The sequence below is a fragment of the uncultured Veillonella sp. genome (genome assembly GCF_937981445.1).
Taxonomy (GTDB): domain Bacteria; phylum Bacillota; class Negativicutes; order Veillonellales; family Veillonellaceae; genus Veillonella_A.
Genome location: NZ_CALJON010000031.1, coordinates 1 through 57,671, shown reverse-complemented (window position 1 = coordinate 57,671; position 57,671 = coordinate 1). Strand labels below are relative to the sequence as shown.

The 57,671-nt window shown below is 40.3% G+C and carries 44 protein-coding genes, 1 pseudogene and 1 riboswitch (1 of these 46 running past the window's edge); of the genes and pseudogenes, 9 read left to right on the top strand and 36 right to left on the bottom strand.

All coding sequences use genetic code 11. The features are described 5' to 3' along the window. The 5 genes from Q0376_RS05050 to Q0376_RS05030 form a co-directional block, all read right to left on the bottom strand. Window positions 1-274: the 5' end (the start) of a PFL family protein gene (locus tag Q0376_RS05050; protein ID WP_298704834.1), read on the bottom strand. Its footprint begins 1,085 nt before the window's first position; only the first 274 of its 1,359 coding nucleotides appear in the window; it begins with the start codon at window positions 272-274; its stop codon lies beyond the left edge, outside the window. An 8-nt stretch (window positions 275-282) separates the two neighbouring features. Next, entirely contained in the window at window positions 283-552 is a 270-nt protein-coding gene (locus Q0376_RS05045; RefSeq protein WP_298704832.1) for an ACT domain-containing protein, read from the bottom strand. Window positions 553-776: 224 nt separating this feature from the next. Further along, a complete protein-coding gene (locus Q0376_RS05040; protein WP_298704830.1) occupies window positions 777-2,534 on the bottom strand; it encodes a phosphoglucomutase in 1,758 nt (585 codons plus the stop codon). Between the two features lie 220 nt (window positions 2,535-2,754). Further along, complete coding sequence (locus Q0376_RS05035; RefSeq protein ID WP_298704828.1) at window positions 2,755-3,876, bottom strand: YitT family protein; 1,122 nt, start codon at window positions 3,874-3,876, stop codon at window positions 2,755-2,757. Between the two features lie 100 nt (window positions 3,877-3,976). After that, window positions 3,977-4,987 carry a YitT family protein gene (locus Q0376_RS05030; RefSeq protein WP_298704826.1) on the bottom strand — a complete coding sequence of 337 codons (1,011 nt, stop codon included), beginning with the start codon at window positions 4,985-4,987 and terminating at the stop codon, window positions 3,977-3,979. 222 nt (window positions 4,988-5,209) lie between these two features. Here Q0376_RS05030 and ispE point away from each other — a divergent pair, with 222 nt between their 5' ends. Both ispE and Q0376_RS05020 read left to right on the top strand, forming a co-directional pair. Beyond that, entirely contained in the window at window positions 5,210-6,094 is an 885-nt protein-coding gene (ispE, locus tag Q0376_RS05025; protein WP_298704823.1) for a 4-(cytidine 5'-diphospho)-2-C-methyl-D-erythritol kinase, read from the top strand. After that, window positions 6,094-6,786: a GntR family transcriptional regulator gene (locus tag Q0376_RS05020; RefSeq protein ID WP_298704821.1), complete on the top strand. Its 693-nt coding sequence runs from the start codon at window positions 6,094-6,096 to the stop codon at window positions 6,784-6,786. The genes ispE and Q0376_RS05020 overlap by 1 nt, the downstream gene beginning before the upstream one ends. 331 nt (window positions 6,787-7,117) lie before the next feature. Here Q0376_RS05020 and Q0376_RS05015 read toward each other — a convergent pair whose 3' ends face one another. From Q0376_RS05015 to dapF, 4 genes are all read right to left on the bottom strand, one after another. Further along, the gene (locus Q0376_RS05015; RefSeq protein WP_298704819.1) at window positions 7,118-7,594 is read right to left on the bottom strand and encodes a pyridoxamine 5'-phosphate oxidase family protein; all 477 of its coding nucleotides are present in this window, start codon (window positions 7,592-7,594) and stop codon (window positions 7,118-7,120) included. 429 nt (window positions 7,595-8,023) lie between these two features. Then, complete coding sequence (locus Q0376_RS05010) at window positions 8,024-8,284, bottom strand: HPr family phosphocarrier protein (protein ID WP_298704817.1); 261 nt, start codon at window positions 8,282-8,284, stop codon at window positions 8,024-8,026. A gap of 247 nt (window positions 8,285-8,531) precedes the next feature. Next, entirely contained in the window at window positions 8,532-10,271 is a 1,740-nt protein-coding gene (ptsP, locus tag Q0376_RS05005) for a phosphoenolpyruvate--protein phosphotransferase (RefSeq protein ID WP_298704815.1), read from the bottom strand. 73 nt (window positions 10,272-10,344) lie between these two features. After that, window positions 10,345-11,175 carry a diaminopimelate epimerase gene (gene dapF, locus Q0376_RS05000; RefSeq protein WP_298704813.1) on the bottom strand — a complete coding sequence of 277 codons (831 nt, stop codon included), beginning with the start codon at window positions 11,173-11,175 and terminating at the stop codon, window positions 10,345-10,347. A gap of 907 nt (window positions 11,176-12,082) precedes the next feature. Between dapF and Q0376_RS04995 the strand changes: the two genes are divergently transcribed. The 3 genes from Q0376_RS04995 to Q0376_RS04985 all read left to right on the top strand — a co-directional run bounded on the left by Q0376_RS04995 (window position 12,083) and on the right by Q0376_RS04985 (window position 16,766). Beyond that, window positions 12,083-13,699 (top strand): L-lactate permease, encoded by a 1,617-nt coding sequence (locus Q0376_RS04995; RefSeq protein WP_298704811.1) that lies wholly within the window; start codon window positions 12,083-12,085, stop codon window positions 13,697-13,699. Window positions 13,700-14,035: 336 nt separating this feature from the next. Next, window positions 14,036-15,139, top strand: coding sequence for a lactate oxidase (locus Q0376_RS04990; protein ID WP_298704808.1), 1,104 nt, complete (start codon window positions 14,036-14,038; stop codon window positions 15,137-15,139). 13 nt (window positions 15,140-15,152) lie between these two features. Then, window positions 15,153-16,766 carry an L-lactate permease gene (locus Q0376_RS04985; protein ID WP_298704806.1) on the top strand — a complete coding sequence of 538 codons (1,614 nt, stop codon included), beginning with the start codon at window positions 15,153-15,155 and terminating at the stop codon, window positions 16,764-16,766. 209 nt (window positions 16,767-16,975) lie between these two features. Here the strand turns inward: Q0376_RS04985 and Q0376_RS04980 are convergent, their stop codons facing one another. Then, window positions 16,976-17,440, bottom strand: a complete 465-nt coding sequence (locus Q0376_RS04980; protein WP_298704804.1) for a DUF523 domain-containing protein — start codon at window positions 17,438-17,440, stop codon at window positions 16,976-16,978. Between the two features lie 29 nt (window positions 17,441-17,469). Beyond that, the gene (locus tag Q0376_RS04975; protein ID WP_298704802.1) at window positions 17,470-18,390 is read right to left on the bottom strand and encodes an EamA family transporter; all 921 of its coding nucleotides are present in this window, start codon (window positions 18,388-18,390) and stop codon (window positions 17,470-17,472) included. 221 nt (window positions 18,391-18,611) lie between these two features. On the opposite strand from Q0376_RS04975, the gene Q0376_RS04970 reads away from it, so the two are divergent. Continuing rightward, on the top strand, window positions 18,612-18,896 hold the full coding sequence (locus Q0376_RS04970; RefSeq protein WP_298704800.1) for a GNAT family N-acetyltransferase: 285 nt from the start codon (window positions 18,612-18,614) through the stop codon (window positions 18,894-18,896). An 80-nt stretch (window positions 18,897-18,976) separates the two neighbouring features. On the opposite strand, the pseudogene fic reads toward Q0376_RS04970, so the two are convergent. The 21 genes and pseudogenes from fic to ileS form a co-directional block, all read right to left on the bottom strand. Continuing rightward, window positions 18,977-19,579 (bottom strand): annotated as a pseudogene (fic, locus tag Q0376_RS04965) (protein adenylyltransferase Fic). Window positions 19,580-19,848: 269 nt separating this feature from the next. Continuing rightward, a complete protein-coding gene (gene guaA, locus Q0376_RS04960; RefSeq protein ID WP_298704797.1) occupies window positions 19,849-21,384 on the bottom strand; it encodes a glutamine-hydrolyzing GMP synthase in 1,536 nt (511 codons plus the stop codon). 134 nt (window positions 21,385-21,518) lie between these two features. Beyond that, window positions 21,519-22,835, bottom strand: a complete 1,317-nt coding sequence (gene thiC, locus Q0376_RS04955) for a phosphomethylpyrimidine synthase ThiC (RefSeq protein ID WP_298704948.1) — start codon at window positions 22,833-22,835, stop codon at window positions 21,519-21,521. Between the two features lie 324 nt (window positions 22,836-23,159). Continuing rightward, window positions 23,160-23,258: riboswitch (TPP riboswitch) on the bottom strand. A 157-nt stretch (window positions 23,259-23,415) separates the two neighbouring features. After that, entirely contained in the window at window positions 23,416-24,660 is a 1,245-nt protein-coding gene (locus tag Q0376_RS04950) for an ABC transporter substrate-binding protein (RefSeq protein ID WP_298704795.1), read from the bottom strand. After that, on the bottom strand, window positions 24,657-25,526 hold the full coding sequence (locus tag Q0376_RS04945; protein ID WP_298704793.1) for an ABC transporter ATP-binding protein: 870 nt from the start codon (window positions 25,524-25,526) through the stop codon (window positions 24,657-24,659). The genes Q0376_RS04950 and Q0376_RS04945 overlap by 4 nt, the downstream gene beginning before the upstream one ends. Before the next feature lie 13 nt (window positions 25,527-25,539). After that, on the bottom strand, window positions 25,540-26,547 hold the full coding sequence (locus tag Q0376_RS04940) for an iron ABC transporter permease (protein WP_298704791.1): 1,008 nt from the start codon (window positions 26,545-26,547) through the stop codon (window positions 25,540-25,542). 1 nt (window position 26,548) lies between these two features. Then, complete coding sequence (locus Q0376_RS04935) at window positions 26,549-27,541, bottom strand: iron ABC transporter permease (RefSeq protein ID WP_298704789.1); 993 nt, start codon at window positions 27,539-27,541, stop codon at window positions 26,549-26,551. A 12-nt stretch (window positions 27,542-27,553) separates the two neighbouring features. Next, a complete protein-coding gene (locus Q0376_RS04930; RefSeq protein ID WP_298704787.1) occupies window positions 27,554-29,776 on the bottom strand; it encodes a TonB-dependent siderophore receptor in 2,223 nt (740 codons plus the stop codon). A gap of 249 nt (window positions 29,777-30,025) precedes the next feature. Further along, entirely contained in the window at window positions 30,026-31,951 is a 1,926-nt protein-coding gene (locus Q0376_RS04925; RefSeq protein ID WP_298704785.1) for a TonB-dependent siderophore receptor, read from the bottom strand. Between the two features lie 80 nt (window positions 31,952-32,031). Next, window positions 32,032-32,790 carry a TonB family protein gene (locus Q0376_RS04920; RefSeq protein WP_298704783.1) on the bottom strand — a complete coding sequence of 253 codons (759 nt, stop codon included), beginning with the start codon at window positions 32,788-32,790 and terminating at the stop codon, window positions 32,032-32,034. Between the two features lie 9 nt (window positions 32,791-32,799). Continuing rightward, window positions 32,800-33,204: a biopolymer transporter ExbD gene (locus tag Q0376_RS04915; RefSeq protein ID WP_298704781.1), complete on the bottom strand. Its 405-nt coding sequence runs from the start codon at window positions 33,202-33,204 to the stop codon at window positions 32,800-32,802. A gap of 13 nt (window positions 33,205-33,217) precedes the next feature. After that, a complete protein-coding gene (locus Q0376_RS04910; protein ID WP_298704779.1) occupies window positions 33,218-33,820 on the bottom strand; it encodes a MotA/TolQ/ExbB proton channel family protein in 603 nt (200 codons plus the stop codon). A gap of 300 nt (window positions 33,821-34,120) precedes the next feature. Next, entirely contained in the window at window positions 34,121-36,037 is a 1,917-nt protein-coding gene (locus Q0376_RS04905; RefSeq protein WP_298704778.1) for a TonB-dependent siderophore receptor, read from the bottom strand. A gap of 1 nt (window position 36,038) precedes the next feature. Next, a complete protein-coding gene (locus Q0376_RS04900) occupies window positions 36,039-37,064 on the bottom strand; it encodes an ABC transporter substrate-binding protein (RefSeq protein WP_298704776.1) in 1,026 nt (341 codons plus the stop codon). After that, window positions 37,061-37,876 (bottom strand): ABC transporter ATP-binding protein, encoded by an 816-nt coding sequence (locus Q0376_RS04895; RefSeq protein ID WP_298704774.1) that lies wholly within the window; start codon window positions 37,874-37,876, stop codon window positions 37,061-37,063. The genes Q0376_RS04900 and Q0376_RS04895 overlap by 4 nt, the downstream gene beginning before the upstream one ends. 13 nt (window positions 37,877-37,889) lie before the next feature. Next, the gene (locus tag Q0376_RS04890; RefSeq protein ID WP_298704772.1) at window positions 37,890-38,990 is read right to left on the bottom strand and encodes an iron ABC transporter permease; all 1,101 of its coding nucleotides are present in this window, start codon (window positions 38,988-38,990) and stop codon (window positions 37,890-37,892) included. 329 nt (window positions 38,991-39,319) lie between these two features. Then, window positions 39,320-39,505, bottom strand: a complete 186-nt coding sequence (locus Q0376_RS04885) for a 4Fe-4S binding protein (RefSeq protein ID WP_363302988.1) — start codon at window positions 39,503-39,505, stop codon at window positions 39,320-39,322. 169 nt (window positions 39,506-39,674) lie between these two features. Then, window positions 39,675-40,571: an HAD family hydrolase gene (locus Q0376_RS04880; RefSeq protein WP_298704770.1), complete on the bottom strand. Its 897-nt coding sequence runs from the start codon at window positions 40,569-40,571 to the stop codon at window positions 39,675-39,677. 559 nt (window positions 40,572-41,130) lie between these two features. Further along, window positions 41,131-41,607 (bottom strand): YadA-like family protein, encoded by a 477-nt coding sequence (locus Q0376_RS04875; protein ID WP_298704768.1) that lies wholly within the window; start codon window positions 41,605-41,607, stop codon window positions 41,131-41,133. A gap of 3 nt (window positions 41,608-41,610) precedes the next feature. Beyond that, window positions 41,611-44,292: a hypothetical protein gene (locus tag Q0376_RS04870; RefSeq protein ID WP_298704765.1), complete on the bottom strand. Its 2,682-nt coding sequence runs from the start codon at window positions 44,290-44,292 to the stop codon at window positions 41,611-41,613. A 946-nt stretch (window positions 44,293-45,238) separates the two neighbouring features. Continuing rightward, window positions 45,239-48,070, bottom strand: a complete 2,832-nt coding sequence (gene ileS / locus Q0376_RS04865) for an isoleucine--tRNA ligase (protein ID WP_298704763.1) — start codon at window positions 48,068-48,070, stop codon at window positions 45,239-45,241. Between the two features lie 440 nt (window positions 48,071-48,510). Here ileS and Q0376_RS04860 point away from each other — a divergent pair, with 440 nt between their 5' ends. Continuing rightward, on the top strand, window positions 48,511-49,689 hold the full coding sequence (locus tag Q0376_RS04860; protein WP_298704761.1) for an MFS transporter: 1,179 nt from the start codon (window positions 48,511-48,513) through the stop codon (window positions 49,687-49,689). Between the two features lie 192 nt (window positions 49,690-49,881). Here the strand turns inward: Q0376_RS04860 and Q0376_RS09320 are convergent, their stop codons facing one another. Then, window positions 49,882-50,055 (bottom strand): helix-turn-helix domain-containing protein, encoded by a 174-nt coding sequence (locus tag Q0376_RS09320; protein ID WP_363302987.1) that lies wholly within the window; start codon window positions 50,053-50,055, stop codon window positions 49,882-49,884. A gap of 366 nt (window positions 50,056-50,421) precedes the next feature. On the opposite strand from Q0376_RS09320, the gene Q0376_RS04850 reads away from it, so the two are divergent. After that, window positions 50,422-51,591 (top strand): hypothetical protein, encoded by a 1,170-nt coding sequence (locus Q0376_RS04850; RefSeq protein ID WP_298704757.1) that lies wholly within the window; start codon window positions 50,422-50,424, stop codon window positions 51,589-51,591. Window positions 51,592-51,793: 202 nt separating this feature from the next. Here the strand turns inward: Q0376_RS04850 and Q0376_RS04845 are convergent, their stop codons facing one another. The 3 genes from Q0376_RS04845 to fusA form a co-directional block, all read right to left on the bottom strand. Next, window positions 51,794-52,687 (bottom strand): DMT family transporter, encoded by an 894-nt coding sequence (locus tag Q0376_RS04845; protein ID WP_298704755.1) that lies wholly within the window; start codon window positions 52,685-52,687, stop codon window positions 51,794-51,796. Window positions 52,688-52,786: 99 nt separating this feature from the next. Beyond that, window positions 52,787-53,260, bottom strand: coding sequence for a YhcH/YjgK/YiaL family protein (locus Q0376_RS04840; protein ID WP_298704753.1), 474 nt, complete (start codon window positions 53,258-53,260; stop codon window positions 52,787-52,789). Window positions 53,261-53,352: 92 nt separating this feature from the next. Further along, complete coding sequence (gene fusA / locus Q0376_RS04835; protein ID WP_298704751.1) at window positions 53,353-55,422, bottom strand: elongation factor G; 2,070 nt, start codon at window positions 55,420-55,422, stop codon at window positions 53,353-53,355. A 399-nt stretch (window positions 55,423-55,821) separates the two neighbouring features. Here fusA and Q0376_RS04830 point away from each other — a divergent pair, with 399 nt between their 5' ends. Beyond that, window positions 55,822-57,201, top strand: coding sequence for an amino acid permease (locus Q0376_RS04830; RefSeq protein WP_298704749.1), 1,380 nt, complete (start codon window positions 55,822-55,824; stop codon window positions 57,199-57,201). The last annotated feature ends 470 nt before the right edge of the window (window positions 57,202-57,671 follow it).

Below are 57,671 nucleotides of genomic sequence, written 5' to 3'. Positions count from 1 at the left end.
TTTTCAAATCGCTACCAGCTGCCACCAAAGAAATCGGTGTAACAGCTACGCGCTTATGAATAATGGGCACGCCAAGTTCCCGTTCAATAGCTTCCCCTGTAGCTACTAAATGTTCTGCTTCTTTGGTGATGTGATCATAAATACGATTGCACAAAGTTTTGCCATCCGCTGCTGTACAGCCGAGTAAGCTAATGCCCATCGTAATAGTTCGCACATCTAGCTTATTATCGTGAATCATGCGATTCGTTTCTAAAATATTATCAATGCTTAACATATGACCACCTACCCTACGCGATGCATGCTAACAAAAATGTCCGCATGTTGCGCTTGAATTTGCACGCCTAAGGCTTTGCCTTCGTTAGCTAACTCCTGTTGTACTGTAGCTAACGAATTTTTATCATCTGTTTCACACATCATAATCATATTAAACATGCCATCTAAAATCGTCTGATTAATAGATACAATATTTACCTCATTTTTAGCTAGTACCGCGGCAACGCCTGCAATAATCCCTACGCGGTCTACCCCTACTACAGTTACTACAATTTTCATATACTTCACCTTTTCTCTCTATACCTAGCAATAACTCCACAGGTTTGCACCAGCTAAGTCATCTGGCATGGCTACCTCTCAAAACAGTGGTCCTTCATTTATAACCACAGAATTTAAAGGTTCTTAAATAATAAAATATTATAGCATTTTTAAGGCCTTACTGTATAGCGTTTTTACGCGTCGCCTAAGATAGTTATCCTCTTTTAACTACCCATCCTACTACACTATCCAATCGCTTCATCCACTATCTTTTGCCCCTCTACGAGCAGTTCATCTACAGCGGTTTCCCCTTTGAAGCTTTCTGCATAAATTTTATATAAATCCTCTGTACCTGATGGTCTAGCCACTAAAAATCCTGATTCCGTACCAATGCGAACTCCACCGATAGCATAGTCTTTGTACAGCGAAGTAGTACGAATCGACTCAATAGGTTCACCAGAAAGCATGGTCGCTTTTACATCAGAAGCTTGTAAAGCACTTAATTTTTCCTTACTTTCCTTTGAACAAGCCGCATCAAAGCGTTTGAACACAGGGGCGCCATATGTTTTAACTAGCTCCTCATAATGAGCCACAGGACTCTTCCCAGTGGTGGCAAAAATTTCTAACGCCAACAAAGCCATCACCATGCCATCCTTATCCGTAGTCCACACATGGCCGTCCTTCATCAAGAAAGAGGCGCCTGCACTTTCTTCGCCACCAATACCAATGGTTTCATCAAATAATAAGGATGAGAAATATTTAAACCCTACAGGCACTTCATAAACGGGAATCCCTTGATCCTTACAATATCGATCAACTAAATTAGTCACTACTGCTGTTTTGCCAAATCCCTTGCCAGCCCAAGGTCTTGTTTTAAACAAGTACGCCCCTGCTACAGTTAGGAAATGATTTGGTGGAATCAAGCCTTCCGCTGTCACTATACCATAGCGGTCATAATCTGGATCATTACCTACCGCTACATCATAGGAGCCAATTTGCGCAATAACATCGGCCATAGCATAAGCCGATGAGCAGTCCATGCGAATAGCCCCATCATGGTCATAAGTCATAAAACTAAAAGTAGGGTCGTATTCACTATTAATAATAGTTAAGCCTAAATCATAGCGTTCACTAATAGCTTTCCAATAATTAGCACCGCTACCGCCTAACGCATTAACAAGCACTTTAAGATTAGCCTTTTTTATAGCTTCAAAATTAATAACCCCTTCTAACTCCTTCACATACTGGCCTTTAAAGTCATAAGCCCAGCGTAAATGAGGGTCAATCTGAGATTTTGCGATTCGCTTAATCCCTTCACCTTGCTTAGCAATATATTCATTAGCTCGAGCTTCAATCCACTTCGTTACATTCGTATCAGCAGGGCCACCATTGATAGGATTATACTTTATACCACCTTGGTCTGGCGGATTATGAGAAGGCGTAATCACGATACCATCAGCGTATCCCTTAGTAGCAACATGTTGATTATGCCCTTTTCCGCGCTGCTCCACACCCTTAATTTCCTGTTCAATTTCTTCAGCTCCGCCACAAGAGCCACTTGTAAATACTTTCTTCTGAGCAACCGCTTGCTTTAAGGTTTCATTAATAATTTGATTATAACGGATAATCGCTCGCGACACACTTGGTGTAGGCACAAAATCGCCGCCTTCATCAACGGCTGCCACTACACCATTACCAGCTAGCACTTCTAATACTGTTTCCAACGCCGGCGTAGAAAGGGCATGCGTATCATGTCCCACAAAGCAAACACCTGTAGCGCCGAACGCATTCCGTCCATCACAAATAGCTTGCGTAATCGCGGCCACATGAAGTTCATTAAAACTCCGCTCCAAAGATTTGCCTCTATGTCCCGAAGTACCAAAGGAAATGCGTTCACCTTTCTCCTCATGACGTGGCACTAAATTATAATAGGCTTCCGTTATTGTGGCCACTCGAATGCAGTCCTCTGGTCTTACTTTCTTACCCGCTAACTCACTAATCATCAACAATCCTCCTCATTCTCAGCGCTATGCTTGCGATCTAGCTTCTTCCTCATATTCATAATCCATCGTATTACTCTATACCATACTATTTATTCTTGAGCTTTTTCCTTCCCCTCTATCCTTACGCCCATACTAGTTTCAATGCTTACACTCCATCTTACACAATACGCTTATACGCTATCTTAAACAATACGTTTATACTCTATCTTAAACAATATGCTTACACTCTATTCTGATTGGCCTCATGTAATCGTCTTCGTCTGATTCGCGCTGTGCGGCTTGGACTCATTGCATACACAGTAGCTTCCAAATTAGATGCTGGTTTTATCAATCCTTTACCTACCGCTTCAACGCTTATTTTACTAGCAGCTGCAACGCTTCCTTTACAAGCAGCCTCGCCCCTTCCTTCAGAGAGACTTCTACTTGCTAAATCAGCTTGCCTACAAGCTTCTTGAGCTTGCTCAGACAATTTCTTTTCACTCTTAAATGTAAACCCTTGACCTATCACTTCAGCAACATCAGTGATCATCAAAAAGGCTGTGGGATCTTCTCTTTGAATGGCTTCTTTTAATTTGCTCACTTGCATAAGCCCAACAACAACCAAAATCACCTGCTTATGCTGATGCGTATAGGCACCTTCACCATTTAAAATAGTAGCACCACGACCAATTTTATGCAAAATAACATTACAAATTGTATCAGACTTGCGCGATACAATAAAGATAGCTTTGCGCTGCGAAAAGCCTACAATTACTTTATTAGTTAAAAATGCGGAAATGTAGCTACTAATCAATGTAATAGCAGCCGAATCCATACTAATAACAAAGGCAGCAACGACTAAAATCATCATATTAATGGCTAATAGTACGCTGCCAATTTGCATGCCATAATACTTGCGGATAATCAGAGCAATAGGATCTAACCCACCAGTATTACCACCGGCACGATACACTACACCAAGTCCAATACCACTAAAAATACCACCTAAAATGGAGCCTACTACAGGGTCACTCGTCAAATGATATAGAGATAAAAAGTGTAATTGGTCTATAAAATAGGACGACACAACGGTTCCAAATAAGGTCATAAACACATGCCAGCGACCTAACCAGCGGTACGCAGCATATACAATTGGAATGTTCAAGATTAAGTTCATAACCCCGATAGGAATTCCCGTTATATAGTATTGAATTAATGCTACACCACTAATACCGCCACTAACTAGTTTATGAGGCACTAAAAAAGCATCAATGCCTATGGAGAACAAAATTGTTCCCAATGTTACTTTAATCAACGAAATTATCGTACGTTTCCATTCTTCTGCAGTCCACCGTAAAGTCATAGGGCCTCCTTTAATTGGCTCTCATACAGCAACTCAAGTTGTTCGGCTCTCTCCTCAGCTCCAGCAACTAACTACGTACTACGCTAACACTTGATGCTTCCTAATCCCTCCCCTTATGTCTATCTTTTTTAGTATCAATCACTTTAACATTAACCACTGTATCATGAGCAGCTGTATCGCTCACCACTGTGCCCTTGCTTCGATCTACCTCAGCAGCATCTGCTTTAGCCATAATGCTCTGCACCACTTCAGGCCTTACATTAGGTGTTACAGGCATGGTAAAGCCCTGTCCAATCACCTCTGCGGCATCAGTAATAATCATAAAGGCATTGGGATCTTCTTTTTCTACATAATCTTTTAATTTGGCAATCTGCATAAGCCCCACCACGACCATGACAATCTGCCGTGATTGGTGTGTATACGCCCCTTCACCATGCAAAATAGTAGCGCCTCGGCCCATATTATGAATAATGAGTTCGCATATTTCATTGGGCTTACAAGAGATTATAAACGCTGCTTTGCGCTGACTAAAACCTACTACTACTTTATTAGTTACCATGCCCATGGCATATATACTAATAAGGGTTACCGCCGCTGATTCCACACTCACTACGATAGCCGCAGCGAATAAAATGAGTACATTAATGCCAAAAATTATGCTCCCCATTTGAAGTCCATAGTATTTTCTAATAATTAAGGCAATCGGATCAAGCCCGCCAGTATTACCACCAGCACGATATACAATGCCTAAACCAAGGCCACAAAAAATACCACCTAACAAAGATCCAATAATAGGGTCTGTCGTTAAATTATAGGTCTCCATGAAGGCCAAAGCATTAATACAAAAAGAAATGACTAGGGTTCCAAAAATTGTAATCCCCACATGCCAACGCCCCAACCAGCGGTAAGCGGCATATAAAATTGGAATATTCAAAATCAAATTTAAAGTACCTACTTGAATCCCTGTTAAATAATAGAGCATTAAGGCAACACCACTAAGGCTACCACTTACGAGTTTATGAGGCACAATAAACGCATCAATGCCTATGGCAAAAATAATCGACCCCAAGGTCGTCATTATTAAGGCATTAATTGTTTTCTTCCACTTCATGGATAGGCCCTCCTAAAATTGAAATTTCTCTTCCAATAGCTTATAATTTTAAATAGCTAAATCTAATACGTATACAATATACACTGCTTAGGTCGATTACATATTTTGTACACAATTTGTGTACATATCATATACGTTCATCTTAACCTAAGCTCTATATAATTTCAACTGTAAAAGCTAGTAAATAAAACCTTTTTCCTCATTTATAAAGGAGATTTCATAATGGAGCAATTAAGTTTCAGTAAAATCAACATTGGTCTCGCCATACTAGACAAGCGAGAGGATGGATACCACAATATTGACACTGTATTTCAATCTATCTACCTCGGTGATTCCATCTATTTTGCCAAGCATCATTCTGTTGTATTCTCAGGCATGGCACCAGATCTACCACCTTATATGCAGAATATGATTCCCTATGACGAATCCAATTTAGCCATGAAGGCCTTGCGCTTAGTACAAAAATACACCGGCTCTACGCAAGGTGGCGCCATTCATCTTATGAAGCGAGTGCCTCCTGCCGCTGGACTTGGTGGTGGTAGCTCCGATGCAGCAGCCATGCTATTAGGGCTCAATAAATTTTGGGACTTGCAGCTCACCGAAGAAGAGCTCATGAATCTAGCCAATGAACTAGGTTCCGATGTACCATTCCTTATGAAAGGCGGCACTGCTCGCGGTACAGGGCGCGGTGAAATTTTAGAAACGTTGCCAACTGGCGACCCCCATTGGCTCCTCATAGTAAAACCAGAGCTCTCCGTTTCAACAGCCGCTGCGTATGGGCGTTTTGAAGGCAAGTCTAACATCACTAGCCATACTATAGTTCAAGTGGTGGAAGCCGTAAAAGAGCATCGCATTCGCGAAGCTATGGAACTAAGTGGCAATACCTTTGAAGAACTTCTATTCCCACTGCATCCAGAACTCCAAGAATGTAAGGACTTCTTCATTAAACGCGGTTATACCACTATCATGACCGGTAGCGGTCCTACTATGGTTGTGTATTTACCAACAGCTCGAGAAGCTCTTACATTACAAGACGAAATCAAAAAAGCAGGCCATACTTGGCTCTCATTAATCACCAAAACTCATGGCAAGGAGGCTTTAAAATAATGTCAAAAGATTTAGGCCGTTTACAACCCATCTCACTTACCTCGTATAAACCATTGCGCGAGGTTGTCTGTGAATCATTGCGCCAAGCCATTCGTGATGGCGTGTTTAAACCAGGCGAACGCCTCATGGAAATCCCCCTCGCCGAAGAGTTAGGCGTAAGTCGCACGCCAGTACGTGAAGCTATTAGAAAACTCGAGCTAGAAGGTTTTGTTGTTATGATTCCTCATAGAGGCACTTATGTAGCAGATATTTCCCTAAAAGATATTGCACAAGTATTTGAAATTCGCTCAGCCTTAGAAGAATTAGCTGCAGCTTTAGCGGCAGAACGCATTACAACAGACGAAATCGAATATTTAGAACGCATGCTTGTAGAAATTGGTACCTATATGGAAGAAAAAAATATGGATAAAATCGTTGAAGCGGACATCAATTTTCATGAAGTACTTTACAAAGCCTCCCGGAATGAACGCTTAGTGGAAATCATCCATAATCTACGGGAGCAAACCTTGCGCTTCCGCACTATGTCCATGAACCAGCCAGGGCGACTCGTAAAAACCTGGGAAGAGCATCGTTTGCTAGTCGAGGCCATTGCAGAGCGCAATGCAGCCCAAGCAAGAGATATTGCTAGACTTCATATGGAACATTCTGAACAAGCCTTACTAAAAGGCCTTCACATTGATTATAAGGCATAAATATACTGCTTAAGTCTATGACATCAGGTCCCAGCCTTACGAAAAACTACCTCACAGTAGCTAACATATTATAAAAAATAAAAGCCTCACCTTTTAACCGGTTAGTAAGTTATCCTTTAAAGTTAAATGTACTCCATCTTTCTTTTAAGGTCTAACATAACGGTTTCAGGGTGAGACTTTTTTTATTTGCCCTATAGACGCCTTTACAATGTATAAAGCTATAAAAATCTTTATATATCTGTATATATTTTATATCTTTATATATCTGTATAGCTGTGTATAGCTATATTTATCTGTATAGCTTTTTATACTCTTTTTAATACTGTAAAAACTACTCCGAAAGCTTAGCTTTACAGCTCAACTCAGTACTTACCAACTTTATCACAGCCACACCTTTTAACATAGCTGGTTCATAATCCCATTCATATTTATTTGTATAATGACCCATGATTAAGTTCAAAGCATGCTCTTTTTCTGCCATATCTTCTACTATGCTCGCATCCGCTTCGCCAATAACACTAAAAAACGTAGATGAGTAATCACAAGCAATATCTGCTGGCAACAATCGCTGTCCTCCATCGAGCTCATATGCTGCATAGCCAGTGGCTTTAACTAAATCTAACTTACGCCCCACTGGTGCCCCATGACAATAGAACACATCCTTACCATCAACCTCTTCATAAGCAAAATGCAAAGGCACAATATAAATTCTATCGCCATCACGCAAACCCAAACGAATTGCTCTTGCACGGTTAATTAATTCAACAATCTCCTTCTTATCAGTAACCTGACGATCTTGACGACGCATAAACCATTCCTCCTTAATACAAAACCTATTCTTATTTTACACCATTTATAAAAAAGCATTTCACGTATATCTTCTAAGACCTAATGATATACATAAAATGCTTTTAGCAAACTACCCGGTGGCAGTATCTATATATAATTTAACATTCCCAACGAGCCTTTTCTCTCTTGTGCTAGCTGGGTACGGCTAGTAGAGTAAATCTGATATAAGGTGAATACTCATAAACTTCTCGCAGATGGCTATTTAACCATACGAGCCTTTTCTCTCTTGTGCTAGCTGGATACGGCTAATACCTCAAACTAGTTGTGTAATACACTTCTCATAGACGACCATTTAGCTTGTCTAACCTGGGAGTCGAGAGAAGTGTATTACACAACATCATGTCTAGAGATTTAGTACCAGCTGCACAAAGAGACCCTAAAGGCGAGCCTAGTCTTTGTGCGTCGTCAAAAATTCTGCCAAGGCTGCTACAGCGTCTGCTTCATCAGCACCTTCTGCAGAAATAAGTACTTCTGCACCTTTAGTAGCACCTAAAGTAAGAACAGTTAAAATAGATTTAGCATCAGCTTTCTTTTCGCCGATGGAAACAGTAATTTTAGAAGCAAATTTAGCTGCTAATTGTGTAAATAAAGTCGCTGGACGAGCATGTAAGCCGGATTCGTTAGTAATAATAACCTTTTGTTCTGTCATGAGTCATTCCATCCTTCCACATTATAAGAATATTTGTATATTCATAATATACTGTTTATTTTAGTATAGGTAACTACTTTTTGGCAATAATAGTTTTTTCAAAGCAAAGGTTAAACCTATATCATATAAATAATAAATACATTTCAAAATATATCTACACCAAGTGCCTAAGCGCCGTGTAGCCTATATTTTTCAAACCTCTTTGAAGTGAATATACCACTTAAGTATACTCTCATAGCTTTAATAATTATAAATTAATGCCTTTGGCCTCTAATACAGACCGCGCATAATCAGAAATCTCCTTAGCAGTACTCATAGTCAAGGCATTGTTAGCCACCTCTTCACATTCTGCAACTGTAACATGGCGAACAATTTCCTTAATCACTGGAATTGAGGAGGCACTCATACTAAACTCATCCAAACCAAGGCCAATTAAAATCATCGTAGCCAATGGGTCGCCCGCCATTTCACCACACATACCGGTAATATGTTTTACATTATGACTGGCTTCAATCGTATTTTTTATTAAGCGCAATACTGATGGATGAAGTGGCTGGTATAAATTACCAATTTTTTCATTCATTCGATCCACTGCTAATGTATATTGACATAAGTCATTCGTACCAATACTAAAGAAGTCTACATGAGGAGCAAATAAATCAGCTGATACAGCAACCGATGGAATTTCCACCATAATCCCTACTTCAATATCTTCATTAAAGGCAATGCCTTCAGCCCGAAGTTCCTCTTTTGCCTGCTCTAATACAGCATTCGCCGCCTTTACTTCTTCAATAGAAGCAATCATAGGATACATAATTTGTACCCCACCAAAGGCACTGGCGCGAAGGATGGCCCGTAATTGGGTTTTAAAAATATCGGTCCGATCTAAACTAATACGAATGGCTCGATACCCCAAGAATGGATTCAACTCCTTAGGTAATTGAAGGCATTTCAACTCTTTATCGCCACCAATATCCATGGTGCGAATAATAACAGGATTGCCATGTAATCGTTCAGCCACTTTTTTATACACTTCAAACTGTTCGTCCTCTGTAGGAAGAGCGTCATTTTTCATGTACAAGAATTCAGTTCTAAACAAACCAATCCCTTCAGCCCCTAAATGGCATGCATGACTAGCATCTTGAGCCTTGCCCACATTGCCAAAGAGAAGGACTTTTTTTCCATCCTTTGTTTCAGAGGGAAGTTCGGCCGATTGTTTCAACTCTTGTAAATGCTCACGATAGGCTTTTGCTTCCGCAGCATAGGCTTCAAACTCAGCCTCTGAAGGCGCTAGCAATACTTCCCCTTCTGTACCGCGTACAACCGCTTTAGTGCCATTTACCAAACCATCGATAGGCCCCACACCCATTACAGCAGGAATCTCTAATGTACGGGCCATAATAGCAGCATGACTTGTAGGGCCACCACTTGAAGTAACAAGACCTTGCACTACATTTTTATCAAGAGAGGCTGTATCTGACGGCGTTAAATCATCGGCCACTAAAATTACTTCCCCAGTTAAATGAGCCAAACCTCTTGGACTCATGCCTAGCAAATTACGAAGTAAGCGATCGCCAATATCTTTAATATCTGCACCGCGCTCTCTCATATATGGATCATCCATAGCCAAGAACATATCCGCAAATGTATTAATCTGCTGTTCCGTCGCCGCTGCCGCGGATACATGGGCGCTAGTAATTAATGTTTTTATCCCCTCGCTAAGCGATGGATCTTGTACTATTAATGTGTGAGCTTCGAAAATAGCGGCTTCTGCATCGCCCATAGTTTCACGGGCGCGTTCTTTGATAGCTTGCAATTGAGTTACCGTAGTCTCAACAGCACGCTCTAGAGCTGCTACTTCACTATCTACTTCGGACGCTTCAATCGTAGTTTTATTAACTACAATGGCCTCCTGTTTGTATACATATACAGTACCTGCACCAACGCCACGAGCGCCTGAAATTCCTACGAGTTTTTCCTGTGTCATATTTTACCTCCACACCATCGAGTCCCCATGTATCCATTGATTGCTGAATTACTAAGATTTCATAAACTTAGCTCTATAAACTTAACTCTGTTTCAAACACTTCAGTAGCTGGTCCCGTCATAAACACTGTGCCATCATCTTCATAGCGAATATGCAACGTGCCAAGATATACGTCTACATCTACTTCACGTCCAGTCAAGCCATTTTCATACGCCATAATAACGCTCGCACAGCAACCTGTACCACAAGCTAATGTAGCACCGGCGCCTCGCTCCCACGTACGCACCTTAATATGCTTATCATTTACTACTTCCACAAAGTTCACATTAGTACCACGAGGGAACAATTCGTGCTTCTCCAATTTAGGGCCTAATGTTGTTAATGGCACTGCTGTCACATCTGGAACGAAGACTTCTGTATGAGGTACCCCCATAAGAACAGAACTCACCTCATAAGTCTCATTCTCCACAGCAACAGGGAAGTTCTTTACAATAGCAGCCTCCGATTCCATAGGAATTTGGCGTGCTTCAAAAACTGGTTTTCCCATATCAACAGTGACAAGTGATACCTTACCTTGTTCAATAGTAAGCGTCGGCTTCATAATCCCAGCTAAGGTTTCAATTGCAAATGTATCCTTAGTGATAATGCCTCGCTCATACACATATTTAGCAAAACACCGAATGCCATTACCACACATTTCTGCTTCGCTGCCATCAGCATTAATAATGCGCATCCGCGTATCAGCTATAGTTGACGGTACAACTACCATGATGCCATCGGCCCCAATCCCCGTATGGCGGTCACATAAACGAATGGCAAGGTTGGTAAAATCTTTTTCGGCGCCCTGTTCGTCCACAAATACGACGAAATCATTGCCTAAACCATGCATTTTAGTGAATTTCATATATATTTACTCCTTTTTCTTTTGCATTAAAACTTACTTTTTATTATATCACACTACATATATATTTTATAAGAAAGTAAAACTACAAAAGTGGGACCTAATACGAGCAATTAAGTAGTTTTAACTTTATAAAAATATAGCCGTTGTATAACCTTCCCTCAACGCATAGATAAAACGTAACTTTATGCCTTAGTTTTTCAAATTTGTATATTAGGGACTGACTTCGCCCCATGCATACTCATGCATTAAGCGAATATCAATATATTTCCTCCGCACTCAAATGATTTTGATGCATACATAACTCTACATGGTAGAATTCAAATTTTATATACGAAAAGCTTAAGTGATTGAATTTTCCTTAGATTTTAATTGATTATCATTATAGACAAAGTATTATAAATCCCCTATTTACGGCAATTTATGGCATTTATAATTCTTCTAGTTATTCAATTAAGTTATAAATACCTGAGTAAAATTCAAAATAATCGATATTTAAGACTAGACATTTAACATATTTATGATACTATTGAATAAGAGATATCTAGAATGGTAATAATACCAGTTGGGTAAACTTTCACGAAGCTATATTTTGTAAAGTATACTGTAAACTTATGAGAAGGAAAAGGATATTTATTCTCCCCTATTCAAAAGTAGATGAATATTTGTCCCTAATCAATGTACCAACCGGGCCTGTGCTCATGCCCACTATAAGAATCTCGTCATAAATGCAGGAAAGGGGGCTACTGTCATTCAGTAATGTAGAATTGTGCGTAAACCAGTACGTAAAATAGTGCGTCAATCTCTTGTACGTAACTTAAATAAATTCTCCAATCTTACTATTTAACTAAGTAGTCCACGTGCATGCTGGTAAAGTTACTAAAGCGTTTTATTTTGAAAGGATGATCTCATGATTACAACATTATTCGCCTTGTTGCCACTCTTGTGGCTCATCGTAGCCTTGGCCATTCTTAAAGTTCCGGCCTGGAAGGCTTGTGGTATCGCAGCCATCGGTACCTACATTATCGCTATTTGGCACTTTGAAAAGTCACCAAGCGTAATGTTCTCTGGCGCTCTTGAAGGCGTGGCGCTCGCTATTTGGCCAATCTTATTAGTTATTACGGCTGCTATTTTTACTTACAATCTAGTAGTTCATACAAAAGCGATGGATACGATTAAAACTTTGCTATCTTCTGTTACTTCTGATATGCGTATCCTTGCTTTACTCCTTGCTTGGGGCTTTGGTGCCTTCATGGAAGGTATGGCAGGCTTTGGTACTGCCGTAGCCATCCCAGCAGCTATGATGGTGGCAGTAGGCTTTAACCCATTAAAATCTATTCTTGCTTGTTTAGTAGCTAACTCTGTACCAACTACCTTTGGTTCCATTGCGATTCCAACAACTACCTTAGCGTCCTTAACAGGCCTTGACCCAATCCATCTTGGTACTTTTATTTCTGCACAATTATTTATCTTAAATATTGTAGCTCCGTTCTTCGTTGTGGGGATTATTGGCGGCGGTTTTAAAGCGCTTAAAGGTGTATTTACCATCACTTTATTAGCTGGTTTAGCCTTAGCCATTCCAGAACTTATTATCAACATGACAGCTGGTCCTGAATTATCTGTAATGGTTCCTTCCATTATCATTATGGGTGTTATTATTCTAGGCGCTAAATTCTTACCTGTTGATGATCCTGACTACAAAGTAGAAACAACAAGTCAAAAAATTACTGGCAAAGAAGCTTTTGTTGCGGCTATGCCATTCCTTTTAATCGTTGTATTATTAATTTTAACTTCTAAACTTGTACCAGCTATTAACGCACCATTAGCAGCGATTAAAACTGCTGTACCAATCTATACTGGCGAAGGTGCTAAACCATATACCTTCGTATGGATTGCCACACCTGGTATTATGATTTTCATCGCCGCTTTCATCGGTGGTGCTGTGCAAAAAGCAGGCTTTGGCGAAATGTTTGGCGTGCTTGGCAAAACAATGAAGAACCTCAAGTTCACATATCTCACTATTATTTCTGTAGTAGTAACCGCTAAGTTAATGACTTATGCAGGCTTAACGTCTGAAATCGCTAGTACACTCGTGGCAGCTACTGGTTCCTTCTATCCAGCATTTGCTCCTCTCGTAGGTGCTTTAGGGGCCTTCATTACAGGGTCTGGTACAAATGCCAATGTATTATTTGGACCACTTCAATTAGCCGCTGCTCATGACTTAAATCCAAGTTTTGCAGAATTACCACTTTGGCTTGCAGGCATTAACTCTGGTGCCGCTGGTATTGGTAAAATGTTCTCACCTCAAAGTATTGCCATCGCTATCGGTGCCGTAGCACCAGCCCTCGATGCGTTCATCGAAAGCAATAAAGTGGAAGATGGCAAAGCCAATGAACTCCGTGATAGCATTAAAGCCAATGTAATCATGGTATCTGTTTTAAAATACTTCCTAATCTTTATCGTTGCTGATGGCATCATTTCCTACTTTGGTATGGCCTTCATCAACTTGATTACAGGATTACTTTAAAAATTTGTAATTTCACCTATTGAAATTACATAAATTTACATACTAACTTTTATATAGCAACCTAAGTAAAAAAGACCAAATGAACTTATTTACGCGCAGTAACTACAAGGAGTTCCTTGTAAACTACATGGCCGAAAAGTTACATATTGGTCTTTTTTATTTTGTAATCATAGTGTTGACAACTTTTATTTTTTGTATTAATATATATCTAGTTAGATGTATCTGATTAGATATATCTTGTTAATTGTATCTAGTTAGTTTATTTAAACAAATACATCTAATTAGATTTTGTGTGCACACCATTTTTCACAAGTAGTACAAAAGGAGTCTTTCAAAATGGCAATTACAAATGGTTATTTTCAATCAGAACGAGAAGAAGAATTAGATATTTTAAATTTACCAAGCTTAGAAAATTTAGCAAAACAAAGCATTCCTCAAGGTGGGTTTGGCTATATTTCTGGTGGTTCTGAAGATGAATGGACCTTAAAGGCTAATACCACATCTTTTGACGATGTACAAATCATTCCTAGAGTCCTAGCTCACATTAAAAATCCTAACACTGAAACTAGCGTTTATGGCATCCCTATGAAAATGCCTATTATGATGTCACCAGCTGCCGCTCAAGGTTTAGCACATGTGCGTGGTGAAATGGCTACTGCTGAAGGCATGGCTATGGCTGGCACCATTATGGCCCAAAGCACCTACGGTAACACTACCATTGCCGATACTGCCGCCGCAGGAAATGGAGCCCCACAATTCTTTCAATTATATATGAGCAATGACTGGGATTTTAACCATGCCCTTTTAGACGAAGCTATGAAAGCTGGCATCAAAGCCATTATTATTACTAGCGATGCTACTGTTGGCGGTTATCGCGAAGCAGACAGAGTCAACAAATTTGAATTCCCTCTATCCATGGCTAATTTAGAAAAATTCTCTAGCAGCAATGGTACAGGCAAAGGCATTAGTGAAATTTATGCGGCTGCTATGCAACAAATCGGTCCTGATGAAATTAAACGTGTTGTAGATTATGTAAATGTTCCAGTCATCGTAAAGGGTATTCAATCCCCCGAAGATGCAGAGCTCTCTATCCAAGCAGGGGCCAAAGGCGTATGGGTTTCTAATCATGGTGGTCGCCAATTAAATGGTGGTCCTGCTTCATTTAGCGTATTGCGTTCCATTGCTGATGTAGTAAATAAACGTGTTCCTGTCTTCTTTGATAGTGGCGTACGTCGTGGGTCTCATGTATTTAAAGCCCTTGCTAGTGGTGCTGATGTCGTTGCCCTAGCGCGCCCTGTTATTTATGGTATTGCCCTAGGCGGTGCTAAAGGTGCTGCCAGTGTAATGAATCACTTAAACGAAGAATTACGCATTACTATGCAACTTGCCGGTACCAAAGATATTGAATCAGTAAAAAAGGCCGCCCTACTTACTAAATAAGGACTGATTCACTATGACTATTATATATGCTCTACTTCCTTTAGTCTGGCTCGTTCTATCCTTAACAGTCCTAAAAATGTCTGCGTGGAAGGCTTGTTCAATGGCTGCCTTTATGACTTTTATTATAGCTATACTACCCTTAGGAAAATCAGTCCCTATTATGCTTTCTGGTGCATTAGAAGGGGTGGCCCTTGCCATTTGGCCTATTTTACTAGTTATTACAGCCGCTATTTTCACCTATAATTTAGTGGTCCATACAAAGGCCATGGAAACAATCAAGCTCCTATTATCTTCCGTGTCCTCAGACAAGCGAATTCTAGCCTTATTATTAGCATGGGGTTTTGGCGCCTTTATGGAAGGGATGGCCGGCTTTGGCACATCAGTAGCAATCCCTGCAGCCATGATGGTAGCATTGGGCTTCAACCCCTTAAAATCCATTTTAGTCTGCTTAATTGCCAACTCTGTGCAAACAACATTTGGCTCTGTAGCAATCCCTGTAACGACCTTAGCCTCTTTAACCTCCCTAGATGCAGGCACATTAGGGACCTTCATTTCAATACAATTACTGCTCCCTAATTTAGCGGCGCCTTTTTTTGTAGTCGCTATTATTGGCGATGGTATTAAAGCGATTAAAGGCGTATTTACTATTACCTTATTGGCCGGTCTTAGTCTTGCTATTCCAGAATTGCTCATCAATGCTTTAATAGGCCCTGAATTATCTGTCATGATTCCGTCCTTGCTCATTATGGCCGTCATTATCTGGGGCGCCAAACGATTCCCACCTCGTAATCCTGTCTATGAAGTTAGTATTCAGCACCAAACAATTTCCACTAAAGATGCAGTTCTAGCGGCGCTGCCATTTATTTTAATTATGGTATTACTCATTCTTACCTCGCAAGTAGTACCCCCAATTTATGGTCCTTTATCGTCTATCAAGACTACTGTACCTATTTATATGGGAGATGGTGCCAAACCCTATACCTTCACTTGGCTAGCAACACCGGGGACCATGATTTTTATTGCGGCAATCTTAGGTGGCTTTATCCAAAAAGCTAAAGCATCAGAAATGCTTGTTATTTTAAAACATACTATGAATGATTTAAAATTCACCTATATAACCATTATCGCCGTGGTCGTAACGGCCAAGCTCATGACCTATGCAGGGCTTACAGACGATATTGCCAATGCATTAATCGCTATCACAGGGTCCTATTACCCACTAGCAACACCATTAGTAGGAGCTCTAGGATCATTTGCTACAGGATCAAGTACAAACGCCAATGTCTTATTCGGACCATTACAGCTCTCTGTGGCCCAAACCTTAGCGCCAGACCTAAAGGAATTACCCTTGTGGTTAAGTGCTATTAACTCCGGCGCTTCGGGGATCGGTAAAATGTTCTCTCCTCAAAGTATTGCCATCGCTATCGGTGCCGTAGCACCTGCACTAGATGAGTATATAAAAAATAATAAGCTAAACAATGAATCAGCCTACGCCTTACGGCGCGGAATTCAGGCTGACGTAATTATGATTGCCATCATTAAGTATTTTTTAATCTTTATCGCAGCGTTTAGCATCATATCCTATTTCGGCATAGCATGGATTGATACGATACTAGCCTTAAAATGAGTGCATATTAAATGTAAAATACATTTAATATGAGTAATCTAAAAGCCCCAGTGCCTGGGAAGTTCATATAGTCTTGAAAGGTTTACTATATGAAGATCTAATGCACTGAGGCTTTATTTTTTATACACTTCTGTCTTTATACACTTTTGGTTTTATACATTTCTAGTTTTATATACGTCTAGTTTTAAATATATTTTTTATATTTAGTTTTATAAATTTATAGAAGCGAGATCTTCTATATCTATAGTGCGAATGCCTGCTTGGCGTAACTGTTGAGCAAATATCCCCGCCCCTGCTTTAAGTGTGCCAGAAAAAGTACCATCATACACTTCCTTAGGTCCACACGAAGGGCTTCTCGATTGTAATACAGCCAAATCTACCTTTTCAGCTAGCCCTATATGAAGTGCCTTGGCCGCACCTAAGCGAAACTCCTTATCCACAGAAGTCCCCGTTTCCGTCCTAACAATGCCATTTACAATCTCTGCAGGTACTCTAGGGGTAGGCAAGCCGCCTAACACTTCAGGACACACTGGTATAATTTCCACCGATGTTCCATCCCCCTCAGCAGTCGACTGCAAAAACTCAATATACTCCGCCAATGCAGCACTATAGTTGTTGCCACCATTATATTTACAGTTCTCACCAATTAAACAGGCACTGCATAATATTTTCATAAAATCCCCCATATATAACAAATTTGTGGCTATTTCATAAATAAATTAACCCTATTTGTAATCAATAGGCCCAAAATAATAATGCCACCGCCTAGCCACTGAATGATATCCAAGGTCTCACCAAGTACAAATCGTGCTGTGAGCAAACCAATTACTGGCACTAGTAAGGATAGAGGGGCAATCTTATGTGCCGAATATTTCGCCAATAACATACTCCATAAGCCATAGCCCATGATTGTTGCTAAAAAGGCCAAATATAATACAGAAAAAATTGCTGACCCTGAAATGCTTGCTAGCGATAGCTGTGCTATTTGATTGCCTTCTAGATACAGCGAAGCCAATAACATCGGAATAGGTGGAATTAAACTAGACCACACAACAAGACCTAACATATTTACCTTTTTCTGTTCTGCCGCCGCTATGATAGAAATTTTACGCACTACAATATTGGATAAACCCCAGAAGGCCGCCCCTAGTAGCGTTAATAAAAAGGCCCCTACAGGAATACCGGTACGACTATCCAAGTCCGTAGTGCCAGTATCTAAGCCTAATGCACCACTAATGAATACAAGGCCTATAGCAGCTACTACGAGACCCATAAGTTGATGTTTCTTGACTCTCTCCTTAAATAAAACTGCTGTAAATATAATAGTGAAAAAAGCTTGTGCCTGTAATACCACCGATGCAACACCAGCAGGCATTCCTATATGAATGGCATAAAATAAACAGGAAAATTGCCCCACTCCAACAGTTAATCCATAAGCCAAGAGCCAAGGCCATGTAACCTGAGGCCGCTTCACTAGAAAAATAGCCGGAAAAGCAGCAAAGAAATACCTTAGCGCTACTAATAAAAGTGGTGGCACTGCACTAACGCCCCATTTGATAACAGCAAAATTAAAGCCCCAAACTAAAATAACCGACGCCGCTAATATTATATCGCGTAACTTCATTCTGTAAACTCAAGTCCTTCCAAAAACATCTACAAAGTCTCTATACTACTTTCTATGCTCTTTCTATACTATTTCTAACTATATCTATACTACCTTTATAAAGACGCTCTTTCAATTCACCATATCCCTCAATGCATAGAGCGCAAGTAGCCATATAAACTAATTTCAATTATACTAATTATAACATGACTAATAGATTACACTAATACAAGGAAAACTTTATGATAATACGCCAAGAAACACCTAACGATTACGCAAAAATATACCAACTAATTACAACCGCTTTCAAAAATGCAGAGCACAGCGATGGCAAAGAACAAGATTTAGTTGTAGCCCTACGTCAAAGTCATTCCTTCGACCCCCAATTATCATTAGTCGCCGAAATTGATAGGGCCATTGTCGGTCATATATTATTTACCAAAGTACAAGTAGGAGGACAAACAGCCTTAGCGCTAGCACCACTCTCTGTATTGCCAGAGTACCAACATCAAGGCATTCATGCATGAAGACAGCAATACGGCTTAGTGATATAAAAAATACCACTAAGCCGTATTGCTATTTAGGTGTATATGAAGGCTTATTCTATTTACAGGTCTTCAGTTTTGTATGTCATATAGCCTTCATAGTAATAACTAGCATCCAATCCTTTAAAAAAGGTGGCTTTGCTTAAATCATCAGTAAGTGACTGCTGCAACAAATATTTCAATTCACCTGTAGACACATGGCTACGAATCATAGCCTGTAAATATTCGTCTTTATCCACTTGATTCCAATCTACAATCTTACCTAATTGGGAATGCAACATAGCATCAAGCCATAATCGAGTTGCTCGACCATTCCCCTCTCTAAAAGGATGTGCCACATTCATATCTGAATACTTATCTATAATTTGATCAAATGTTTCATATGGTAATTTATCAATATAATCTAGTGACTATTGTAAAAAAATGCGTGGTGCAAACTGAAAGCCATCTTTCGCAATATTTACATCCCGTATTTTACCAGCAAATTCGTAAATATCTTCAAAAAGAGTCTGATGAATATCAGATAAGCCTTTAAAGGTCCCTATTTCAAATGAAAATAAACGACCCGTTTCAAAAAGAATCTTTGCTTTTTGTTTACTAATCCGTTCTTCTTCACGGCGCAGTTCCATGCTGTTTGCTAAACCTAATTTATTATGTAATACCATTAGCAACTCCTTGAACTAACGTTACATCCGTATACTATTTGCTTTAATCCTAATCAATCAATTCATACATTAATTATATCATATAATGAGCTAAAATCGGTTTCTTCCCTCACCCTCTCGCATACAGAAAAAACTAGATAATTTTCGCAGCAACCCAAAGAGCACGCCCCGCCCTAAATACAAAAATGACCATACATCTTTCGTAGTGACCATTGTTGCGTAGCAACGCAGGAAACGAAGAAGATGTATGGTCTTTTTATTATTTTATCTTATTCCCATTCAATAGTAGCTGGTGGTTTTGATGTAATATCATACATAATGCGGTTAATATGTTTCACTTCATTGATGATGCGTACAGAAATTTTATCTAAAATTTCATAAGGAATACGCGCCCAATCAGCTGTCATGAAGTCTGTAGTAGTTACACCGCGAAGGGCTAAGGTGTAATCATAGGTACGGAAGTCCCCCATAACGCCTACGGTGCGAGTGCTTGTAAGTACTGCAAAGTACTGGTTAATGGAACGGTCCAATTTTGCATTGGCAATTTCTTCACGGAAAATTGCATCGGCATCGCGAAGAATATCGAGTTTTTCACGGGTGATTTCACCCATAACACGAATAGCAAGACCTGGACCTGGGAATGGTTGACGCCATACTAAATAGTCAGCAAGTCCTAATTCCATGCCAAGTTCACGAACTTCATCTTTGAATAGATTGCGAAGTGGCTCGATTAGGCCTTTGAAATCAACTACAGCAGGTAAGCCCCCTACATTGTGATGGCTCTTAATTACTGCTGCATCACCAGCACCAGATTCAATCACGTCTGGGTAAATAGTGCCCTGTGCTAAGAAATCAACAGCGCCAATTTTACGGCCTTCATCTTCAAATACACGAATGAATTCTTCGCCGATAATTTTACGTTTTTGTTCTGGTTCTTCCACACCTGCTAAACGACCTAAGAAACGGTCAGCCGCATCAACACGGATGAAATGCATGCCAGAATCTTTAAATGCTGCTTCTACTTCATCGCCTTCATTTTTACGCATTAAACCATGGTCAACGAAGATACAAGTTAATTGTTCACCTACAGCTTTAGAAATTAGAGCTGCTGCTACAGAGCTATCTACCCCGCCAGATAGAGCAAGCAATACTTTGCCATCGCCTACTTTCTGACGGATTTCTTCAACAGCCACTTTAGCATAATTAGCCATAGTCCACTCACCATGACAACCACATACTTCAAACAAGAAGTTGCGAATCATTTCTTTGCCGTGTTCACTGTGAAGCACTTCTGGATGATATTGCATAGCATATAACTTGCGCTCTACATTTTGCATAGCCGCTACTGGGCAATTATCAGTATGACCTACCACTTCAAAGCCTTCAGGTACAGCTGCTACATAGTCTACATGACTCATCCATACGATTTCGTCTTCACTTAAACCTTTGAAAAGTGGAGAACTTGTATTTACTTTTACCGGTGTTTTACCGAATTCACGAGCTTCAGCGGACTCAACTTTACCACCCAAGGTATGAGCCATAAGTTGCATGCCATAACAAAGACCTAATACAGGCGTACCAAGTTCAAATACTTCCTGTTCAATGCGTGGCGAATTATCTTCATACACGCTATTAGGACCGCCAGTAAAAATAACCCCCATAGGGCGTAATTCTTTAATTTTCTCTACTGCTTTATTGTAAGGATACACTTCGCAATATACGTGGTTTTCACGTACACGACGGGCAATTAGCTGATTATATTGCCCACCAAAATCCACTACAATGACAAGTTCCTTTTGATCCATTATTTCCTCCATGACTGCTGATGATTTATAAAATGGTTTAAACATATTTTTACATTTTATTATACCATAGAAAGGCAAATGAAAAAACAGCCATACACAGGTTGTGGCTGTTTTTCGGCTCATTTTTAATACAACTACATTATATCTACATCTTCACCTGCCAAAATACGCTTCATAGTTCTAGCTGGGCACATTTTACCACACATAGTACAAGTACCTTCACATTCTGGCTTACTGGACTCGTAATAGCGGCGTGCTTTATCTGGATCAATAGCCAGTGGAATCATCGTATCAAAATCCACTGCAGCACGGGCTTTACTCATAGCATCATCCCAAGCTTGCGCGCCAGGAATTCCTTTGGCCAAATCTGCTGCATGGGCAGCGATACGCGTAGCAATAATGCCTTCTTTTACATCATCAACAGTAGGAAGTCGCAAATGTTCCGCAGGCGTTACATAGCAGAGGAAATCGGCTCCACAAGACCCTGCAATAGCCCCACCGATAGCACTTGTTATATGGTCATAACCAGGGGCAATATCGGTCACTAGTGGTCCTAATACATAGAATGGCGCTTCATGGCAAAGTCGTTTTTCTAACTTCATATTGGCGGCAATTTCCGTAAGCACCATATGCCCAGGTCCTTCAATCATGACTTGCACATTATGGTCCCACGCACGTTGAGTCAATTCGCCTAAGGTAATTAACTCTTCAATTTGTGCCGCATCAGTGGCATCATGAGTACAACCAGGACGGCATGCATCGCCAAGACTCAAGGTTACATCATACGTTTCACAAATGTCTAATAAACGATCATAGTGTTCGTAGAATGGATTTTCCTGCTGATTCATTTCCATCCACGCAAATAGCAAGGAGCCTCCACGAGACACTATATTAGTTAGCCGTGGATTATCCTTAATGCGCTGTGCGGTCTTCTGATTCATACCGCAATGAATGGTCATAAAATCTACGCCGTCTTTAGCATGTTGTTCCACGACAGCAAAAAACTCATCTACCGTAATATCCTTTAAATCTTTATCGAGCATGCCCACTGCGTCATACATAGGCACTGTCCCTATCATGGCGGTCGACATTGCGATTAAGCGGTCACGAAAGGCTTTTGTTTTACCAAAATTAGACAAATCCATAATCGCTTCTGCCTTCATAGCTATGGCATTGCGTACCTTTTCTAACTCTTCCTCTAAATTATTATGCTCTGGGGACACGCCTAAGTTAACATTAATCTTTGTACGGCAATTTTTGCCCACCCCTTCAGGGGATAAACTCGTATGCTGTTTATTAGCTGGAATCGCTACTTTACCGCTAGCGACTAAGGCCATCAAATCGTCTAAACGCATCTGTTCTTTTTCCGCTACAATACGCATCTGTGGTGTAACAATACCTCGGCGAGCCGCATCCATTTGTGTTGTATACGCCCCTTGAGCTGCTGGCATCTGACTTGCTACTTTAAGTGGCGCCTGTAACATTTCATGAGCCCCTTTAATACGTCCATTGTCCGCTAACGCTTGCGTAGCCTTTCCTGTATTTACACCAGGTACCCCTTTCACGCCATGTACATCCACTTCATTCACCTGTGCCATACCTTGTTCCATGCCCTTTGCCATTTGTTTTGCCTTCATACATTGCCTCCTTGAATACTATGGAAATTTATAATCAAAACCAATTAAACACCCAAAAAAGCAAGCAAAAACAGCCCATCCACGTATGGATGGGCTGTTAGAGTACGAGTTTTATTTACATACAAAACAAATCAAACTTTTAATTCTCAGTCGCTTTCCTACGTCGGCATTATCCGAATCAGGTCAAGGGTCAAGTCTTGTACTTATCTCAGCCTACAGGCTCCCCTAGCTCTTTTGTGTATTTGCCACAATTATAATACAGACCTATGTAAAAAGCAAATATAAGACCTTCACTACTATAAAACTACTAAATGTAATTGAATGCTTATTAGCTAGGCAGTTTTAAATGTACATCCCCCGATCTTCTACAGACGTCTTATCCAACATGGACAAACTATTTTGAAAAATACTTCACCAGATCATCCATAGCACGCTCTTTAGCAATAATGCCATGAGCATTCCAAACAAGAGGGTTTACATTTAAAATATGCTGCTCTCTTACAGCGGGAATGACCTGCCACAAAGGATCTGTGCGAAGCTCTTCATAGCGCTTTTCAGCAGCCTCCGTATTCCCGGCACTGCTAGGGCCATAACCACTACTAACAATCAAATAGTCCGCCTGAAGTTCTGGCAACATTTCAAGAGAAATCGCTGTAGAATCAGCACCGTTTTGTGTAATCGCCAAAGGGTCTGGCTTTATATTTAATAATTCATACATAAAGCGGTTAATATCATTCGAATCATACGGATAGATTCGCACTTCCTTTTTTAAAATCCGTAAAAATGCTACTGGCGCGTCCCCAATAACAGCCTTAATGGCTATACGGGAATCTTTCACATGCTCATAATAGGTCTTTAAACGAGCCTCAGCCTGCTCTTCACGATGCAAAATACGTCCCAAGGCTAGCAAAGTCACTTCTGACTTTTGCAAATTCAAAGCGCCCACGGGAGCAATTTTACTTAATGCATTAAAAGTATTGCGATCAAACGAATCTCTTAATAAGATAAGATCCGGCTTTAAAGCTTGTACTTGCTCTAAATTAATTGCCTTTGTGGCTTCATTAATGCTAATCGTTTGTACGCCTTGTGAAATTAATTCCTCATGTAAATAAAAACTCTCTGTATTATAAGCCCCCACCATAGGGGCCCCTAAGGCTATCATGGGATCCTCTAAACGGATCACCACAACACGCTGTGGATTCTCTGGCAGAATCGTAGTGCCGTATTTATGTTTCAACACAAGCCGCCCTTGTTCTTCCTTAAACAGCGCGTCTGTCTCCTTTTTAATCCGCTCATAGCGAGCATCTAATTCCTTATCAATCGCCTCTGGCGAATCAGAACGAGGTATAGTCACATCAAATAGAGACTTTGTAACAGCCCTCTTTTGTAGCAGTGAGTTTATATTCCCATCGGCCACAGCACAACCACTCGTGAACACAGCTAAGACTAAAAGGGCACTACATGCACTATATGTAATCCCTGACGCCTTATGCACGTAAAAAGTCTGCCCCCACTTCGGACATTCATATCGAGAAATCATCTTCCACCACATCATAAGCTTATGTAGGCGCATCATAGTCTTACGTAGGTTTGACACATTATCCTTATGCAATATCTTAAGGCGGTACCACCACTTCATAGTGAACCTCCCACATATTGGGGAATACAGAAGGGCAAACCTGTAACAGGATCACGCATAATCATGGCCGTAATATTAAATACATCGTGAAGCATTTCATTGGTAAAAACCTCTTGTGCCGTCCCTTCAAATCGCACAGTCCCTGCTTTCATCGCAATAATATGGTCAGCAAAACGAGCCGCTTGATTTAACTCATGCAAAACCATAATTACAGTCTTATTAAATTCTGTATTTAAATAATCCACTAATTGTAAGACTTCTAATTGATGGGCAATATCTAAAAAGCTTGTGGGCTCATCTAGAAATAGGACATCTGTATCCTGAGCTACAGCCATGGCAATCCAGGCATGCTGCCTTTGACCACCTGACAAACGGTGAATAGGCCTATCCGCCAATTCCTCTAAATGAGTAATTTTCATAGCCCAATTAACATAATCACGGTCTTCCTTGCTAGTTTTTGAAAAAATCCCATTTCTATACGGCGCTCTGCCATAGGAAATAAGCTCCCTCACAGTAAGGCCCTCTGGCGCCGTAGGATGTTGTGGTAAAATAGCCACTTTCTTAGCTAGCTCATGAGTTGGAATGTCATGAATGGACTGACCATCTAAATATACAGACCCTGACATAGGTTTAATAATACGGCAAATCGTCTTTAGCAACGTAGATTTACCACAGCCATTAGAACCTATTAAGGTAGTAATTTTTCCTCGAGGGATGGTGAGATTTAAATTATCTATAATGACTTTTTTATCATAGCCAGTGCGCAAATTCTCTATCTGAATATCACGCTCATCTTGCCTAGTCTTTGAAGACTTCCTCGAATTGACTTGCTCAGCCATTGTTGCTACTTTCAATTGTTCATCCATCTTATTCCTCATACTATCGCTGCTTTCGTCCTAAAATAAATAAGAAATACGGCGCCCCCACTAAGGCCACTACAATCCCTACGAGCATTTCACCAGGAGCTATAACAACACGGCCAATCCAATCCGCCGTAACTAAGAGCCAACCACCAATCAATGCCGCCAAAGGCAATACATAAGTACAATCAGCTCCTACTAAACGCCGTGCTATATGAGGTGCCACAAGGCCGATAAAACCAATACTACCACCTACAGCCACACAGGTAGCCGCAAGAACAACACCAATGGTCAAGAAAAGCAAGCGGCTTTTATTAATTGCTACCCCTAGGCCAATGGCAGTTTCATCGCGCAAAGCCAATACATTCAAAGTGGTTCGCTTGGCATACACAAGGAAAAACAAAATGATGAGCACTACCAAAAGAACATTCACATGAGCCCAGCTAGTACCTGAAATACTGCCAATGAGCCACGCATTTACTTGATGGAATTGTTCTGATGATAAACTTACCACAAAAAGCAATTGCACCGCATGAATCCCTGCTGTCAAAGTAATACCACTCAGTACCAGTGCATAATTACCTTCTGATTTACCATGATGCAAAGATAAACCATAAATACTCCCTGACGCTAGTAAAGCCCCGGCAATGGCCACTAAAGGTAAAATCCAAATAGGAAGTCCTTGATTATTTGGCAGGGCATAAATAAGTACCATCACTGCTAGGCCAGCGCCGGCATTAACACCGAGCAGCCCCGGCCCAGCAAGCTCATTACGAGTAATCTGTTGAAACAAAACGCCCGATACAGCTAAGCCCATACCAATGAGTACGGCTAATATAGCGCGAACTAGGCGAAAATCAAAAACAATTAAATTCTCCTCCGCCGTACCATGCCCAAGAAGCACGGCCAATAATTGGCTATGAGAGAAGTAGGTAAAGCCTGTACTCACATGTAAGAAAAAAAATCCTAGTAAGAGCACTAAAAATAAAATACTATAACCAATAAAGCTCTTCGTACGCTTACGCACTTCATCGCCCCTTTCTGTTTGCTAAATATAAGAAGAAAGGTACGCCTAATAAAGCGGTAATAGCACCTAAAGGAATCTCATGTGGCGGGGCCACAGTCCTTGCAACTAGATCAGCAGCCACCACTAAAACAGCCCCCAATAAGCCGGTGATAGGTATTAATTTTCTATAATCAATCCCTACGAGCTTTCGCCCCATATGAGGCGTTATAAGCCCTACAAAACCTATGGGCCCTGCAACAGCCACGGCCGAACCACATAATAGGAGCACTGCCACACTGGCTAAGACGCGGATGCGCATCATATGACCACCTAAACCAATGGCCATTTCCTCACCAAAATTAAGTAAAGTAATAGATTTTGACAAATAGACCGCCAGCCCTACGCCCACTACAGTCCATGGTCCTAAGAGCAGAACTTGAGGCATTAGCACGCCACTGATGCCACCTGCCGTCCAATAGCTCAAATCTTGGGCCACATCAAAATACACGACTAAAGCTTGTGTGATGGCTAACAAAACAGCACTCACCGCTGTTCCCGCTAGGGCTAAAAAGACTGGTGACATATTGGCGCCTTGACGATTGGCTAAGGCCATAATGCTCATTGTAGCAAGAGCTGCGCCTAAAAAGGCAAAGATAATCATCACATTAAGGCTTGCTTCAGGAAAGATAATCATTGCCACTGCTAGCCCCAACGCAGCCCCTGAATTAATACCCATAATAGAAGGACTTGCCATGGGGTTATTTGTGATACCTTGCATTAAACAACCTGCTACGGCAAAGCTAATTCCACAAAAAATACCTAATAACAGGCGTAGCAAACGCAAGGTTTGAATCAATAATTCCTCCACCTGTGTTGGGTCATATGCAGTCAGCGCTTTCCAGATAGTTGTGCCACTTATAGGTCGGGCTCCTACAGTAAGAGAGAATCCCCCCAACACAAGCAATAGAACTAATAAAGCTAGCCCCAATAGCCCAGGCTGTCTATACCAATTCATGAATCACTCCCGTTAGAAATCAGCCGACACAGAAAGGGTGAAGGTACGCCCTTTACCAAGATAGATAGCATTTGTCGTACTGCCTTGCAAGGCACGCCATTTTACAGTATCAAGCACATTATACACATTGGCACGCACAGTCACAGGCGTTTGATTCCAGTTGAACTGATAGCGAGCCCCTAAATCCCAACGAACCCACGCGCTAGTGCTGAGGGTATTGGCCATATTTACATAAGCCTTGCCATTATAGGTCAGGCGAGTAGTAACCGCTAAGCCCTCTACAGATTTAATATCTTGATCCACGCCAACTACGGCACTCCAACGAGGAACCCCTGTGGCTTGATTCCCTTCATAATTAGCATACGTAGACGCTAAGGTGCGATATTTCGCATCCATAAAGGTAATACCGCCTAAGATACGAGTCCCTTCGCGAGGCTCACCAAACACACTTACTTCAATGCCGCGATTACGCTGTTTGCCAGCCAATTCATAGTAATTTGCATCAGTAGTAATGAAACTTGGATTATCCATAGTAAAGGCACTAATAGTAGTAGCTAATTTGCCAAAGTCAAATTTAGCACCCACCTCGTATTGCTTCGTTTTATATGGAGCAAATACTTCACCAGAATTTTCAGTGCCACTTGGTGCTATCTCACCTAAAGAAAGAGCTTGCGCATAGTTTGCATACAAAGAGGTACGGTTATTTAGTTTATGCACAATACCAAAGGTTGGTGTAAAGGCAGTTTCATCATATGTGGTGGCGCTTTTTACTTTAGTTCCATTATATGTATAGGACGTGTCCTTCACATTTTGAATGCGCCCGCCAACAATAAAATTCCACTTTTTATCTGCCGTAGTCATAATATCGCTAATGCCCACACTTTGTTGTACGCGGTTATCGCGAAGTAAATAGGGACCAAAGCTACCATCTGTAAAATTCTGCCAAGCTGGACTGTACACACTTGTCACATACGTATCGCTTACTTTCGGCTTATCTTCAAATACTTTATAGCGAACTTGGGAGGCAGCCACACTAATTTCATGGTCCAAGGAGCCGGTCTGAACATGGCCACGCACGCCGATTTCACTGGAAATCGCCTTATTAATCTGGCGATTATGTACATAGGTAACCTTGGCGTTGCCATTTACATTATTTAATAAGAAACGATTCGACAAACTGTCCTGCGATGTATTACGCATGCCGAAAGCAGCCCAAGCACTCCAAGTATCATCTAAATCGTATTCGCCCTTCCAAAGAAAATATTTTTCAGTCAAACGACGATAGGTCCCAGGGGCACCGAATTTGGCATCATCAGCTACACCTGGCAATGATGTCAACTTATTAGCTGTTGCCTGTGACATAGTAACTTGGTATTGTGGATCTTCAATGTCATTGTAAATATAGCCTAAATCTAATGAACTCCTCCAACGTTCCCCTTTCGCATCAAGCCCTAACGCCACTGTATTGGCACTATTTGATTCTCCTTCATAGGCATCTTCTTGTGCACCACGATTAAGCACATTGAGACGCACGCCATATTTACCATCATTAAAACGACGACTCATATCCAGTTGTTGCGTGAATTGATGCCCTTCACCGTAAGTCAAAGTAACCGTATTTTTATCTTCAGATCCAGCATGCTTTGTTACATAATTAATCACACCACCTACTGTATCATTCGGCGCCATACCGCTGAGCATAGCACTAGGGCCCTTCAAGATTTCTACATTTTCAAGATATTCAACGCCCGTATAATAACGTGGAGCTACGCCATATATACCATTTAACTGCACATCTTGTTGTGTAGTTTTAAAACCGCGAATACTCCAAGCATTAGAAGCCCCCGACAAGGTTAGATCTGTCACGGAAGGATCATTTGACGTCACATCAATAATATTCGTAGCCTGCTGATTTTGAATCGTTTCTTCTGTAATAGAGGTAATATTAAATGGCACATCTAAGAAATCCTTTTTACCTAACATACCAATAGTACTACTACGGGCAACTTGCCCGCCAGCATACGTTGCATCCCCTACGGCAGGCGCTTCACTCTGCGGAGCCGGTGGTTGTGCATTAGTCACAATCACTTCGCCCAAGTTATAGACTTCCTCATCAGCAGCCCCTACAGGAGTTCCCACTGCCGCCATAGACCACACACCTAATACTAAAGCGCACATAATCTGTGCTTTTAATCGTTTGCTGCGCCACGCAGCATTCATCTTACTGTTATTCACAATATTTCTCCTCTTTTTTCATATAACTTAAAACATCTTTTTTCATATAACTTAAAACATCATATGTATAAAAACTAAATGGCAAATCTAAAAAACTAAACATCATATCTAAAGGGACATGCTATATATGGCTCCAAAATCTTATGTACCTAAAAAAACACACGACTTAAATACGCCGTGTGTTTCTCTGTAATACTCGTAACATATAATGTTATACAATATTGTCTTGCCTTTGAAACAGTATACGACTTAGAAAGTATGCTCTACGCCCACTACATAATGGCGCTCTGGCATCGCATAGGAACCAATAGTTGTGGATAGCTCTACTTCATAAGATTCATTCGTTAAGTTAAACGCCTGTGCATAAATTTTTGTTGACTCATTGAGTTTGTAATTTATATTCACATCCCACACAAAATAGGAAGAGTCTGAATATTTTGACTCAGAGCGACCAGTTACATATTGGAATAAATTATTCACGGCCCAACGATTCTTTTCATAGGAAAGCTCTACACTGTAGCGATTCGGATGGCGATTATTGCTGTCATTCACATAGCCATTACCTACATCTTGTTTTATTTTTAAATAACTGTAGCCCATTTTAAGTCGCCATGCATCATCTAATTTATACGTAGCGCTTAAGTTAAGACCTTGCCGTTTTTCACGATTTACATTTTCATAATAACCTGGAATATACGTATTATCAGGTCCATCATAACCATTTACCCAAGAGAGTGCATTTTTTAATCGACTCTTAAACACACTCGCTGACACCGTTAATCGATTATTTACGGCACTGTCAATCCCTAATGTAACAGTTTGAGATTTCTCTTGTTCCAAATCAGGATTACCTCGCCAGAATTCTGTATTGGCATATAACATCTTAAGTGTCGGATTATTGACCGCTTGTCCCCAAGACACATAGGCATGCGTATGGTCATTGAGCTTTTTATTCAATCCTATATGCGAAGCAAAATCGCCACCAAAGGTATCATGATGTTCATAACGCGTACCCAAATTAGCCGTCCAGCCAGAACCTAATTCCCATTTATCTTCAGCATATACGGCCTTGCTAATCATAGATTTATCAAAGGCTACACCATTATTTTCTTCTTTAATATGCTCTTGATTGTAAGTAAGACCACTAATCAAAGTATGGTCTCCCAAGGTCCAGGTCTTTTGTCCTTCTAAACCGTCCATGGATAAATCATGGCCGTAAGAACTCGCTGAAGAACCTGAGCCAAAGCCGGATTCGCTAGTTTCTGTATTTCTATAGGCACGAATAAAAGTCCCAGAATCGATGCCAAAATTATAGGTAATGCCATAACTCATATCCACTGTATCTTTAACATTGCCTGCCCCAGTAACAATGCCCTTTAATGGATTCTTTAAGCGAATACCATAGCCGTCTTCTTTTTCAATGCGGCTAAAATCTAAACTTAATTGATCATCTCCAATGTAGCGATCATAGCGCGCAGTCCACTTATCACGGTCAATATATGTGTCAGGGAATTCATGTCTATTACCATTCACATCTTTATAATGCACATTATCACGACGTTCCTTAGTATAGCTTACAAAATAGCCTTGCTTTTCGTCGCCCCCTTCAGTCATGATAGTGCCTTTGCGATGCCCCCAAGATCCAAGCTCACCACGCACCATCGTTTTTTGACCTTCTGCGGGTGTCTTCGTAATAATATTAATAACCCCCGCAACAGCACGCTCACCATAAAGTGCAGAGTTAGGTCCTTTTACTACTTCAATACGCTCAATATTATCTACTGGCACTTGGTCAATATCAATCGCATTAGAAGCCCCAGATACTACTAAATGGTCCCAGTTCATCTTACGACCATTCACCATCACAAGAACACGAGTATCACCATTAAGTTCTGGATAGGCGGCAAAGCCTTTTTGTATAACTGGTATATTATTAGCTTTTAAAGCATCTGAAACATTACTATAATTACCTTGCTCAATCTGTTTAGCGCTAATGACCGTAGTATCGGCAGGAATATCTATTTTCTTTTCTGCCAATCGACTAGCCGTCACCATAACATCCCCTAAATCATATACCGCCGTATTCGTTTCCTCAGCGGCCCACACAGTTGTTGCCATAGTACCTACCAACGTAGCTAATATAGCTCGGCTCATATACTTATGAGTCTGTTTCATTGAAACCTCCATAACAGGGCTAACCTACACCCACTCAATAAAAACACCCTATACAAAACACAAAAAAATTTTGACTTCTCTTAATTAGGCCTAAATGTCAAAGTAGCCTGTGAAGACACGGCCGTTCCATTAATTGTTTTAGGTGAAAAGCTAGCAGAGCGCACAATGCCAAGTACCTTACGATCATAGGTACGGCTACCACTGCTACTACTAATGCTTGCAGCCGCTACATTACCATCAGAGTCAATAGTAAAATGTACGGTTACAGCACCAGGAGCATCACCTTCAATATTGGTAGGTCCTAAGTATTCTGGTGCAATAACTACATCTTCTTGTACCACACCATTGGCACTACCGCCTAAGACACCGTCTTCAGAGCCATTAGGATCACCTTGGCGTCCTTCTTCAGTGCCCGTACCAATCCCACTGCCTTGTCCACCGCCGGTCGCCGTACTAGCACCACCACTAGAAACTGGCGTAGCGCCTTGACTCATACTAGGTGCTACGGTTTCAGTTAACTGCTTTACAGGCACACCATTTTTTACATCTTCTAATTCTTGTGCTGTCAATGGCGGTGGTGGCGCAATATTAGATTTCTGAGGTGCCGCAATTTGTGGTCCCCCATTGCCACCTGCATTAGGCGAATCTCCAATGAGACTAATTGACACCGGCGTTGTATCTGGCACCACTGCAGGCGTATGAGTCAAGGACCACACAAGACCTGCTACTAACGCAAAATTAATTACAAGAGAGCTAGTAATGGCCATTTTCCAACGGTCTTTATAAATATGAGCAAATGGCGAGGCCGCATGTTTATCACGCACTGCTGTATCTTCCATTTACATCACCTACTTACTTTCTGTTGCTACCGCAATCTTCGTTAATTGCATTGTCTTTAATGTATCTAAGACTTGCACAAATTCACCATATTGGGCCTTTGTATCGGCACGTAAAATAATGGTAATATCTTCCCCTTTAGCCTTCTCTACTTGCAGACGTTTCACCATGCCATTAAGGTCCATCTTATCTTGTTCTACATAAATGCTGCCGTCAGCAGTAATTGTAATAGGAATCTTGCGCTGAATATCTACCGCACCGGCTAATGCAGTCGGTAAATTAACTGGCATAGAACGCTGTACTACCATGGATAGCATACTCATCATGAAGAATACTAACAGGAAGAAGATAATATCAATCATCGGAATGATCATAAGCTTAGACTTATTAGTAGTTCTCAAACTTCTAAGTTGCATACTTAACTCCTTTTTATGCTATATCAGCAGCTGAATTCATATACACATTACTAATTTCTTCCATATCAGTAATCAATTTATCTTGTTTTTGTACTAAATACGCATGAATAACAAGCGCAATAATGGCCACACATAAACCAGTAGCTGTCGCAATTAATGCTTCGCCTACACCGCCAGTAATAGCAAATGGTTGTCCATCAGATACAGAAAGAACACTGAAGGAGCTAATCATACCGGTTACAGTGCCTAATAACCCAAGTAAAGGCGATAAGGTAACGATAGTTTCTAAATAATTCAAACGAGAGCGAAGGCGCCCTGCAATGGCCCCAGCAGCCCCTTGAAGAGCGGCGCTCTTAGATTTAATACTTTCACGGCGAATCGCTGCAGTTAACATTTCAGAAGCAACGCCACCATCTTCAGCGCATAAGGCTTCTAGCCCATTCATATCATTTTTTGCGGTCAACTGAGGAATCTCTTCACGCAGTTTATCCATATTGGATTTTGCTGCACTGTATGTGCGTAAACGTTCTACTAAAATTGCAATTGAAATGATGGAGCAAAGTAATAAAGGATACATTACTAAGCCACCTTGATGAAATAACTCTACTATTTCCATTATTTTTCCTCTTTTCTTATTCATATATCTTAAAAACTAACAGCCTAGCATCCTAGACAATATTGTGGAGCTGATGCGGCTAAGCCGCACCAGACTTTTTATACTACTCATCACGATGAATACATAAAGTAATCAGTCACTACCAAGTCAGAAATAATCTACTATGTAATCATTCTGCTCTGTAATTAATTATTACCCAGCTATAAATCAAACAACTACGCAATCATTCTGCTCTGTAATCAATCATTATCAATATGAATCAAGCGACTATGAAATCAATATCTATACATTATGATGAGATTAGAATTTATGTTCAACACCCACTACATAATGACGACCAGGCATTGCATAAGCACCAATTGGTGTGCTATAAGGTTCTACTTCATAAGATTCGTCAGTTAAGTTAAATCCTTGGGCGTAGATTTTAGTAGACTCGTTGAGTTTATAGTTTACATTCATATCCCAAGTGAAGTATTTGGAATCTGTGAAGTAAGCTGTAGAGCGACCCGTTACATATTGGAGGGTATTGATAACACTCCAACGATTCTTTTCATAGGTAAGTTCTAAACCATATGTATTAGGATGACGGTTTTTCGCATCGGCATTCATGCCATTGCCGCTATCTACTTTTTGACGCAAGAAATTGTAGAAACCTTTTACTTTCCAAGCATCATCTAATTTATACGTAGCGCTGAGGTTAAGACCTTGGCGTTCTTCCTTGTTTACATTGTAATAAACAGTGCGGCTAATCGCTGTATTCCATTCCCAATCAATGGCGTCTTTTAAATGACTTTCAAACACACTAGCTGATACGCTTAAACGGTCATTTACTTGGCTATCAACACCGAGGGTATATGTGTAAGAACGTTCTTGTTTCAAATCAGGGTTCCCAATCCAATATGGAGAGTTCGCATACATCATCTTCAAGGTCGGATTATTTACTGCTTGTCCCCAAGATGCATATACATGGGTACGATCATCTAATTTCTTATTAATGCCCACATGAGATGCCCAGTCCCCACCGAATTCATTGTGATGCTCATAGCGGGTACCAAGATTAGCTGTCCAGCCATTGCCAAGTTCCCACTTATCTTCTAAGTAAGCCGCTTTAGTATTGGCATTTTTATTGAAACTTACACCTTCATTTTCTTCATCGATGGATTCACGATTATAGGTTACACCGCCAATTAAAGTATGGTCATCAATATGCCAAGTCTTCTGGCCTTCTACACCAAACATAGCTAGATCATGGTTATATGGAGTGCCTGCAAATGGTGCATTGGATTTTTCTGTATTGCGGTACGTACGGATAAAAGTATCATTTCCAGAGCCGAAATAATAAGTAGCACCATAGCTAGCATCAATAGTTTTATTCTTCATGCCAGCACCATAAGGTGTACCATTTAATGGATCACTGAGATAAATACCAAAGCCATCATTTCGATTACTATAGGAGAAGTCTAAGCTTAATTGATCTTCTGCATAGTAATGGTCATAACGGGCCGTAAAGGTATCACGATCGATGGTGCTATCAGGGAACACATGATGATTACCACGATTATCCTTGTATTCATAGCTCTTTTGTTTTTCTTTGCTATAACTTACAAAGTATGCATCATTCTCATCGCCCCCTTGGGTTACGATGCTTGCTTTTTGATGCCCCCAAGTACCCACTTCAGCACGAACTTTAGTTTCTTGTCCTTCAATACCTTGCTTAGTAATAATGTTAATAACGCCGGCTACAGCCTTTTCACCATATAAGGAGGAATTAGGGCCTTTAACAACTTCAATACGCTCTACATTTTCAATTGGCAATTGGTCAATATCAATGGAGTTATTAGAACCAGATACAACTAGGTGCTCCCAAGTGATTTTTCGTCCATTAACCATCACTAGCACACGAGTATCACCATTTAATTCTGGATAGGCTGCAAAACCTTTTTGTACAACTGGTACATTATTCGCTTTTAAAGCATCCGATACGCTATCATAATTGCCGTCTTCAATTTGTTTTGCAGAAATCACTGTTGTATCAGCAGGCACATCAATTTTCTTCTCTGTCATACGATTGGCAGTTACTAGCACTTCACCTAAATCATATACATTGGAATCCGCATCAGCCGCATAGGCCCAAGCAGAACCACTGGCAGTCAATACAAAGGCTGCCATTACAGCTTTAGTCAAACGTCCACGAACAACAGGATGTGTTAATTTCATTTTATAATTCCTCCTCAATACCTTTTTCAATTTTCTCTAAGGCATCAACAACACGACCATTACCATTATTTACATCAGCAAAAGGCACGGCAATAATCTTGCCCTCCCTAATAGCCCGCATACTGGCTAAATTAGGATCATTCTTAAGCTCTGCAATAGCGGCTTCGTCTGATAAAGACTTCGCCCCTTGGCTTACAGTCACATACACAATCATATCGGGATCAAACGCCAACACACGTTCAGGCCCTACAATAGATATTTGGCGATTGGTCATATTATGACCACCCGCCTTTTTTACAATGTCATCAACGAGATACACCGGACCATAGAGACTATATGTACTATGTCCATGAGCTTGTAAAATGAGGACATTAGGTTTATGATCACGCGCTGCCACACGATTGAGAACGGCTTGAACGCGCTGCTCCAATTGTCCTTTATAGGCACTTGCCACAAGAGGCACATTAAATAAGCGCCCCATGTCATCAATAAAAGGATATATAGTTGATTCTAAAGTAGGGGCATTTTTACGAATCGTAGCAGGCACTATATAAATGCCCGTGCCCCGGTCATACCACTGGCGCACATCGCCGAGACTAGCCGGCGTAAAATGATGCGACCACCCCAAAATCAAATCAGGTTCCTTCACAAATACTTGTTCTCGGCTTGGCACATAAGCTGTAGTCAACAAAGGCAGACTACTGTAGACCTCTGCGTACCGGGCAGGCTCTTCCCCATAAGGCGCTACAGTACCTACAATTCGGTCCTGTAGTCCCAAATCAATGAGTAATTCCGTGGCCCCTGGATATGTGCTAATCACACGGCGCGGTGCTTCTTTATAAACAAAACGCAATGGATTGCCATCACTGTCTACATTTTCTATTTCAATGCCACTTTCCGTCTCAGGACCTTGTCCAATCACTTGCCAATGACCATTCGTAAAAGAAAACCACGCGAGAACCAACAGCCCCATGAGGCTAACAGTACCAATAAGACGGCGACTCCAACGCTCCCAAGTCGATATCATAGGGGCGCCCCTCCTTTCCCAAAGGATGGTGTAGTAATATGCCGCAAAGGCTGTCGCCCATAAGTAATTATAGGAATACCCTCATCATTATGAGTTACCTGGCTTTGTACTTCGTACACCGCCTCTATAAGATCTTCTGTAATAATCGAAGCCGGTGTGCCGTGTGTAACGAGCGTGCCTTGTTTCATAATAAAAACTTCATCACAAAATAGTGATGCCAAATTCAAATCATGAAGCGCTGCAATAACACCAACGCCCAAGCCTTTAATAACTTCTAAAAGCTCTAACTGATACGTGATATCTAAATGGTTTGTAGGCTCATCTAAAATTAAATAGTCCGGTTCTTGGCATAACACCCGGGCCAACATAACACGCTGTTGTTCCCCACCAGACAAAGAATTAAAGCTTCGCTTTGCTCGATCTAACATGCCCACCCTTCGAAGTGCTTCACTAGCTAGGTGCATATCCTCTTCCGTATCATCATCAAAACCTTTTTTATAGGGCGTGCGTCCCATCATCACAATTTGCCATACGGTAAAATCAAAATTCACCGTATGAAATTGTCCCATAACGCCAATTTTCTGTGCCGCTTCCCGTAAAGGAATGGATTCAATAGGCGTATCATCAAATAAAATGCGCCCCTGTTGCACAGGCAATATTCGGTATAAATGTTTAAGTAATGTGGATTTGCCACAGCCATTAGGCCCCATGAGACCCACAAATTTCTGTGCCGGCACAGTCAACGATAGATTTTTCAAAATCTCAACGGAATCAATGGCGTAGCTTACATTTTCAATTTGTATTGTTTGCATCGTCCGCTCCTCTCTAAGCCCCAAAATTCTTACTACTACCAAACAAGAGCTTCATAAAGAGCGGCGCCCCCAATAGGGCCGTCAAAATGCCAATAGGCAAATCGCCTGCAGGCAATAATACACGAGACAACAAATCTGCTAACACAAGAAAGCTAGCGCCACCCAAAATAACCACGGGGAGTAAGCGCTTATGCCCTACGCCAACAAAATTACGCGACATATGAGGAATAACAAGCCCCACAAAACCGATGATGCCGCACTGTGACACGAGTACACCTGTTAAGAAAGCGATACAGGCCATATAAATGTACCGTTTTCGCGTCGCATTAATCCCTAAAGTAATGGCCATTTCTTCCCCCAATAATAGAGCATCTAAGGCTCTCACTTGGGATAAAAAATAAAGGCTCATTCCAGCAACCACTAAAATTGGCCATAATAACATCGACCACTTAGCATCTGCTAATGACCCCATCGTCCAAAATGCTGCACTTTGCATGCCTTCTGCATCGCCTGCCATATAAATAATGAAATTAGATAATGCTGTGCACAACGCACTCACCACAGCACCAGCTAACACTAACTTTACAGTGGAAATCTTTTTCCCCATGCCTGCTAACATAAGCACCCCTAAGGTAGCTATAATAGCGCCACCAAAGGCCCAAATAGGAACACCCACATTAGCAGCGCCTAATACATATCCCAACAATATAGCCACTACAGCCCCTACCGAGGCCCCAGAGGCAATCCCTAATATAAATGGTTCGGCTAATGGATTTTGTACTGATGCCTGCATAATTGTCCCTGAAAGAGCTAAACCAGCACCTACTAAGGCAGCTAACATAACTCTTGGCACCCTAATATCCCACACAATATCCACTATAGCGGGCGCTATATGATGTACATCAGTACCACTTAATTTCGCCATAATAATGTTCATAACATCCCCAGCTGGAATTACCACACTTCCTAAGGCAATGGCCAACACTATGACAAACAACAAAAAGGCAGTCAGACCTGTTACAGCCCAACTGCCTATTATATCAGTGCGATGTTTTGTAACATTTGGTACATTGCTCAGGTCCATTCCATTCGCCGTCGAATCGACGCGCTTCATACAAAAATTCCTCATTTCGTTTCTACACTAAACCTAAGTTATCCAAAATTGAATAACTTTAAACGAGGCCAACTTTTGGCTTTCCTGATATTCTTTTCCAAATGCTACTTAGCATCACTTTAATTTATAATTATTGTATTATCTGTTTCGCTATCAATATATCTAGTAACAAAACAGCCTATTTAATTTATTACCACAAATATTTTATAGTAAATGATACTTTATGTCAATTACCCTTATGGATTATTTTCTTGTTGCTACTCCATATTAACGTAATTTTCTGATTTTAATTGATTATCTTTGCTTTATATTCAACCCTTTTGGAGTTACTATTGATTTTCAATACGAACAATGGCTCCTACGGGGCATATTTCATAACAGTCACCACACCCCACACAATTATGTAGAATTATAAAATAATTTTCTTGCCGATTATCGTCTATACTATTATATTCACACTCCAGAGCACAAGCACCACAATGGACACAGCGATCTGGCTCTATATAAAATCTCATAATGTCCCCCAGCACATGACTCTTTTACAGCTTCACCAAAGGCTTGCATGAGCAATTTCTAGCACCACCTAAAGCTTGATGCTGTACTGCTTATAACTAGAACGCGGTATCACTTCTGCCGTCAATTACAACTGACTGCGGTTACTTCTATAATTAAAACGCGTTACAGCTACCGCTGACAATTAGAGTTGGCCGCCACTACAGCTTCAATGGCTACTGCAACGCCTTCTTCTTCATTGGTCGGCGCTATATATGTAGCCACCGCCTTAGCTGTATCTTCACCATTTCCCATGGCAAAGGATACCGGTGTATATTCCAACATGGAAATATCATTATTGCTATCCCCAATGCACATGACTTCGTCTGGAGAAAGGCCTAATGACTCGGCTAATGAAGCCACTGCGCGGCCCTTACTAATACCAGGCTGAACAAACTCTAAATTTCCCTCACTAGATTCAATAATAGTAAAATGAGTACGCCCTTTAAAATGAGTAAGCACTTCTTGTTTCTTAGTCTCAGTACCGTAAAAAATCTGCACCTTTTCTAATTCAATGCCTGTGCGAGCAATATACTCTCGTAACCCCTCTACCATGGTGCGACTGGCTTGAATTAGGGGCAATAAATGAGGTGATAACTGACGAGCAAATTCCTTCATTTCCTCGCCATCGCCATAAATTGTTTCACCGCTGTAGGCTTCAATATATACGCCAAAAGGCAAGAGCTCATCAATTAAATCTAAGCCTTCTTTATTACTAAAAGATTGATGAAATATAGTTTCTGTACCGTTCGCACTATGCTTTAGTACAACGGCCCCATTGCTACAAATATAATGTCTAATCTCTGGCAATTTGCTCTTTACTTCTGCCATTTCACCCCAAGCACGGCCACTGGCAATGGCTACAGTAATTCCTTGCTCCATAGCTGCATGGACTGCCTTAATCGTCCGTGCTGTTACATATTTATCTTTATCCACTAATGTGCCATCCACATCAGACACAATGAGTTTAATTGGCTTCGACAAAGAAATGGGAAGAATCCCCTTATCTATTACATTATGTCCAGTCATCAATACGCTCCTTTTAAGTACAAGTCTATTAATACTTTAAATTATACACGAAATGAACCTTCCTTTGCACCCAAATAAAGAGCTCTACCCTCGGTAGTCTTACACCAAGCAGTAGAGCCCTTCATGACCTGTTAGTAATGATTTGTGATTTTGTTTTAGAGGCACTGCCCCATACTAGAATAGTAGAAAAATTTTAATTATAGGATACCTAAGAATTGATTCGACCTAAAATCAACGCATCCTATTCTATTTAATTGCAACAATGACTATATATTACAACACAAGCACTCCATCTTTTGTATTATACTCCCATAGTTTTGCTACAATTCACCCTTTACCCCTCTTTCATAGGATCCCCCCTTTTTCTACCTTATATAATATATTCTTCATAGTTTATTAAATCTCCTTGTTTTTTCGAGTGCAATTTTTAATTTAATTTTATTTTCAAGAAAAAACAATTTTATCTCCCCTTATAGCTGATTACATCCCCTTAACCAGCCACTAGAATTATACGCCGTTACCGTCTACTTAACTGCCCTTGCCATCGACTTAACGGTCCTTAACCAGCCACTAAGGATTGAACCAATTCTTCAAGTTTTTGAATTCGTTCGTTTTGAGTTTCATTTTGTGCACGAAGCGCATCGATTTCATTAGTTTGTTTTTCTACATATTCAATCAATCGACCACGGCTCATACCTGCATATGGATTGGATTCGCCAAATTTCATACTTACGCCAAAGTTCATCATATCTTCGCCATTGCCTATAGCACCACCAATGCTAAACATGGTTTCTTCATTAGGACGATAGAATGCACCCAATGCGACTGAACTTGAACCATGATATGTGCCCACACCAGCAGTGAAGTTCCATTTATTATCTGGGTCAAAGTCTAATGGATGAAGAGCGGCCAAAGCAGCGGCACCAGCGCCGGCTTTATTAATTTTAGAGTCCAAATGGGAAATTTGACGTGCATTATTTTGTACAGCAGTAGCTACGCCACCAATCTGTTCTGTTAATTGATCCCGTACTTCCACCACTTAATTAACAGTCGCTGCATTCTTCGAACCAGCTTCTAACTTACCTTCCCCTACATTCGTAATTACTTGGTTATTCGCATTAATACCGTCCTTAGTGATATATTCATTGCCACCTACAGAAATGCTATTTTCAACCGTTACGTCTTTATTCAAGGATAAGGTATATTCATTCTTCCCTTCAGTCTTAAGGGCTTTTATATTGCCATACCCTTCTTTAATAGTTGTAGCACCGGCAATGTCAGTAATATTGTCGATAAGATTTGTAATATTACCTTCTACCACATGAAGTTGGTCTTCTGTAGCAGCACGACCAGACTCAAACGTCTTGCCATCCCAAGTCGTATTAGTTAAACCAGTAATTGTATGGCTAGCAGTGCCCCCACCGTTTGCCTTTGTACCATCAATGGTAATACCACCCACAGTGATTTTGTCGTTAAGCCCCACTGTTACCCCTTTAGATGCGTCATTTTTATCCTTAGGAGTAACGATAACGCCAGACCCATCACTTTCAATTTTAGTCACAATACCATTGTTTGTGATGTTGTTTACTTTACTCTCTAGACCGTCAATCTTATTAATTTTATCTTTTGTGACTTTATTCAAATCAACAGTAACATCAGCCCCACTGGACGTAGCCGTAACTTCGATATTTTCACTACCAACAAAATTAATAATAGAACCTTTAGAAATTGTACGCATAGATTCTTTTTCAGTGCCCTTGTTAGTATAGAGAGTCCATGCACTAGCTTGATCTAACGCTGTACTAGTAATGCCCAACTTAGTTTTCCAATTGTTAATATTCATATCACCAGTTAAGTTGGATGCATCAATTTTCACAAATGTATCCCCTAAAGTAGAGGTGATACCCGTTTTATTTAATTCATATTTTACAGTTGTACCATTTAGTGTAGCTGTTACATTGTCGTCACCAATAAAGGTAATAGTTGGTGCTGTATCGCCACCTAATGTTACATCAGTTTTTGCACTCCCTGCAGCTACTTTGAAGCCAGCTTTGAGTTTTGTTACATCTCCACCTTGATCACTAATTTCATCCGTTACTTTTTTAAGCTGTGCCACATTAACTGCATCAGTATCTTCTGTACCTTCAGCCACATTAGTAATCCGTTGGTTACCATTATCTAAGCCTGTAGAGGATAATTTTACAGCGCCTACATTTGGTTGTTCTACTGGACTTATAGTGGCATTATCTTTTGTATAGGATTTAGAATCTTCATCATATACAGCATCCGTTAAGTCTGTATACCAATTACCGTCTTGCCCTTTTACTAATAAATTACCATCAGCATCTTTTGCAGTTTCTGCGAAAGCTACACTGCCATCAGTAAGCGCTAAGTTCTTAGCCAATTTAACGCGTAAGCCTGTAATCTTAGTATTATCGCTAGGATCTACATCAGCGACTACACCAATGTTATTATCAGTCAAGTCTGCAATGGTAGCACCGCCAACGATGTTTAATTGTTCACTAAGACCTCGATGTAATACATCTGGTGAATCGCCTTTAAAATTAAGACCTGCTTCACGTAATAACTTCAATTGTGCTACGTTAACTGCATCAGTGTCGTTTGTCCCAGCTGCAACATAATTAATTTGTCTAGTGCCTATTTTGCCATTATATGGTGCTTCATGACCTAGAGAAAGCGCACCGAGTGTAGATTTCCATGTTGACGTGTCTTTAGTGCTATCCTTTCCAGTACTAGGGTCATATCCCATTACACCAGCTTCTATACGAGCTACAGAGTTTGAGCCTAAAGCAACACCACCTTCTTTATTCGCCACAGCCATTTTACCTATAGCTAAGCCATTTGTAGCTTTAACTTTAGCTTTATACCCCATAGCTATGCCATAAGTATCTTCACCTAATTTATAATATCTTTTTCCTCCTTGATTAATATATTCTGGATCTAATGCATAATTAGCTTTCTCTTCTTCACTAAGCTGTTCGTAGTCTCTACTAAGTACATATTTAGAATTATCAGCATACACTGTAGCCTGAGAACCAATCGCAATCGAGTTCTTACTATAAGTTGCAGCTTGATGCCCACTAGCTATTGATTTTCCTTTATAAGCTCGTGCATAACTGCCGATAGCCGTTGAATCTCCACCATAAGACTCAACATGATTACCAAGCGCTGTACTCTTATCATTAGATACTGCCATATAACCAACAGATACGCTACTCTGCTTATTTGCTTTACTTAACATACCTAAAGCAAGGCTTGTAGAAGTATCACTGTAGGAATCATAACCAATGGCCATACCTTCTTTAGCTGTCGCCATATGTCCAATAGCAATAGCAATAGTACTACTGCCGCCTAAGGTAGTCGCCTTATAGCCAATCGCAATTTGCCCACTGCCACCAGTAGTAATATTCGCTCCATGACCTACTGCTAAAGAGTACGAGCCTTGATTCGACGCATTCGCACCAATAGCAATGCCCCCCATCTTCGTGGCGCCCTTATTATCTTTATTAGTATCGGTAGCAGTAGCCCCATTAACAGATACATACTCAATTGAATCAGTCCCTTGTAACTTTTCCATCACCGCATCATACACAGCCTGTTGCTCTGTTGTTAAATCTGCTGCTAGACCTTGACCCCAAGGATATAATAATGATCCTGTAATTAAGGACGCCACCATAAGCGCCATAGACTTCTTACTCATAAGACATGCCCCTTTCATGGATTACACTAAGTCTCCTACCTATGTGATTTTATACAGCTATCCTTTCATTAGCCTTAATACAAGAACCTTTCCGTAACTTCCCCTGTGCTTCATTTTATATTTTATATTTATCCTATTATTACCCTTAGGAAAATATAAAATATAAAACTAACACAATTTACAGAAAACAAAAACAACACTAACTTTTTAAATCATTTAATTAACACCAACAAATAATTGCAAAAATATCATGAATATTATTCTTTGCAATCATTTATTTATTAACATAATGTCATATTTGACAAAATAAATCAAATATTATATTTATATTTTAAAATTTTTAATTATTTTCACCATATTATAATTTACACTTATTTCATGTTATTTTCTTCCATTTTCTCATTTTTAATTTTTCATAAAACTCTATTGATATTATATTTTAATCTTATACAACTGATTAATTAAATGAATTAACTAACAATTATGATTAATGCAAAATATATTATATTGTATACTATCTAAATTACCAGGCACATATTTGCCAACAAAACCGTAAGCTATCCTCTTTATCTCCTATAGAAGAGCTCAAATTGTATATCTAACAATCACTTTAGAAAAAGATACAACTAAGTCAAACTACTTTTTTCAAATTTAAGAATCCCATAAAATAACAAAAATCCTAACCATAAATACCATTATCAAATAAGGCATAAAAATTTATTATACCCATTTAGGTCAATTTTATTTTTCTTTTACTCTCTCCATAAATCAACACCTTGAATAAATAACAAAAATAAACACGCGTTGCTAATAACCGAGCCCTAATTACTATATAAATATAGAAAACACTCCCAAAGCAACCATTCGAGCTTGACGAGCTGGTTGTAAGGGAGTGTTTTTATTTTTCAGCACTAGTATAACTAGTACAAATTATTAGTTAACATGCTTATTTTGCCAATACGCTTGCACAACGATCACACAATGTTGGATGTTCTTTATCGTTTCCAACGCTATCTTTATGGATCCAGCAGCGTTCGCATTTTTCAAATTCACTAGGTTTTACTACTACGCTGAGGTGACCTTCTTCTGTAGCCACAGCTTCAGCTGGCGCACTAGTACGGCCTTCAACTAATGTCGCTTCACTTACGATGAGAAGAGCTGCTAAGTTTTTCACTTGTCCTAAAGTTTCATAAGCTGCACCATCAGCATATACAGTGATGCTAGCATCTAAAGAGTGACCAATAATTTTATTTTGACGAGCTGTTTCAAGAGCCTTTGTAAGTTCCCCACGAAGAGCTAGGATATGGCTCCATTTTTCAGCTAACGCTTCATCATAATGTGCTTCATTACCAGTTGGCCAATCTTCAAGCATTACACTAAGACCCATGCCTTCTTCTTTTGGCATATATTGCCATACTTCTTCTGCTGTGAAGGAAAGTACAGGCGCTACCATACGTACTAAAGTCGTTACGATTTCATACATTGCTGTTTGCGCACTACGACGACCAAGTGATGTAGCTTCTTCTGCATACATTGTGTCTTTTAGCACATCTAAGTAGAAGGAGCTCAAATCAACTGTGCAGAAGTTATGAATTGTGTGATATAAAATGTGGAATTCATAATTTTCATACGCTTCAGTTACTTTACGGCGTACTTCTTCTAAACGAAGTAAAGCCCATTTATCAATTTCAGACAATTGTTCATAAGGTACTTTATCTGTATTTGGATTGAAATCATCTAAGTTACCAAGTAAGAAGCGGAAGGTATTACGGATTTTGCGATATACTTCAGACAATTGTTTTACAATGTCCTTAGATAAGCGCACATCGCCTTGATAGTCCGCAGAGGATACCCAAAGACGCATTACATCAGCGCCATATACATCGATAATATCGGAAGGCGCTACTGTATTACCTACAGATTTGGACATTTTACGTCCTTCACCATCCACTACGAAGCCATGTGTCAATACAGAATTATAAGGGGCTTTACCTGTAGTGGCTACGCTAGTCAACAAGGAGGAGTTAAACCAACCACGATGTTGGTCAGACCCTTCAAGATACATAGCGCAAGGTACGTCGATGCCTTCATTTTGAAGGACCCCAGACCAAGAAGAACCACTATCGAACCAAACGTCCATAATGTCTGTTTCTTTATGGAATTCACCATGACCACAGTGAGGGCAAGTGAAACCTTCAGGTAATAATTCTTTGGCGCTATGATTCCACCAAGCATCAGAACCTTCTTTAGCTACCCAATTTTGGACGGATTTGATGGTGTCATCATTGATTACATAATCGCCACAGGAGTCGCAATAGAATACTGGAATTGGCACACCCCATACGCGTTGACGAGATACACACCAATCTCCGCGGTCAGCAATCATATTGTAAATACGGTCATGACCCCATTTAGGAATCCATTGCACCTGATTATCAATAACATCAAGAGCTTCTTTGCGATAGCCATCAACAGAAGAGAACCATTGTTCAGTAGCGCGATAGATAACAGGATTTTTACAACGCCAGCAATGTGCATATTGGTGACGAAGGGACCCTTTACGAAGAAGGGCGCCATTATGAGCTAAGATTTTTAAAATTGGCACTTCTGCATCATGAATTTCTTTGCCTGCAAGAGCCTCTTCCGTATCGCCATAGCGGCCACTATCTACAGCTGCTGCATATTCCCCAGTAGGACCAACGAAGGATGTGATTTCAAAATCTACTTTGCCAGCCTTTTTATACGCTTGATATACATAGAAGTCTTCTTCACCATGTGCAGGAGCTGTGTGAACGCAACCAGTACCAGCTTCAAGAGTAACATGTTCCCCTAAGAATACAGGCACTACCCGTTCGATGAATGGATGTTTAAACGTAGCAAGTTCAAGTTCTTTACCAGAGAACGTATGTAACACTTTGTATTCTTCTACCTGTGCATCTTTAAGAGCCGAGGCAACAAGATCGGTTGCCATCAAATAATATTCATCCCCCACTTGTACCCAAGAGTATTCAAGCTTTGGATTCACTGAAATTGCTTGAGATGCTGGCAATGTCCAAGGTGTTGTTGTCCAGATAACAGCATAAGCCTTAGTTGTGTCTAAACCTTCTGGCAAGGTACGTTTCAACTCATTTACATAGGCGTATTTTACATAAATGGAGAAGGATTTCTTTTCCTTATACTCGATTTCAGCTTCTGCTAAGGCTGTTTCACAATGTGTACACCAGTAAACAGTTTTAAGACCTTTGTAGATATGACCGCGTTTAGCCATTTCACCAAAGATACCAATTTGTTTTACTTCAAAAGCTGGTTTCAATGTTACATATGGGTCATTCCAACGACCAAGCACACCAAAGCGAACAAAGTCTTTCTTTTGTTCTTCTACACATTCCAAAGCATATTCTTTACATTTTGCACGAAGGTCTAATGGCGCCATTTCGTGTCGATTAAGGCCTGTATTTTTGATAACTGCATGTTCAATTGGCAAACCATGAGTATCCCATCCTGGGATATATGGCGTATAGTAGCCCTGCATAGTTTTATATTTCATGATAATATCTTTTAATGTTTTATTAAGAGCATGACCAATATGCAATTTACCATTTGCATATGGAGGGCCATCATGAAGCACAAATTGCTTATTCCCTTCTCGTTTTTCTAGACGTTTTTCATAAATTTTATTGTCTTCCCAAAATTTGATAAATTCAGGTTCCCGTTTTGGCAAATTGCCACGCATTGGGAATTCAGTCTCTGGTAAACGAAGTGTTTTACCGTAATCCATACATAACTCTCCTCTCAATAATAAAAGCGCTCATCCCCGAAGGGACGAACGCAAATATCCGTGGTACCACCCTACTGACTTATACAATAAGCCACTCACGCATATAACGGTGCTCACCGACAAATCAATAGTTGGTTAGAACTCTAATTTGTATGCTCCTAAGTGATTCGCTATCGCTTCATCCGCTGAACTCACACCGTACTTCAGCTCGCTGAGGACTACCCGCCATAGCCGTCTTAATCATCGCACATTCTCACACGGCACACAAAGAACCGTCTCGAAGAGACATCTGTCTTTCACTGCCACCATCTTTAGTTATAGATAGAGTATAGATAAGGGTTTTACTTTTGTCAAGAGCGGATTTTCATTTTACAAATATGTTACAATAAAATAAAATGCATTGTTTTATCTATTATTACACCAAGTAAAGGAGGATTTTTATGCCTGCTTGGCAACGTACTGTTTATGTCTGCTTATTTGGTGCCTTCCTCTCCGCTACAGGAATGAGCCAAATTGCCCCTATACTGCCCCTATATTTGCATGACTTAGGTTTATCTGACAGCGCCGAAGTAGCCTATTGGTCCGGCCTAGCTATGGGCATTACCTATGTCATCGTAGCCTTAGTATCCCCCTTTTGGGGGCGTCTTGCAGATAAAAAAGGGCGTAAATTAATTCTATTGCGCGCTAGCTTTGGCATGATGCTTTGTAATCTACTCATCGGCTTCGTACATACACCCTTGCAGCTCGTTCTGGTACGTATGGCGCAGGGCTTAGTATCAGGATTTTTCTCTGGCTCTATTACCCTTGTAGCGTCAGAAACACCGGAAAATCGTACCGGTTGGGCCCTCGGCTTATTAGTGTCTTCCAATTTAGCCGGCTCCCTCTTAGGTCCCCTCATCGGTGGCTATTTAGCCGGTATCTTTGGTATCCGTATCACCTTTTTTATTACGGCCACCTGCTTAGGCCTCGCCTTTTTACTAGTTCTCTTCTTCGTACACGAAAATTATAAACCCCAACCTAAAGCCTTACCAAAAGGATTTAAAGAGCTCAAAAAACAGCTGCCGTATTTCAAAGAACTCACCATCATTGCGGTTTCAACATTCATTTACGCCATGTCTATGATGAGTTTACAACCTATTATTACCGTCTACTTACATGATATTATGCCACCTAATACACCGCATCTAGCGCTGATTGCTGGCTTTGTATTCTCCTCCACAGGCATTGCGCAAATGCTGAGTAGCTCTTTCTGCGGCAAGCTCATCGATCGCATTGGGCCACGCAAGATTTTAATTGCCTCCTTGCTATTTACGGCCATTATAACCGTGCCGCAAGCTTATGTAACAAGCGCTTGGCAATTGGCTGTGCTCCGATTCCTCATGGGCTTTGGTCTAGCCGGTTTATTACCAGCCCTCAACACATACATTTCGACCCACACACCTAAGGCCTTGAGTGGCCAAGTGTTTTCGTACAATCAATCCACTCAATTTCTAGGCTATTTCTTAGGCTCTGTAGGTGGTGCTACATTCATGGGCCTCTTTGGGTTTACCGCTCTCTTCTGGGCTACTGCGGGTCTTTTCTTCTTAAATAGCCTTTGGGTCTATGCCAAATTAAAATAGAGCAAAACTCCAAATTATAAAACACAATACCAAGTTATAAGAGAACATACCAAGCTGTAAAAAAATACCTCGTTATAAGACAAAATACCCCCATCTTATGTACTAAGCATTGTCTCTAGTGTTAGATATGAGTCTAACCTTATGGACACAGCCCATCATAAGATAGGGGTATTTTATTTAGTAGCATCTGAACTATAAACTATCTCCAATATGAGTCACTAATTCCTTAATAGTTGACTCATTACGGCGGTAGTATGTCCATTTGCCAAAACGGGCAGACTCTAATAGCCCTGCTCGCTGCATCATGTCTAAATAATGAGAAACGGCCGATTGTGAAATGCCCAATTTATCTTGGATACTCCCCACACAGACGCCTCCTTCAAACACGTCTTCCTCAGAGCCATGAATACCCTGGGGCGGAAAGTGTGTCTTTGGCTCTTTGAGCCACTGCAAGATTTTTAAGCGGCTCTCATTCGACAACGCTTTAAAAATATCGAGTAATTGTTGATTATCCATACTTACATTATATCTATTTTTTTAGATATGTCAATATAGTTCTATCAACCTACCTATCATATCAGACCATTTGATTTCATGCTATAATAAAACTACATACGTCTCTTATATATGCACATGTCCTATATATGCACATGTCCTATATATGCACAGGGACTCGTGTTTTATAAATTCTTCCTAAATCATTTATAATTCTTTAGCAAAGGAGTCATTTCTATGAAATCCATCACCACCGCACTAATAGTAAGCAGCCTGCTCGCTCTTACCCTACCTGTATATGCTACTGGTATAGTTTCTACGGAAGTAGCATCTACTACATCAGAAACTAGCACTACAGGGCCCTTTATAACGAGCCATCATCAAGTAGGAGAGATTATCCCTTCGGCGGTACATCCAACTAAAGATCCAATACAAATACTGCAACAAAATACAGTTTCACAGCGACAAATTATTCCCACACCATTTCGTGTGCTGTATAAACAAACACTTCCTAAATCGTGGAATGAGTTAGAAGCAACACTTTATAAAAATAATAAAAATCCTTTATCTAAGACATTTTTACATACATCCCTAAAAATGGAATACAATCGAGCCTCCGCTGTTTATCCCGTAAATGATATAGCTGATTATAGTCCTTTCCCAAGTTTTCCAGTTAAAATCCCTGCCTATGCTAAAAATGTGAATTTCCAGGCTGGTACTTATACTGGTGGAATTACACAATATATCCAACTGTCCTTTAATGCCACGCCCGAAGAAGCACAAAGTTTAATAAATGAAGCGGCCGAAACTGCACAAATTATTACAACACCTCAGGAAGCTAAGAACTTTAAAGTAATTTTATCTGGTGAACATGATAAAAAGACAATCTATACAGTGGCAGATTCGAAGCACCCAGCCATTCCACTAAGTGCCCTTATCCCTAAATATTGGGTAGAAGTAACATCTGATTTAAAAGATTTAAACGAATATTATACCTATTGGCATCCTGAAGAAATAACTAAACGCCTTCAAGCTGTAGATGATATGATGGAGGAGCAAAAACAAGCTCTTTTACGAAAAGCCACAAGAGAAGAGTTAGGTCAGATTAATCAAAAGTGGGTAAAAAAAGTGGCTAATATGATACAAAATCAACCGACCAATCTTAAGCCAATGACCAATGAGGAACAAGAAGAAGCTCACAAAACATATTTAGGTCATAAATCATACAAAACCTTTACACATAATCTGCCAGATAATTACACGATTTATATCTATGCATATGGCGGCACACTTGGTCCTAAAGGCACTATTAATGCATATGTAGATGGCCTAGCAGTTAGTCCTGATAAGACACATCTTATTTTTTATAACATAGATACATTCAACGAATCCTTATTGGTAGATTAAAGTCCGTCAACTACGCTTATATTCACGGCATTCCTCTTTAGAGCCGCAAGGGATATAAAACCTAAACTACATTTACACATTAATACATAAAAAAGAGTCAGTCTCTAGAAGTCTTTCCTAGTAAATTACTACCATCTACTAGAAAGCTTACTAAGAGAGCTGACTCTTTTCTTTTTTGCTCTTTACAGCTTTATACTTGCCTTTATCGCCCTTTTTCTCTCGCTAAGATAAATATGGTAATTAAAATTAAAATAAATCCCACATAATCAGATGGTAGAAAATGATTTCCCAATAAAGCCCAGCCTAAAATCGCCGCCGAAATCGGTTCAATGGAGGATAATACGGTACCCTGAACAGCACCAATACGGCGTACCCCTTCCAAGTAGGCATTAAAGCTCACCACAGTGCCTAATACAACGATGGCAAAAAAAGCTAAATACGTGTACATATCCCAAGTACCAGGAACGTCCGAAGGCCACCACAAGAACCAGCCTACAATGCCACCGCCCAACATGGCCCAGCCTAGAATAGGCAAGGTTCCGTACGTGCGTAGCAAAGTAACCGGTTGCATACTATAAATAGCTACTGCTACGGCCGACAAAAGTCCCCAAAACAAAACTACTTCATCAATGGCGGAAAAATCCCAAGTTCCTTGCAAGGCAATAATAAAAGTCCCCACCGTAGCCAGTACGACACTGAGCATTTCCCCTTTGGAAGGTAATTTATGATAGCGCATAAACATATAGATAACAATCATGGCTGGTGCCAAGTACTGTAATACTGTGGCAATGCCTGCGCCAGCATAGTATATGGACCTAAAATAAGAATACTGGCATAAGGCCACCCCAAAGATTCCAAAAATCAGCATTTTTATAATATCCCGAGGTGACTCAAAGACTCGCAACGATGCCTTTTTATCTTTTAAAGCAGCCCAAATAATCGTTATGACGCCTGCAATGAGCAACCGAATCACAAGTAACCACTCGGGAGACACGCCCCGGTCTTGCTGAATGAACTGCGCACTGGTGCCTGATAAGCCCCAAAGCGCACCACCTAGTAAGGTCAAGGCAATGCCTACCAATTTATAGGAATCCATGAAAAACAACCTTTCTACTAATTTATACTCAATTCTATATCTATAAAAACTATATCCATAAAAAACGACCGGTTAAGTTCCGGTCGTTCTTTTATTATTTTATTTTAGCAAATCTACGCTCACCTTTACAACTACTTTGCGAATAGGCTGCGGTGTGTTGTCTACAGCGATTAGTGGCCGATGTAAATCATCGGGGAAAAATATGGAATAATTACCTGGCTTGGCCAATATTATGCCTGCATCAGCTAATGATGGATTATAAAAGTAGAGGTCTCGATCCTCATATACTTCACTTGGTGGCATTGGGCCCACATTAGGTGTAAATCCAATTTTTTCTGCACCTTGCACCATAAACTGTATATCAATATACCGTTTATGAGACTCAGGCTTCGTGTCTTCGTACTGGCGCGTCTTTACATCATCTACATTGGCGTATATCGCTTCGCCCTCTATTATCTGACGCCCAGCCGGCAATGCTAATAAATCTGTATGCTTCAACCAGTCTAATACTTTTACAAGTGCTGGCGCATACGCGTGAGTGTCATACGGCACATCAATATGTCCAAAAATCATTACTAACTCCCATATACATGAGTTACAAAACTATCTGCAATAAAAGCGTATCCGCTAAGAGAGATACGTCTCTTTCTACTTATATTGTACTCCTATTCAGCGTCTTCGTCTACATAGGCAGCAATAATGGCTTCTGCTTTTTTATGTGGTACTTCTTCATAGGAACTAAACTCCATATTAAATACCCCTTGACCTTGAGTCATAGAGCGAAGCACTGTTACATAGTCGAGCATTTCTTCAAATGGAACTTGTGCTTTAATTACTGTAACCCCAGCTCGTTCAGCCTGTTCCATGCCAAGCACACGACCACGACGACTTGTTAAATCGCCCATAATATCACCAGTAAATGCATCAGGAACAAAAATATTTACATCGTAAATAGGCTCTAACAAGATAGGCTTAGCTTCTGGCACACCTTTTTTAAGGGCTTGTGCCGCCGCTACTTTAAAAGCAAGTTCAGAAGAGTCCACTGAATGGTAAGAACCATCAAGCAAGGTCACTTTTACGCCAATCATAGGATAGCCAGCAATAAGGCCATGTTCTAAGGTTTCCCGAACGCCCTTTTCTACTGCTGGAATATATTGGCGAGGCACAGCGCCACCAAAGATTTCATCAACAAATTCAAACTCACCATCATATAATGGTTCAATCTTAATTTTCACATGCCCATACTGACCATGACCACCACTTTGTTTCTTGTGCTTACCTTCCACTTCAATGGTACCACGCACAGTTTCACGATATGGAATATACAATTTTTCAAGCTTAGCTTTAGCGCCATACTTGCGTTCCATCTTAGTTAAAATATGTTCTAAATGAACTTCGCCCATACAACGAACCTGCATTTGACGACCTTCCACATCCTTAGTCACTACGCAAGTTGGATCTTCTTCGGCAATTCGCGCCAAGGCGGAGGCTAATTTTTCCTCCTCCCCTTTCTTTTCTGCTACCATGGCCACCGTATGAAGAGGTTGCGGGAAGCGAATTGGATCATAGGTTACTTTAAATTCAGCCGTACCAAAGGTATCGCCTGTTTTTGCATTTGGTAATTTAGGAATTACTACAATATCCCCAGCGCCTGCTTCAGAAATTGGCACTTGTTGTTTCCCAATAAGGGTGTACATTTTACCCCATTTTTCTTCCACATCTTGAGAGATATTATATAGCTTATCGCCTTCTTTAAGCTCGCCAGAGAAAATGCGGATAAAGCTTTGTTTACCAGCAAATGGATCAAGTACAGTTTTAAATACAAAGCCAGTAAATGGCTTATCTACATGAACAATCTTTTGTTCCCCTGTATCCGCATCCTTTGCAGTCATCACCCGTTTAGCTGCATCTGGCATATAGCGAATCATACGGTCTAATACTTGGTCCATACCAATATTATGAATGGCACTACCACACATAACGGCACATACGCGACCAGTGAGCATACCTTCACGAAGACCTTGACGAATCTCTTCTAAGGTAAGTTCATGACCATCTAAATATTTTTCTAATAGTTCATCATTGCCTTCAGCGGCTGCTTCTACAGTAAGTTCACGAATCTCTTCTACCTTCGCACTGAGTTCTTCTGGCACAGGTACTTCGGTCATTTTACCATTTTCATACACATAGGCGGTTCGTTTTGCCACGTCTACAACACCTTTAAAATCAGGGCCTTCTCCAATAGGAATTTGAAGTGGCATAATGGCTTTGCCAAAGAGCTCATGCATTTTCTCTAAGGTGCCAAAGAAGTCAGCCCCTTCAACATCCATCTTATTGATAAAAGCCATGCGTGGCATTTGAAGTTCTACGCCATAATCCCAAGCTCGCACCGTATCGATTTCCACGCCTGATGTAGCAGATAAAACCATTAACATACCATCGGATGCGCGAAGTGCAGCGCGCACTTCACCATGAAATTCAGAATAGCCCGGCGTATCAATAAAATTCACTTTATGCCCCTTCCATTCGCAAGGCGCAATCCCTAGTTGAATGGTAACATTACGTTTAATTTCTTCAGGCTCAAAGTCCATAATATGTTTATTGTCTTGGCCTTTTCCAACCGCATCAACGGCACCACAAGCTAGGAGCAATGCTTCTACAAGCGCTGTTTTCCCCGCTCCGTCATGGGAAACAATAGCCACATTACGAATCAAATCACTTGCATATTCTTTCATTATGAACCGCCTCCTTTAAAGCGTAAAACGCAATTTAATGTATGTATTCGCTATAAGGATTGAAAATTCCTTTATATTTTTTCATAGTTCTTATGCAAATCTTGCAAGATTATTAAGTTAACCTAAAAATACGTAATACAGCCCCGTCTAACTCCCTTTAACCCAGTAAAATGCCGCTTCATTTATAAAATAAATACTATTTTTCAAAATATTCTAGAAAATCCTTATAAAGATATTGCCAAAAAGATATATATACTCTATCATTAGACATTATATGGTAATGCACGGCAAAGACAGGTGCATTAAAGGTAATTATGTTTTTATATGTTATATGTATTTTCTGTGTAGGTTGTGCGTATTAATCTTTGCTTAATACTGGCACAAAGGGGAGAATTGTTTATGAGTGAACACAAAACTGACACCAATCAGTCTACGCATCATATGAAGCGTGGCCTGAAAAATCGTCACATGCAAATGATTGCACTTGGCGCTTCTGTAGGAACAGGCTTATTTTATGGATCAGCACCTACCATTAAATTAGTAGGTCCTGGTATTATCGCATCCTATGCCCTAGCTGGTCTTTTTATTTTCTTTGTTATGCGCATGCTCGGTGAAATGGCCGTACACGAACCTGTATCAGGGTCCTTTAGCCATTTTGCTAATAAATATTGGAATGGTTTCATGGGGTATTTAGCGGGTTGGAATTACTGGACATTATTCATGCTCGCAGGCATGGCAGAGCTCGCCGCTATTGCCGTATATTTAGCTTATTGGTTCCCAGATATCCCACACTGGCTCACCACACTCATATGCTTAGTCATCATTACGGCGATTAACCTAATCAATGTTAAAGCCTATGGCGAAGTGGAGTTCTGGGCCTCCTTTGTTAAAATTGGCGCCATTGTAAGTATGATTCTCTTTGGCTTCTACCTTATTTTTACCACTATGGGATCCTTCCCTAATAATTTCCATAACTTATGGGATAATGGAGGCTTCTTCCCTAATGGCTCGTGGGGCTTCTTATGCTCCCTCGCTGTTGTTATGTTCTCCTTCGGTGGTGTTGACCTCATCGGTATTACGGCTGGTGAAGCGGAAGACCCTGAAAAAAGTTTACCAACAGCTATTAATGAACTCTTGCTTCGTATTTTAATTTTCTACATCGGTACTATGGTAGTGCTTATGTCCTTAGCACCATGGGATAAAGTCGGCCTAGAGGCGAGCCCATTCGTGCAAATCTTCGAAGAAATTGGTATTCCAGCGGCGTCTAATATTTTAAACTTAGTAGTACTAGTAGCGGCCCTTTCTGTATTTAATAGTATTCTATACAGTAATTCACGCATGCTCTATGGCCTTGCCAAAGCAGGCAATGCACCTAAAATCTTCGGTTATTTATCAACCCATGGTGTGCCATTGGCTAGTACGCTATTCTCCGCCGGTTTGGCATTAATCATCGTATTAACGACCTATCTCTATCCGCAAGCTGGTGAAGTATTCATGCATCTCTTAGCCCTTGTAGTAGCAGGTCTCGTAATTAGTTGGTTTGTCATTATTGCCACACATATTAAGTTCCGCAATACCTTCATTCGTGAACAACGTTTAGATGAATTAAAATTTAAATCGCCACTCTATCCTTTCATCAACTACTTATGCATGTTGTTCTTAATCGTTGTAGTCGCTGTTATGTGGCAAATGGATAGTTTTAAACCATCAGTGATTGCCATTCCACTATGGATTGCCTTCCTATATGTAACATATAAACTAAAAGGCAAAAAGCAATAAACATAGTAAAATCAATAATATTATACCCTTCAAAACAGCTCTTACTTTGAAAGTAAGAGCTGTTTGTCTAAGAAAATCAAATGAAACAATAAAAACACCCGCACATACCAATCATTAACTGCAGTTTCTTAAAACTCAGCATGATTTAGTAAATGCGGGTGTTTTCTCTCTTCTTTCGCAAAAGCTTTGTTCTCAGCAAAGCTCTGGCTATCTATATGTTCTCTCCCCTAGCATCTTCTAAGGTTTCTCACGCCTTAGAAGTTTATTAGCTGTTATCTATTATAATTAGTTTTTATTCCTAGGGCTAATATATAAGAAAAAAGGTTTGTTATAGGTAAAATCTATAACAAACCTTTTTATATTTTAATGTCTTTATCAAACTCTATCTATCCATTTAAAAGGCTAACGACCTATATCTATATAAAACGCATAGACATACATCTATATAAAAACCATAAACTAGCACTATA

What these genes read in the sequence shown, in the direction of transcription:
- Q0376_RS05045 (WP_298704832.1), bottom strand. Translation starts at nt 552, where the DNA reads ATGAAAATTGTAGTAACTGTAGTAGGGGTAGACCGCGTAGGGATTATT.
- Q0376_RS05040 (WP_298704830.1), bottom strand. Translation starts at nt 2,534, where the DNA reads ATGATTAGTGAGTTAGCGGGTAAGAAAGTAAGACCAGAGGACTGCATT.
- Q0376_RS05035 (WP_298704828.1), bottom strand. Translation starts at nt 3,876, where the DNA reads ATGACTTTACGGTGGACTGCAGAAGAATGGAAACGTACGATAATTTCG.
- Q0376_RS05030 (WP_298704826.1), bottom strand. Translation starts at nt 4,987, where the DNA reads ATGAAGTGGAAGAAAACAATTAATGCCTTAATAATGACGACCTTGGGG.
- ispE (WP_298704823.1), top strand. Translation starts at nt 5,210, where the DNA reads ATGGAGCAATTAAGTTTCAGTAAAATCAACATTGGTCTCGCCATACTA.
- Q0376_RS05020 (WP_298704821.1), top strand. Translation starts at nt 6,094, where the DNA reads ATGTCAAAAGATTTAGGCCGTTTACAACCCATCTCACTTACCTCGTAT.
- Q0376_RS05015 (WP_298704819.1), bottom strand. Translation starts at nt 7,594, where the DNA reads ATGCGTCGTCAAGATCGTCAGGTTACTGATAAGAAGGAGATTGTTGAA.
- Q0376_RS05010 (WP_298704817.1), bottom strand. Translation starts at nt 8,284, where the DNA reads ATGACAGAACAAAAGGTTATTATTACTAACGAATCCGGCTTACATGCT.
- ptsP (WP_298704815.1), bottom strand. Translation starts at nt 10,271, where the DNA reads ATGACACAGGAAAAACTCGTAGGAATTTCAGGCGCTCGTGGCGTTGGT.
- dapF (WP_298704813.1), bottom strand. Translation starts at nt 11,175, where the DNA reads ATGAAATTCACTAAAATGCATGGTTTAGGCAATGATTTCGTCGTATTT.
- Q0376_RS04995 (WP_298704811.1), top strand. Translation starts at nt 12,083, where the DNA reads ATGATTACAACATTATTCGCCTTGTTGCCACTCTTGTGGCTCATCGTA.
- Q0376_RS04990 (WP_298704808.1), top strand. Translation starts at nt 14,036, where the DNA reads ATGGCAATTACAAATGGTTATTTTCAATCAGAACGAGAAGAAGAATTA.
- Q0376_RS04985 (WP_298704806.1), top strand. Translation starts at nt 15,153, where the DNA reads ATGACTATTATATATGCTCTACTTCCTTTAGTCTGGCTCGTTCTATCC.
- Q0376_RS04980 (WP_298704804.1), bottom strand. Translation starts at nt 17,440, where the DNA reads ATGAAAATATTATGCAGTGCCTGTTTAATTGGTGAGAACTGTAAATAT.
- Q0376_RS04975 (WP_298704802.1), bottom strand. Translation starts at nt 18,390, where the DNA reads ATGAAGTTACGCGATATAATATTAGCGGCGTCGGTTATTTTAGTTTGG.
- Q0376_RS04970 (WP_298704800.1), top strand. Translation starts at nt 18,612, where the DNA reads ATGATAATACGCCAAGAAACACCTAACGATTACGCAAAAATATACCAA.
- guaA (WP_298704797.1), bottom strand. Translation starts at nt 21,384, where the DNA reads ATGGATCAAAAGGAACTTGTCATTGTAGTGGATTTTGGTGGGCAATAT.
- thiC (WP_298704948.1), bottom strand. Translation starts at nt 22,835, where the DNA reads ATGCCAGCAGCTCAAGGGGCGTATACAACACAAATGGATGCGGCTCGC.
- Q0376_RS04950 (WP_298704795.1), bottom strand. Translation starts at nt 24,660, where the DNA reads ATGAAGTGGTGGTACCGCCTTAAGATATTGCATAAGGATAATGTGTCA.
- Q0376_RS04945 (WP_298704793.1), bottom strand. Translation starts at nt 25,526, where the DNA reads ATGGATGAACAATTGAAAGTAGCAACAATGGCTGAGCAAGTCAATTCG.
- Q0376_RS04935 (WP_298704789.1), bottom strand. Translation starts at nt 27,541, where the DNA reads ATGAATTGGTATAGACAGCCTGGGCTATTGGGGCTAGCTTTATTAGTT.
- Q0376_RS04925 (WP_298704785.1), bottom strand. Translation starts at nt 31,951, where the DNA reads ATGAAACAGACTCATAAGTATATGAGCCGAGCTATATTAGCTACGTTG.
- Q0376_RS04920 (WP_298704783.1), bottom strand. Translation starts at nt 32,790, where the DNA reads ATGGAAGATACAGCAGTGCGTGATAAACATGCGGCCTCGCCATTTGCT.
- Q0376_RS04915 (WP_298704781.1), bottom strand. Translation starts at nt 33,204, where the DNA reads ATGCAACTTAGAAGTTTGAGAACTACTAATAAGTCTAAGCTTATGATC.
- Q0376_RS04910 (WP_298704779.1), bottom strand. Translation starts at nt 33,820, where the DNA reads ATGGAAATAGTAGAGTTATTTCATCAAGGTGGCTTAGTAATGTATCCT.
- Q0376_RS04905 (WP_298704778.1), bottom strand. Translation starts at nt 36,037, where the DNA reads ATGAAATTAACACATCCTGTTGTTCGTGGACGTTTGACTAAAGCTGTA.
- Q0376_RS04900 (WP_298704776.1), bottom strand. Translation starts at nt 37,064, where the DNA reads ATGATATCGACTTGGGAGCGTTGGAGTCGCCGTCTTATTGGTACTGTT.
- Q0376_RS04895 (WP_298704774.1), bottom strand. Translation starts at nt 37,876, where the DNA reads ATGCAAACAATACAAATTGAAAATGTAAGCTACGCCATTGATTCCGTT.
- Q0376_RS04890 (WP_298704772.1), bottom strand. Translation starts at nt 38,990, where the DNA reads ATGAAGCGCGTCGATTCGACGGCGAATGGAATGGACCTGAGCAATGTA.
- Q0376_RS04885 (WP_363302988.1), bottom strand. Translation starts at nt 39,505, where the DNA reads ATGAGATTTTATATAGAGCCAGATCGCTGTGTCCATTGTGGTGCTTGT.
- Q0376_RS04880 (WP_298704770.1), bottom strand. Translation starts at nt 40,571, where the DNA reads ATGACTGGACATAATGTAATAGATAAGGGGATTCTTCCCATTTCTTTG.
- Q0376_RS04870 (WP_298704765.1), bottom strand. Translation starts at nt 44,292, where the DNA reads ATGAGTAAGAAGTCTATGGCGCTTATGGTGGCGTCCTTAATTACAGGA.
- ileS (WP_298704763.1), bottom strand. Translation starts at nt 48,070, where the DNA reads ATGGATTACGGTAAAACACTTCGTTTACCAGAGACTGAATTCCCAATG.
- Q0376_RS04860 (WP_298704761.1), top strand. Translation starts at nt 48,511, where the DNA reads ATGCCTGCTTGGCAACGTACTGTTTATGTCTGCTTATTTGGTGCCTTC.
- Q0376_RS04850 (WP_298704757.1), top strand. Translation starts at nt 50,422, where the DNA reads ATGAAATCCATCACCACCGCACTAATAGTAAGCAGCCTGCTCGCTCTT.
- Q0376_RS04845 (WP_298704755.1), bottom strand. Translation starts at nt 52,687, where the DNA reads ATGGATTCCTATAAATTGGTAGGCATTGCCTTGACCTTACTAGGTGGT.
- Q0376_RS04840 (WP_298704753.1), bottom strand. Translation starts at nt 53,260, where the DNA reads ATGATTTTTGGACATATTGATGTGCCGTATGACACTCACGCGTATGCG.
- fusA (WP_298704751.1), bottom strand. Translation starts at nt 55,422, where the DNA reads ATGAAAGAATATGCAAGTGATTTGATTCGTAATGTGGCTATTGTTTCC.
- Q0376_RS04830 (WP_298704749.1), top strand. Translation starts at nt 55,822, where the DNA reads ATGAGTGAACACAAAACTGACACCAATCAGTCTACGCATCATATGAAG.